We start from the raw sequence: 56,245 nt of genomic DNA on the forward strand, positions 1-56,245 counted from the left end.
AGGAATTGCGATCCGCCAGACCGATCGCCGCCAGGCCCAGCGCCTTCGCCTGGGCAACCATTTCATCGCCGTGCGAGGCGCCGGTCAGGAAGGTGAAATTGCTGGCGGCGACCAGCTCGGCGAATTGGGTCACACGTGTTGTCCGGCGCGCGCGGCTGCGGTCTGACGGTCGGATTCCGGCGGCAGATGCCGGGTGATGGTGGCGATGACCTGGTCGAGCCGGTTGAAAACATCGGACTCGGCCAGTCGCAGCACGGTCCAGCCTTCATGCATCAGATCGAGCATGCGCCGGCGGTCGCGTTGCAGCGCGTCGCCGGTCAGGCGCGGGCCGGCCTCAAGCTCGATCACCAGCTTGTGCCTGAGGCAGGCGAAATCGACGATATAGCCGGAGATCGGATGCTGACGCCTGAATTTATGGCCGCAAATCCGGCCGGCGCGCAGGCGCTGCCAGAGTATCCGGGCGGCCAGCGGCATGGTCTTGCGCCGGCGGCGGGCGATCTCGGTGGTGGTGAGGGGGGCGTGGGTCATATCCATCATGATGCTCCATGTACGAACCATTGCGGGTTGAGGGTTTCCGGGCCGTAGAGGCCGTCGCGGAAGAGCCAGAAACGGCGGCCTTCGATCGTTTCGATCCTGAAATAATCGCGGGTTTTCGGGCTGGCGCGGCCGGGCGGACGCCACCATTCCGGGGCGAGGCGTTCGGGGCCTTCGGCCTGGCGCACCTGGTGGCGGGTGCGGCGCCAGACGAAGCTGCGCGGTGGGCCGTCGGGAATCTCCGCCACCGCTTCGGCCGGTTCCGGACGGGCGAGGATGAGCAGGGGACGCTCCGGCGTCATGAGAAAGGTCGGTTGTCCGCCGGCCTCGCGCAGCATCAGGGCGGCGCCGGATTGTACGGTGTCGGCGCTCCAGCCGGCGGCGCGTTCGGGGATATGGCTGTCACGGCGGGCGGCGCGTTTGACGCGTGTCTCGCCGAGGCGGACGCTGAGCCGGTCGGTCAGGCGGGCGAAATCCTCGGCGTCGATGCGATCTTCGCCGATCAGGCCCGATTGCCGCCCGGACAGCGGCCCGGTGGCGGTGGCATTGAGCTCGACGACATCAATACCGAAACCGATATCGATCTCGGCGCGGTCGAGCTTTTCATTGAACAGGCGCGCGATATGGGCCGGATCGCGGGCCGGCGCGGCGGTGCCGATGATCAGGAGATGCGTCTTGCCATCGACGCGAAACAGGTTGAGCTCGACCCGGCGCAGACCACGGCCCTCGCTCTCCAGATGGGCGCACAGCGCTTCGGCTGTCTCGCGCACCGCCTGTTTGATCCCTTCCAGCAAAAGCAGGGCATCGGCAAAGCGCATCCGGGCGCGAAACGGGGTTTTCGGCTGCAGCGGATTGAGGGTCTCGTCCTCTTGGCCGCGCGCCTGATCAAGGCGACGCACCAGATCGGGGCCGAAACGCCGCGCCAGATTGGCGCGCGGCAGGCCGGCAATATCACCGACACGCTTGAGCCCGAACCGGCGCAGCCGCGCGGCGGTGTCGCCAATGCGCAGACCCTCGACCGGCAGGGCATGCAGGCTGGACGCAATATCATCGGCAATCAGCCAGCCGCTTGCCTGCCGCCGCGCCGGAAAGCGCGCCAGACCCCAGGCGAGACCGATGGTCGGGGCGATGGCGGCATGGGCGGTCAGGCCCTGACCGCGCACGGCAGCGAGCGCGGCGGTGACGAGGGCGTCCTCGCCGCCGAACAGATGCGCGCAGCCAGTGATATCGACCATCACGCCATCCTCTCCTGGCTCGCCCGGATCGGGCGCGGTCCAGGGCGACCAGCGGCCACACCAGCGGGCAAAGGCGCCGAGCAGACGCCGGTCGGCATCGGGCGCAAACGGCGCAATGCGCAGGCCCGGCTCCAGTGCCTTGGCATCGGCCAGCGCCTGACCCCGCCGCAGGCCGAGCCGCGCCGCCTCATTATTGAGCGCGTAGAGACGCTCACCACCCGTGCTGGTGTGAACCAGGGCGAAGGGGGAAGCGGGATCATCAGCCGGCCCGCAATCGGGGCGCAGGCTGCGCCGTTCGACGGGCCATCTCGGCAGGCTCAAGGACATGAAACGCCGCATTTTTCCACTCGATCTCAAAGCTTTTCGGCGGGCCGCCCCGGACCCGTTCGAGCACGGCGCGAAAACGCGGTGCTCCCAATCCCGGCAGACCTGTCGCCCCGCGCCATGGCCGGTCCGGTGACGGCAGGGCGGATAATCGCCAGCGGGTCAGGGCCGCGCTGGGCTGGATGTCGTGATGCCCGCGCAAGACCAGCACCTGCGCGCTGCGGGCCTGGGCGGCACGGTGCAGACGGCGCGAGGCGGTGAGGTCGTAACGGGCCGAGGCGCCGATCTCGCCGATCACCAGCGCGCCGGCATTCAGCCCTTCCTCCATCGCCCACAACACATCGCCGGCATCGCGCGCCTCGACCAGCAGCACCCGTTCCGGCTCCAGCCCCCAACGGGCCAGAGCGAGCGGGTAGGGCCGACCGAAATCATGGGCGCGCTGGCCCTCCGATCGCACCCAGATCACGGGCCGGCCTCTGTCCTGCGCGGACAATCCGCCGCCCAGCATGCCGATCTGGAAGGCCAGGGCCGCGGGCGTGTCGAGATAGCTGGCCGGACAGATCTCATGCAGACCCGACCCGAGCGCCAGCGCGTCCCGGTCCGCAGGCGCGGGCAGGGAGGCGGACGTTTCAATCGCCTGGATCTGGCGTCGCAGCTCCTCGAGCTGCGGCCGCCCTGTTCGGACGCGCATCGCAGTTGGCATGTCATGGCCTCTGTTGAATGTTCTACTTATGTTCCGTTCAGAGGCGCGGAGAGTCAAGCGGGGAATCGGTGAGGGCGGGGCGCGCGCGTTCTTCAACGTTGCGCTGCCCGCCTCACCCGCCCCTGCGCGTCTTCCCTCTCCTCACGGAGAGGGAAGACGCGCACACATTCCTTCTCCGTGAGGAGAAGGTGGCCGAAGGCCGGATGAGGCGGGTTGGAGCGAGGTTGGAAAGCATAAAAGTGCCCGGGACAGACACGATTTTTTGCGTCGTCGCCCACTGGCGGGCACAGCTATCCCTGAATTACTTGCCAAGCAGGGCGCCAGAGCGGAGTTGAGCCGTCAAGGGGCATGCCCGCGGAGCGGCGCCTTTGGCGCCCTTGACGGCTCAACTCCGCTCTGGCCAGGTCTCGGCATGGGTTTCAGGGCGGGGTCCGGCCCATGGGGCCTCCTCATTTACCCACCAATGAACACAATTTGTCATCCCTGACGGATGCCCGGACGCGTCAGCGATCCGGGCGGAGATCAGGGACCCAGACGCCCGACGGGTGGCCGCTTGTGCGATGGGCCGGACTCATCAAGCTGAAGTCGCGATGGTGGTTCTGGGTCCCTGATCTGCGCCCCGCATTCGCGGGGCATCCGTCAGGGATGACAACGGGTTGGTTGTTTGGGGTGAGTGAAAGGCCCATCTCCCGGGCTGCAATCATCGCCTGTTCGCGCTAACCTCCCCCCATGTGTGGACGTTATGCGATCGGCAAGCTGCAATGGTGGATCCTGCAGGAGACGTTCAAGCTCCAGCAGGCGGCGACCAATCTCGAGCCGCGCTGGAATGTCGCCCCGACCCAGATCGCGCCGATCATCCGGCAACGCACGGATGAAGAGCTCGGCAATGAGCTGGCGATGGCGCGCTGGGGGCTGGTGCCGCATTTCTGGCACAAGCCCTTGAGCGAGATGAAATATTCCACCTTCAACGCCAAGGCCGAGACCGCCGCCGACCTGCCCAGCTTCCGGCATGCCTTTCGCCGCCATCACTGCATCGTGCCGGCGGTCGGGTTTTACGAATGGACCGGTGAGAAGGGGGCGAAACAGCCCTGGTTTATCGGGCTCAAGGATTGTGACTGGTTCGGCATGGCCGGGCTGTGGGACCGGGCCGAGATCGAGGGGACGGCAATCGAGAGTTTCACCATTCTGACCATCCCGGCCAATGATGCCATGAAGCGGATCCATAACCGTATGCCGGTGATGTTGCGGCCGGAAGCGTGCCAGCCCTGGCTCGAACCCCATACCGCCGATATCGAGCTCATCCTCAAGGGCGCGCCGTCGGAGACGCTGTGGATCCATGCCGCCAACAAGGCGGTCGGCAATGTCCGCACCGATGGCGAATGGCTGACCGAGCCCGGCGACGGGCCGCAATTGACCGGGCTGATCTGATGGCCGTACCCGAGGCCGTTCGCAGGCTCAAGGCCTTCATCGCCGCGCACGGGATCGAGATCGCCATCGACGCGCCCGACCCGGAACTGGGCGGGTTTGACGGCGTGGTGCTGGTCGTTTCGGCGCCGCAAAACCCGGCTTTGCGCATCACCGTGTTTGACGAATATGGCGATGCCCGGCCGGACAATCCGGCGCTATGCCTCGCCCTTCTCAACATGCAGTTTCGCGAGCTGGGTGATGCGGGCGGGGAGATGGGGCGCTGGGCCATTGCCGAAGGGCTCGATCCGGAAATGGCCGCGACCCAGCGGGTTTTCGGGCAGAACGAGGCCGCACGCGCCGCTTTCCTTGCGGCCTATGGTCCGACCCCCGATGTCGTGAGCGATCTCGACTGGCAGCTCAATGCCGGCCCGGCGCAGGCGCTGCGGGGGCTCTAGGCGTCTGGCCCGAAACGCGTCTGTCAGCCTGGCGGCTCAATGCCGGTCAAAAGGCGTTCCGCATGGTCGCGCAGCGCGTGCAAGCGGTCCAGTTCCGGGTTTTCAGATGGTGGATGATGCGCGAGAGGATCATTGCGTGCCCTCCACCGGTGGCAGAATCTCCGCGAACAGGTTTTGCCAGTAGATTTGCGAGGCGCTCTCGATCGAGGTTTCGATCGCGCGTTGGCGCAAGAGCGGCAGGAGGGCATCGGAGTTGCGCAACCGCGCCGCCATGGCTGCGATCGCCTCGTCCTGACCTTCAATGTCGCAGGGAAAGTCGAGGATCTCCGGCAAGACCGTGAAATCGCCAATTCCGAGCGTGCGCGGCTCGGCGCAATTTTCGGCCAGGGCGTCATAAAGCGCGCGGTCGGCAAGCCGGGCGAAAGCTCGTCTGTAGGCCCGCTCCCGATCCTGAAGGCTCAGGTTTTCCGGCCCGGTTTCATAATATTCCACCGCCGCAGTCATCAAGGCCTGATCGGCGATCAGATTGATGGTTCCCGTCGCGACCAGTTCTTCATAGGTCGTGCGGATCACCGGGAAGCTGAAAATCTGGGTCGCGCGGAAGGCCTCGATCACCAGAGTTTCATCATCCACCGGCCGTCGCCCCTCCAGCGCGTCGATCGCGCGCTGGGCATTGTCGGACACCTGGCCGTAGTAAATCGCATTGCCTTCCACCCGCCATTGTTCATCCCGCAGATCCGCGATCAGGCGTGTGGTGAGCAGTTCGGCGCGGGCGAGGGCCTGACGCTGTGTGTTCCACTCGGTGACCTGAAAACCGATCACCACCCCGAGAATGACGATCAGGAATTCGAGGCCGACAGCGGTCCAGTTCTGGGTTTTCAGGTGGTGAATGATGCGGGAAAGGATCATCGGATCGGCAAGGCCTCACACTGAAAATCATCGGTCCCGAGCGCCTGACAGCCCTCGGGGAAGCCGCGCACCTGCCAGAGTTCGAGCAGGCCGAGATCGCGGATATGCTGGCGCCAGCGCGGATGATTGCGGTAATTGGCCTCGAGGCCGAGGAAGAGAGCGAGACTGGATCGCGGCTCGGTGGACCAGTTCGCTTCGGCTATATCCAGGGCCATCTCCATGTCTTCCAGCAGATCGGCAATTCCCGAACGCCAGAACGTGCTGTCCTCCGCCAGGGCGCGCAGCGCCGTGTCACCGGCCGCCCATGCCTCCATGAGGCGATCTATGGGCTCACGGGCCGCTTCGGGATAGATGCCTTGCCGCAGGATATCTTCAAAAACCTGCCCGGTCTCCTCGCGCCGCCCGCGGCTGAACAGAGCTCTCACGGCATTGTTATAGCTGAAGGGCAGGTCCGGTCCGAGCGCACGCGCCAGCCGGAACTCCTCGAGCGCGGTGTCCCCGCCATAGTCGGGATGTTCCATCGAGGCCCAGCCCAGCGTGTTGTGATAGATCGGCACCAGCGGGTCGAGTGTTACGGCGCGGACTGCCAGCTCTCGCGCGTCCACGAAGTACCCGGTATCGATCAGATTCTGGGCAAAAATGTCGAGGACGGCGGCGTTTTGCGGCTCCAGTTCGACGGCCCGGTCGAAGGCTTGATAGCTGGCGACCCAGTCATGGCGCAGCGTCAGGAAGACGCCGATATAGGCCTGCGCCTCGCCCGATCGGGGATCGAGCGCTGCCGCCCGCTGTGCGGCCGCCAGTCCGATGCGGCGCCAATAGGGGAAGTCGTCGACGGCCGCCCGGGGCTGATAGGATTCATAGACCGAATACACGCCGGCCAGGGCGATCCAGCCGGGTGCATAATCGGGGTCGCGGGCGACGACTTCATGCAACAGCAGCGCCGCCGTCTCGATATTGCGCTGGCCGCGCCGGAAATAAAGCTGCCGGGCCTGCAGATAGAGCTCATAGGCCTCGATATCGCTGGTGCGGTCATGCGCCTGCGGCTGCCAGTCAATCCCGAGCGAGATCGCGAGCTCGCCCGCGACGGCACCGGCGATCTCGTCCTGGATGTCGAAAATATCGGCGATTTCCCGGTCATAGGTTTCCGACCAGATGTGGAAACCGTCTGAGGACCGGATCAGCTGGGCGGTGATGCGCAGCCGCGAACCGGAACGGCGCACACTGCCTTCGAGCACATGATTGACCCCGAGCGCCTCGCCGATCTCGCGCAGGTCTTCATTGCGGCCCTTGAAGGCAAAGCTGGAGGTGCGGCCAGCGACGCCCAGTCCCGGGATGCGGACCAATACGTTGAGAATCTCCTCCGATATCCCGTCTGAGAAATATTCCTGATCGCCGGCCGCGCTGAGGTCGATGAAGGGCAGGACGGCAACCGAGGCGTCAGCGGCGTTTGCCGCTGCTGTACTGGCCGGGGCGGCGTCCCGCGGCGCCAATTGCTGCCAGGCGATGAAGGCGATCATCACTGCCAGTGCCGCGACAATCGCGAAGTCGAGCTTGCGGCCGGTGTTCGGCGCGATGCTCTCGCCATCGGGCACGGCGGCGGTCAGCTTCACGCCCTCCGGCGTCATCTCGAAGGCCCAGGCCAGCAGGAGGGCGAGCGGAAATCCGGCGATCAGCAGGACGGCGAAGAAGCCGTCGACCCAGTCGGGCAGATTGAGCGCCGGGGTCATGACGCTGACGATCTGCATGATCAGCCAGCCGGTAATCAGATACGCCGCCGCAACCCGCAACACGTGGCGTCTGAGTAATTCGCCTATCAAGCGATTCATGCGTGCATTCCCCCGTTGGACCGGAGGTAGCACGCCCCGGGCGTTTGGGAAATGAAAAGCCCGGGATTTCAAGGGCGACGCAAAAAAATGCCCCGGCGACTGGGCCGGGGCGGGGAGGGAGAAGCGCTGGGCTCCGGCCTAGTCGTGCTCGTGCAACCAGGCGGCGTGTTTGGGGGCGCGCTTGGTGCGGCTCCATTCCTCGATCATCGCCGGGGCGACCTCGTGCAGTTGCTGCATCTGCTCGGGCGTCGCCGTGTTGGCGACCAGTTCGAGGCGGTGACCATTGGGGTCGAAGAAATAGATCGATTTGAAAATGCCGTGATTGACCGGGCCGAGCACGTCGAGGCCTTCGGCTTCGATCTGGGCCTTGGCGGCTTCCAGCGCGTCCATGTCTTCGAGTTCAAAGGCGATATGCTGCACCCATTGCGGGGTCTGCTCGTCGCGGCCCATTTCCGGCGAATTGGGAAGTTCGAAGAAGGCGAGGACATTGCCCATGCCGGCATCCATGAAGATGTGCATGTAAGGGTCCGGCGCCTTGGTGGATGGCACCTGGTCCTCGGCGATCGCCAGCACGAAATCCATGTCGAGGACGCGTTTGTAGAATTCCATCGTTTCCTTCGCGTCCTTGCAGCGATAGGCGACGTGGTGGATGCGCTTGAGATTGACGGTCATGATTGCCTCCTAGGCGGCGTCGATGGCGCCGCGGGCGAGCTGGTCAGCTTCGATGGATTTGAACAGGGCTTCGAAATTGCCTTCGCCGAAGCCTTCATCCTGCTTGCGCTGGATGAATTCGAAGAAGACCGGACCGATCGCCTTTTCCGAGAAGATCTGCAGCAGCAGACGCGGCTCGCCGCCTTCGGTGGTGCCGTCGAGCAGGATGCCGCGCTGGCGCAGCTCGTCGGCGGGTTCGCCATGGCCGGGCAGGCGGTCATCGAGCATGTCGTAATAGGTCGATGGCGGGGCCGGCATGAATTTGACGCCGGAGGCTTTCAGGCGGTCCCAGCACTCGATCAGGTTATCGCAGGAAAATGCGATGTGCTGGATGCCTTCGCCCTTGTATTCGCGCAGATATTCCTCGATCTGGCCGACTTTCTCGCCCTTTTCCTCGTTCAGCGGAATGCGGATCAGCCCGTCCGGTGCGGTCAGGGCACGCGAGACGAGACCGGTATATTCGCCCTTGATGTCGAAATAGCGGATCTCGCGGAAATTGAAGAGGTTTTCGTAGTAGTTCGCCCAGTAATCCATCCGGCCCTTGTAAACATTATGGGTCAGGTGATCGATCACATTGAAGCCGCAACCGGCCGGGTGCCGGTCGACGCCCTCAAGATATTCGAAATCGACATCATAGATCGACTGCCCGTCTTCGAAGCGGTCGATCAGATAGACCGAGGCGCCGCCAATGCCCTTGATCGCGGCCAGGCGCAGTTCGCTGAAACCGGTCTTCATGTCAATCGGTTCGGCGCCCTTGGAGACGGCCAGCTTGTAGGCCTTGCCGGCATCGCGGACGCGGAAGCCCATGCCGCAGGCCGAAGGCCCGTGCTCGGCAGCATAATAGGCCGCCGGCGAATTGGGCTCGTAATTCAGGATCATGTTGATGCCGCCCTGGCGCCAGAGCTGGACGTCCTTGGTGCGGTGATTGGCGATATGGGTAAAGCCCATCGACGCCATGACCGGTTCCAGAATGCCTTTCTGCGGCGCTGTGAACTCAACAAATTCGAAGCCGCACAGCCCCATAGGATTTTCGAACAGATCGGCCATGAATTATCTCCCGGAATGAATGATGTGGCGGCCTGGAGCCCAGGCCAGCTTGCGGGTGGAGTATCATTATCGTTGCTATTGCGTCAAGTTGTGAAAACAACTAATTTGCCGGTATGAACCCGAACCAGACCTTCCCCGCCACGCGGCGTGTGCTCCAGCTTGATAGCTATTGGCCCTATCAGCTGACCGTGCTGGCGGATCATATTTCACGCCACACGGCGGCGATCGTTAAGCGGCATGCGGGATTGAACCTGTCGCAATGGCGCGTCATGGCGGCAATCGCCGAGCGACCGGGCCGCACTGCGGCCGAAGTCGTTGCGGTGACGCCGATGGACAAGGGGATTGTCAGCCGCGCGACCAAGGCCCTGCTCGAGGCTGGTCTGGTGGTGCGCACGGCGTCGCAGGATGATGGCCGGATCAGCCATTTGCATCTGACCGATGGCGGTGAGACGATGTACCAGTCGCTGGTTCCGCGGGTCGAGTCCGTATCGATCCAGGCCCAGTCTGCCTTGGGCGCGCCCGAGCGCCAGCAGTTCGAGACCAGCCTGAAACGCCTGTCCGGCTTGCTGCTGCAGCTCGGTCCCGATGATCAACCGGACGGGACAAATGCCCGTCAGGCCGCCATGGATGTGGATACGAATTCTTAGCGCCTTGCGCCTAGGGATTGTGACGCAACGAGTCGCGATCAACAACAAAACGGAGTCCTGGTTTGTCGACCCGGAAATTTCTGATCCCTGTCATGCATCTGGCGCTTTGTGCCCTGCTGGCGGCGCTGACCGGCTTCATCGGCTACGGCATCCTCGTCGGTGCGCTTGAAACCGCCCAGGCCGAGCATCTGCAGGCCTATATCCAGGTGCGCTCAGAGCGTGAGGCGCGGATTTTCGAGGACGCCCGTGTGCTCAACCAGTCGGCCGAACTGGCCTTCCAGCGCCGTCTCGCATCCCTGCAGGGCCAGCCGGTCGAGGCTGAATTCGACCGGCTCTTCCCCCTGTATGGCGATGGCACGCGCCGCAGTGCACCGGAATTGTTCGACGGCACCCCACTTCCCGGCGGCGATATTGTGTTCGGGGTGGGCGCCTTCCTCGCCAACGGCGACGAGATGACCGAGACCGAGAAGCGCCGCTATCTGGCCGCCTTCCACACCATTCGCAGTGTCGGTGAGGCTTATCTCGGCCGCTTCACCAGCCTCTATTTCTTCACACCGGACCGGCGCATGGTGATCTTTGCGCCCGGTCGTGAGGACAGGTTGAGTTTCTATCGCGCCGACGCGCCGGCGGATTTCGAGCTGCGCGGCGATGAGGACGCGGCCCTGTTCGATTTGCACCTCAACCCCGACAGCGAAATGCAATGCACGCGCCTGTCGCGCTTTGTTTATTCCGATGGCGGTGACCGCGCCGCCAGCGCCTGCCGCCAGCCGGTGCGCGAGGGTGAGACTCTGTTGGGCGGTTTCGGCACTTCGATCTCGATGAATGAAACCCTTGCCTCGGCCCTGGAAACTCCGCCGGCCCATGGCGTCAACCTGTTGTACGACCGCAATGGTGATGTGATCTCGCGCGGTGCCGTCGCGCAATCGGCACAGCCGCACCCGGCCCTGCAGCCGGACGCGATCATGGCCCTGCTGCGCGCGGATCCGCGGCCATTCGGGGTGTTTGTGGTTCCCGGTGGTGCCAACATGATCGCCTTCAGCCGCATCCGCGGCCCGTCCTGGTATTTCGTCTCGGTCGTGGATCTGAGCGCGACGCGTGCGACAGCGCGCTTCTGGGCCTGGTGCCTGGCTGCGATGGTCCTGTTTGCGGCGTTGGGATTTCATGTCCTTCGGGCCGTGCTGGTTCGCGCCCAGCCAGCGCCGGGGAACCGATCCGCAGACGCGGCGGGCACCAATTAGCCGGCTGGCTCCGCCCCCTGCCCGGGCGGCGCTCATAGAAGATGCGGAATAAAGTCTGGCCATGCCGGGCTGGGCGGCGTATGAGGGCGCGCCTTTTCACCAAGCAGGATTACACTCATGAGCGCGTCCCTCGACAAGCTGCGCAATATTGCCATCGTCGCGCACGTCGATCACGGCAAGACCACCCTCGTTGACCAGCTGCTCAAGCAGTCGGGCACGCTGGGCGAACGCGCCAATACATCCGAACGCATGATGGACTCCAACGATCTGGAGAAAGAACGCGGCATCACGATTCTGGCCAAGAACACGGCCGTTACCTGGGGCGACTGGTCGATCAATATCGTCGACACCCCCGGACACGCCGATTTCGGCGGTGAGGTCGAACGCGTCCTCTCCATGGTCGATTGCGTGCTTCTGCTCGTCGACGCCGTTGACGGCCCGATGCCCCAGACCAGCTTCGTCACCAAGAAAGCCCTGGCGCGCGGCCTCAAGCCGATCGTCGTGATCAACAAGGCCGACCGTCCGTCCGCGCGCCCTGACTGGGTGCTGGACCAGACCTTCGACCTGTTCGACCGCCTCGGCGCCACCGAAGAGCAACTCGACTTCCCGGTCGTCTACGCCTCGGCCCTGCAGGGCTGGGCCGCGAGCAATCCCGGCGAGATCGGCACCGATATGGAGCCGCTCTTCAAGATGATCACCGAGTTTACGCCCGAGCCGCCGGTCGACCGTGATGGTCCGCTGCAGCTCCAGGTCTCGGCGCTGGATTATTCCAGCTTCACCGGCGTAATCGGCATCGGCCGCATCGCCCGCGGCACGATCCGCAAGAACCAGCCCGTCACGGTCGCCAAGGCCGACGGCACGCAGCAAAAGGGCAAGATCCTGCAGCTGTACGGTTTTCACGGCCTTGAGCGCGTCGAGATCGATGCCGCCCAGGCTGGCGACATCATCACTTTCACCGGTATCGACAAGCTGAAAATCTCCGACACGGTCTGCGATCCGGAGCATGTCGAAGGCCTGCCCCTGCTCTCTGTCGACGAGCCGACCCTGTCGATGACCTTTCAGGTCAATGACAGCCCGTTCGCCGGCCGCGAGGGCAAGTTCGTCACCAGCCGCAATATCAAGGAACGCCTCGACCGCGAGCTGATCCACAATGTCGCGCTGCGTGTCGAGCAAATGGACGATGCCGACAAGTTCAACGTCATGGGCCGGGGTGAGCTTCACCTCTCCATCCTGATCGAGACCATGCGCCGCGAGGGCTTCGAGCTCGCCGTCGGACGTCCGCGGGTCGTGCTCAAGGATATCGATGGCGTGTCCTGCGAGCCCTATGAGAGCCTGACCATCGACCTGGAGGAAATCCACCAGGGCGGCGTGATGGAGAAACTCGGCCAGCGCCGCGCCGAACTGAAAAACATGGTGCCGGACGGCCATGGCCGGGTGCGCCTGGACTATGTCATTCCGACGCGTGGCCTGATCGGTTTCCGCTCTGAATTCCTGACCCTGACTTCAGGTACGGGCCTGTTGTTCCACAGCTTCGATCACTATGCCCCGCGCACCGAGGGCCGGTTCGGCCAGCGTCACAATGGCGCGATGGTCTCGATGGTCGATGGCAAGGTGGCCGGCTTCTCGCTGTTCAACCTGCAGGACCGCGGCAAGCTCTTCCTCGGTCACGCGGCGGATATCTATGAGGGCCAGATCATTGGCGTGAATGCCCGCGATGACGACATGGTCGTCAATCCGACCAAGGGCAAGAAGCTGACCAATATGCGCGCTTCGGGAACCGACGAGAATATCGTGCTGACGCCGCCGATCCGCGTCACGCTCGAATTTGCGCTGGAATTCATCGATGATGACGAGCTGGTCGAAGTGACGCCGCAATCCATCCGTATCCGCAAGATCTTCCTCAAGGAATTCGAGCGCAAACGGGCCCGCACGGCGGCGGCCGGCAGCTAGATCATTTCTGACCGGGGCGAGTTTCGCTTCCCCATCGGACAATCATGACAGGAAACGGCATGGCGCGAACAGCTGCCATGCCGTTTCTCTGTTCGGATGGGCGGGGAAGGCGGCGGCTCGATCGCCTTGCTTTGCGCCGTCCGGCTCAGGCGTCCGGAGTGGCCGGAGCTTCGGCCTTTCCAAGCAGGGGCTGCAAGCGGCGATAGCTCAGCGAGCGCCAGACCCATTCGAAGGGGCCGAAGCGGAAGCGGCTGAGCCAGAGCGGTGACCAGATCAATTGCAGCGCCCAGACCAGCAGGACCAGCTTGGCCTGGTCGATGCGCTCCACTGTGCCGTACAGGCCCAGGCCGGGTGCGCCGACAAAGATGAAGCTCATGATCAGGGTCTGGGTCAGATAATTGGTGAAGGCCATGCGGCCGGTGGCGGCCAACACCTGAACCAGCCAGCCGGCCCGGCCGGACTTGCAGATCAGCATGATGCCGGCGGCATAGCCGAGCGCCGCCAGCAGGCTGCCGGCGTAATTGCTCAGCCCGGATTGCCAGGCGGTTTCCAGCGCGAAATTCGTCGCCAGCGCATGCTCGGAACTCCAGGCCGACAGGGCGAGCCCGAAGACAAGGCCGGGCACGCCGATCGCGAAATAGGTTCGCGATTTCAGTGTCGCCGACAGAAACCCGGTCTTGAACAGCGCCATGCCGATCAGCATCACGCCGAAAATACGGCCGCCAAACATGGTCAGGCTGGCGAACTGGGCGCCCGCGGCGGTGAGGGCGTTGTCGGGCAATTGCGCCAGATAACCGGCCTGGTTCGCCGCCACCGACGCGGCCACGATCTCTTCCGATACCCCCAGGATCGCCGGGTCGAAGCCCTTCATCGCCATCACGCCGTGAAACAGGCCGATGACCAGGACGCCGCTCAGGGCGATCAGGGCGAGGCCCCAGATGATCAGCTTGCCGGCCGACCAGAAGCGCATCTTGACCGCGAGCATGCCGAACAGGGCATAGGGCACGAGAATGTCGCCATACCAGAGCAGATAGGCGTGCAGCATGCCGATCGCGAACAGCCACCACATACGACGGTAATGCAGGCTGGTGTCCTGGCTCTCGCCGACCATCAGCATGATGCCGGCGCCGAACAGGGCCGAGAAGATCGTGATGAATTTCATCGAGAACACGGTATGCCCGAGCGCCCAGACCTGGGCGTTCAGACCGGACATGTCCATATGCGCCAGCGGGTAATCATAGGCGCCAGGCACCATGGCAAAGGCCTGGACATTCATCATCAAAATGCCCAGCACCGCGACCCCGCGCAGCGCATCAATACCGGTCAGACGCTCGGTCGCCGGCGCGGCACTCATTGCGCGCCCGCCGGATTGTCGGATGAAACCCAGTGGCAATGGCATGTCGTATTCCCCCAGAGCTGCCGGTCATTGTGTTGACGGGAGACCGCCTTGGCAATGGCGCAGGGTAAACGGGGAGATGGCCGCGATTACGGTGGTGTTCCCCTCCCCCATGTTGGAGCGGGGTATCGCTCAATTTCCCGTCAGCCCCGCCCTCAGGCTGTTGCGGCGCGGCGTCGTCGCCGCCAGCGGCGCCGGGCCAGGCTTGCGGCAACAATGATCGTGATGAGGACGATAGCCAGGGCGCCGGCCAGGACCGTCAGGATCATGTTTTCGGCGATACCGGTGAAGCTCAACACATCGAGCTGGTGGCTTTGCCAGAACACCCATTCTCCAGCGATCCGGGTGGCTAGAGTGCGGTCTCCGGTTTCCAGGACAACAATACCGTCGCCGGTCGCCGGATTGTAGCGAACGGCCGAATTGATCGCCGGATCATTGCTGCCGTCATGCCCGGCGATGAAATCTCCCTGGCCGTTTGGTGCGTAGAGAATCGTGCCCAGGCCCCAGATTTCGAGACCGAATTGCGAGGCCTCCGGTTGGCGCATCAGGGCAATGGTTCGGGGTTGAAGGATGTGGGGCCGGGTCGCGCTACTCGCCCCGGCTGCAAGATTTGACTGGAGAAATCGCACCATATCGGCGGTCGAGCTGTTGAGTGCGGTCGGGGCCAGCCCGGCGAAGCGATAGCGGAGCGCCTCGGTGCCATCGATATCATAGAGGGCGGCGCGATTGCCGTTATCGCTGACCTCGTCCAGATAGGTCGAGTTCTCCATGCCCAGCGGCTGAAAAACAGCGCGCTGCATATAGGTTTCGAACGCCTCGCCGGTGACGTCCTCGACCAGCAATTGCAGCAGGGTATAGCCACCGCCGGAATATTCGAATTGGGCGCCGGGCTCGAGATTGGCGCGGACCCGGCCGTCGGCGCCCGGCGAGGCGTCAGAAGCCTGGGTGAGCGATTCGGTCAGCGGCTGAATATCCTCACCCGGCGCAAACCCGCCATAACCCAGACCGTCAGTCAAACCGGCCGTATGGCTGAGCAGACGGCGCACTGTGACGCCGTCAGTGTCGAACTCGCCCTGCGGCAATTGCCAGCTGTGCAGATAGGTCGAGACCGGTGCGTCCAGATCGATGGTGCCATCCTCGACAAGCGCCATCACGCCGACTGCCGAAACCCATTTGCTCAGGGATGCGACCTGAAAACTGGTGTCGCGGTCAATGGGTGCGCCGATGGAGACATAATATTCCCCGACGACCTCACCATTCTCCAACAGGGCAAATCCAAGATTGCCATGATGCTCGGCGTCGATCATTTCGGTGGCGGCTCGCAGAAATTCGCTCACATCGCCCGGCTCGGCGATGGCGGTGCGCGTCCAGCCATACATGGTTCCGGTAAAAACGAGCGCAGCCCAGGCCGCAATTGCGATGGGGGCGGAGATGACAAGCAGAAGATAGTTACGCATGGGCACTGTCCCTATCGAGCCACGGGCTTCCTCTGACATGATCCGCGGCGGCACCTATTGTTTCAAGCGGCATGGGCTTCACTCCTCATTTTGGCTTTGTTGTGCGCCGCGAGTGCCCCTACCGCCTTGCCAGCGATAGCAAAAAATGACGAACTGCTCGCATGGCTGACGAATTGCTCATTGCGAAAAACCTCTTTGTGAGATTCGTTGAAGCTTGCGTCGTCCTGCTTGTCGCCATCGCATTTCTGGCCTTGACCGGGCAGTCCGTCACACCGCGCGTCATTGATTCCGCCGTGGCCGTTGAGTACCGCACGACGGCCCCGCTCGACCTGCAGTCAGCCTGGGGCGAGGCCGAAACACTCGGTCTTGTGGATCTGCCACATCTGCAAACGGACGCCTGGCTGCGGTGGTCGCCGGCTCGCGACCTCCCGCGCGATCGTCCATTGGCGGTCCAGATGGGTGGACCATTCTCCGCCGATGTCTATTTCAACGGCGTGCTGATCGGTTCGAAAGGTGTCCCGGGGCCCACGCCGGACCATGAGCAGGCTGGAGAAATCGACGGCTTGTTTGCCATTCCGTCCGGCCTGATAGGCGAGGAGGGTAATTGGGTCATGCTCCACTATTCGAGCCATCACGCGGGGTACCAGCCAGCCATTGTCTTCCAGACCCTGTCCATTTTGCCTTATCGTGACGATGCGCGGCGCCCCTTGCGATATTATGCGCCCATCATCCTTGTAGCGGGCGCATTGGCGGGCCTGATTTTGCTGGCCGCACATCTGTCGCGGGCCCGGAAATTCCCCGTGGGTCAATGGCTGATCATTGCATTGACAGGGCTGTTGATCGCGGGTGGCGCAGAAATATCCCGCGCGCTCATCAATTACCCCTATGACTGGCATCAACCACGACAGGCTATCCAGCTCACAGGTTTTTTTGTCTTTGGCGCAGGTTTGTTGCGCCATGGTCTTTTGCGGTGGTCGGCTTCGGTCAAAGTGCTGCACCTTGTCTTCTGGGGCGCCATCTTGTTGGCCGCCATAGGGGTGTCGGCATCCAGCGGATACGATGCCCGGTCTTCCAATACCATTGGCATTCTGGTTGGCGCAGCCGGGCTCTGGTCGGTCTGGACAGGTGTCCGCACCGACCGTTTGGCCCTGTTGCTCGCACTCCCGCTGGTGGCAATCGCGGTCTATAGCCAGATATCACCCGGGGATTTGCTCGACCGGGGCGCCTATTTGCTGGCAAGCATCCTGTTCGGTCACGCCCTGCTGCGACACGATTTTGTACTTGTCCCTTTGCCTGTAGAGGCCGCCAAGCCAAAAACCCTCGCGGTGACGGAAACCGGGCGTACGCGCTTTTTGCCGATCGACGCGATCCTGTTTCTGAAAGCAGCGGGCAATTATACCGAGATCCACTCAGTCAATGATGCGGTGACCCTGGACGGGCGTGGCCTCAGCCAGGTTTTGAATCATTTGCCCGAAACTTTCCAGCGTGTGCATCGATCTTGGGCAGTAAATCTCGATGCCGTGGAGGCGCTCCACAGCCATGAGGGTAGCCGATATGAAGTGAGTCTGACCGTTGGCCGGCAAATCCCGGTCGGCCGAAAACATGTGCGGACCTTGCGCGCACGGCTGTAGAGGGGCTGTCAGATGGTGAACGCGGTGTTCGCCAGCAACTCCGCCCCATACCCACATCTCAACTGGACGCTCCGCGCCCTTCACGCTAATCAATTCCCGACAAACCCGTTCTTCCAATACGCGCCGCCAGACCTTGCGCCGCGCCCAATCAGCGAGACCGATCATGAGCATGGACAATCTCTTCTCTCTCAAGGGGCGTGTTGCGCTCATCACCGGTGGTTCGCGCGGGATCGGGGCGATGATCGCCGAGGGTTATCTGCGGGCGGGGGCCAAGGTCTATATCTCGGCGCGCAAGGCGGGGCCTTGCCTCGAGGCGGCGAAGGAGCTGTCGCAATATGGCGAATGCATCGCCATTCCCGGCGATGTCTCCAGCGTTGAAGGGTGCCGCGAGCTGGCGGCGCAATTGCTCAAGCAGGAGAGCAAGCTCGACATCCTGGTCAATAATGCCGGTGCCGCCTGGGGCGCACCCTTTGCCGAATTCCCGGAAAACGGCTGGGACAAGGTGATGGACGTCAATGTGAAGGGGCCCTTCTTTCTGACCCAGGCCCTGTTTGGCGCGCTGAAGGCCGGCGGCAGCAAGGAACAACCCTCCAAGGTGATCAATATCGGCTCGGTCGACGGCATCTCCGTCAACATGCTCGAGACCTATTCCTATGCCGCGTCAAAGGCCGGCATCATCCACCTCACCAAGCGCATGGCGCTGGAACTGGTGCGCGACAATATCGTCATGTCGGCGATTGCGCCCGGCGCCTTCGCCTCGGAAATGAACAAGGTCGCGCGCGACCATGCCGACCTGGTCTCGCAGGCGGTGCCCTCGGGCCGCGTCGGCACGATCGAGGACATGGCCGGCACGGCGATCTTCCTCGCTTCGCGCGCCGGCGATTATATCGTCGGCACCACGGTGGTCTGCGATGGCGGGATTGCTTCCACGCGCGGCGGACCCATCGCGGGCTGATTTATGGGGGCAGGGTCCGGCATTCTTGAAGCCGGAGCCTGTCCCCACTCGGCTCGCTCATTCTTGCCAAATTTTGCCCCCGGCGCCAATCTGGCGCGATGCGCACGATCAACATCTCCCTTCCCGACCCGCTCAAGACGTTTGTCGACCAACAGGTCGCTGAGCGTGGCTATGCCGGCGTGAGCGAGTATGTCAGCGAGCTGATCGAGAAGGATCTGGCAGTTCAGCGATTGAGGGGCCTCCTGCTGGAGGGGGCTCGTTCAGCGCCGATGGGCGTGGTCGATGCGACCTATTTTGCGGAGCTGCGTGCGCGGGTGCGCTGCCGTGATGTCACCGGATGAATGGTTTCTGCGCGACCGTGGCGTTTCACTTCCCTGTTCCAGGAACCCAGCCATGACCGCCTTCATCGCCCTGCTGCGCGCCGTCAATGTGGGCGGCACCGGAAAATTGCCGATGGGGGAGCTCGTCGCGATGTGCGAGGCGCTCGGCCATGGCCAGGTGAAGACCTGGATCGCCTCGGGCAATGTCGTCTTCACCAGTGACCAGGATGCGGCGGCGGTGAAGGCCGGTCTCGAGGCGGCGCTGCTCGCCTGGGCCGGCAAGCCGATCGCGGTGATGGTGCGCACGGCCGACGAGATGCGCGCCGTGCTTGAGGCCAGTCCCTTCGCTGACCAGCCGGGCAATCGCACCGTCGCGATCTTCCTTGACGAGGCGCCCGGCGAGCTGGACGGGCTCAGGAACCGGGTCGATGAGGAGATCCGCCCCGGCGTGCGCGAGATCCATGTCCACTATCCGGGCGGGATGGGGCAGTCGAAACTGGTCATCCCGGCGGCAAAGGCCGGCACCGCGCGCAATATGAATACCGTCGCCAAGCTGGTGGAGATGGCCGCGGCGATCAGCTGACGACGCGGCGCAGGCGGGAGAAGTGCTCGTCCCAGCCGGCATCGTGATTGGCGGCGGTGGCAAAGCCGCCCTCGGTGAGCTTTTCCCAGCCCGTATGCTCCAGCGTCAGCACCGTGCCGCCATCGACATCGGCAAGCGTCCAGGCGCACAGGGTTTCAACCTCTTTGAGCCGGCCATGCGTGAAGGTGTGGACGAGGCGGCGCGGCGGATCGAATTCGACCACCTTGCCCCAGCACATCCTGGTGCCCTCCTTGCCGAGCGAATTGGTCAGCACGCTGTATTCGCCATCGGCCACCAGATCGGCACCGCCGCGATGGAACCAGGTCGCCAGCCGGTCGGCCTCGGTGAGGAATTTCCAGACATGGGCAGCGGGGGCCTTGAGAAACAGGGTCTTGGTGATCTTGAGCTCGGTCATGCGTCGGCCTCCACGGCAGATTTGAGGGCGGCCAGGCGGTCGTCCCAGAAATGGTCGAAATAATTGAGCCAGTCGGACGCCGCTTTCAGCGCCGCCGGATTGAGCGAATTGATGCGCTCGCGCCCGGCCTGGCTGACACGGATGACATCGGCGGATTTGAGCACGGCGAGATGCTTGGCCACGGCCGGCCGCGTCATCTTGAAATGCGCCGCGATATCGCCGACGCGCAGATCCTGCTCGGCGAGCAGTTTCACAATCGCGCAGCGGGTCGGGTCGGCGAGGGCGCGGAAAACGGGTTGGGCGTGGTCGAGGGCTGGGGACATAATGTGAAACCTTTCGGTTTCGCCTATAGGAAACCGTTTGGTGTCACGTCAAGGGGCAAAAGTCGTGGCTGGTGCTGCGCCGGTATGACGCAGACACAGTGCTTGATGTTTATCAAGCCAGGCCCTTGATAGGGCGATCTGTTCCGGAGCCTGTCATGTCTGATCCGCGCGAGTCCCGTTTTGCCAGCGACGCCTATTTCCTCGGCCCCAAATCCGAGAATTCGGCCTGGGTGCGCGGTGAGTTCCAGGCGATCCTTGACCACTGGTTTGACTGGCGCCGCTCGCTCTTCACCGATGATCCCGAAGCGATCTCGCCGCAGCGCCGCCTGTCGACCGAATTCCTGCGTGAACGCGAGCGCCTCGGCCAGGCGGTGCGGGTGCTGCGCGAGAAACTGTGCGCCGAAGTGCCGACCTTTACGCCGCGCTATGTCGGTCACATGGTCTCGGAGGTCTCGCTGCCGGCCCTGCTCGGGCATTTCGCCACCCTCTTGCACAATCCCAATAATACCTCGCGCGAAGTGGCGCGGGTTGGCGGCATCATCGAGGACGAGGCCATCGCCATGCTCGCTGCGATGGTCGGCTATGATCCGGCGCTGGCCCAGGGGCATTTCACCGGCGGCGGCACGGTGGCCAATTTCGAGGCGGTCTGGCGCGCGCGCTACCGCATGGATCATTGTCTTTCCCTCGCCCTCAACGGTTATGAGACCCGCGGCGAGCGCTTCAACGCCTTCGAGGCGGCGCATATCGGTTGGGATGCCTTTGAGACGCAGCGCGCTGCAAGCGGGGCCATCGAGGCGGAGCTGCGTGGCTGTAGCGGTGTGCTCGGCAATCCGTTCGACTATGGCGAACGCCTGACCCGCGCCACCGGCCGGCCCTGGCGCGGCCCGGTCCTGATCACGCCGGGCAACAAGCATTTCTCCTGGCGCAAGGCCGCGAATGTGTTCGGGCTTGGCGAGGAGGCGTTCTGGAACGCGCCGCTCGATGCCCAGGGCCGGTTCGAGCTGGACGGGCTGAATACGCTGATCGCCCGGGCGCGCGGTGAGGGGCGCCCGGTATTGGCCATCGTCTCGGTTGCCGGGACGACCGAGGCCGGCGAGATCGACCCGGTCGACGGGGTGTGTGACCGGCTCGATGGCCTGCGCGCCGAGGGGATTGATATCTGGCACCATGTCGATGCGGCCTATGGCGGATTTTTCTGCTCGATGCTGGGCGGTGCGGCGGAGCAATGCCTGGAGCCGGGCCGGGTGCGGGCGCTGGGGGCGATTGCGCGCGCCGACTCGGTGACGCTCGACCCGCACAAGCTGGGCTATGTCCCCTATGCCTGCGGCGCCTTCCTGACCCGCGATGTCCGAGGCTATGTCGCCTCGTCCTTCCAGGCGCCCTATATCGACCGCGCCGCCACCAACGACAAATGGGCCTGCACGCTGGAAGGCTCGCGCACCGCCTCCGGTGCCGCCGCGACCTGGCTGACCGGGCGTGCAATCGGTTTCGGACCGGAGCGCTTTGGCGACATGCTGCGCAGCACGATCGCGACGCGGATGGCGTTTCAATCCGCCATTGCCGCGGCGATCCCTCACGCCCGCTTCCTGCCGGCCGACAGCAATATCCTCTGTTTCTCGCTGGCCCGGCCCGGCGAGGCCCTGTCGCAATCGAACCAGCGCACCGGCGAGGTCTTCACGCGCCTGCAGGCCGATCCGGCCTTTTCGGTGTCACGTACGGTGCTGGCGGCGGAAAGCTATGACGCGCTGATGCGGGCGCATGTGGCGTCATGGGGCGGGGCGTATGACAGCGATCAGCTGGTGCTGCTGCGCTGCGTCTTCATGAACCCGTTCTGGAGCAATCCCGATGTCGAGCGGGCGCTGCTGCCCGCCTTCATCGACACGCTGCAGGGCCATCTGCTGCCCTAGAGCCCGGCCCAGCTGGCGATGTGGTAGGTCGCGCCTGCAGCGATATAGGCCAGCGCCATCAGATAGGTGAACATGAAGCCGGTCCAGGCCCAGGAATTGGTTTCGCGCCGCGTCGTCGCCAGGGTGGCGAAGCATTGCGGGGCGAAGACATACCAGGCGAGGAAGGCGAGCGCGGTCGGCAGCGACCAGGCGCCCTGCAGGGCCGCGGCCAGGCCTTCGACATTCTCCTCGCCGCCCTGGATGGCATAGACCGTGCCCAGCGCCCCGACGGCGACCTCGCGCGCGGCCATGCCGGGCACCAGCGCGATGGCGATCTCAAGATTGAAGCCGATCGGGGCGAGGATCTTCTCCAGCACCGAGCCGATCATGCCGGCATAGCTGTCGCGCAGGGCCGCCGCCGATGAGGGATAGCTGGCGAGGAACCACAGGATGATCGAGGTCGTCAGGATAATGGTGCCGGCGCGCCGCAGGAAGGCCGAGACATGGCCCCAGAGCGAGAGGAAGAAGTCGCGCGGATTGGGCAGTTTATAGGTCGGCAATTCCATGATCAGGACCTGGTTGGATCCCTTGGTCACGGTGCGCTTGAGCACGAAGGCCACCGTCACGGCGCTGACAACGCCGGTGAGGTAGAGGCCGAACATGACAATGCCCTGCAGGTTGAACGGGCCCACCGCATCGGGCGGGATGAAGGCGCCGATGATCAGGGTGTAGACCGGCAGGCGCGCCGAACAGGTCATCAGCGGCGCCACCATGATGGTAGTCAGCCGGTCGCGCTCATTGTCGATCGTGCGCGCCGACATGATGCCGGGAATGGCGCAGGCGAAGCTCGACAGCAGCGGAATGAAGGCCCGGCCATTGAGCCCGACGCGCAGCATCAGCTCGTCCATCAGCACCGCGGCGCGGGCCATATAGCCCGAGGCCTCCAGTGCCAGGATGAAGAGGAAGAGAATCACGATCTGCGGCAGGAAGACGACGACGCTGCCAACCCCGGCGATGATGCCGTCAACGATCAGGTCATGGAACCAGCCGGCGGGCAGGAGGTGTCCGGCCAGATCGCCCAGCGCCGCCGCGCCGGCTTCAAGGCCGTCCATGAAGGGCCCCGACCAGGAATAGACGGCCTGGAACATGAAGAAGAGCAGGGCCGAGAGGATGATCGGTCCGGCAACAGGATGCAGAACGAAATTGTCGACCTGGCGGGTGAGCCGGTTCATCGCCGGCTCGAACAGGATCGCCTTGTTGGCGATGCCGCGGGCCTCGCGCTGCAGGGCGGTCAGATCAATGTCCGTGGTGCAGACGGTGTTTTCGGCCGCCGCATTGCGGGCCGGCCAGTTCGCGGTCTCGGCATCGAGGCAGGCCAGAAGGTCGGCGCGGCCGGCAGCGCGGGTGGCGCGCGAGGTGACGACGGGGACGCCGAGCTCGGTCTGCAGGCGTTCGATGTCGATCTTGAGACCGTCGCGTTCGGCCAGATCGATCATGTTGAGCACAACGATCATCGGCCGGCCGATGGCGCGCATCTGCAGCACGGTGTGCAGATGGGTGCGCAGGTGCGCCGCGTCGATCAGCACCAGAATGCCGTCGGGCGCGGGCTCGTCATCGCGGCCATTGCACAACAGCTCGATCGCGATGCGTTCATCGGCCGAGCGCGCCTTGAGGCCGTAAATGCCGGGCAGATCGATAAGGTCGATCTCGGTCCCGCCCGGCGTGTGCAGCGAGCCGGTCCGGGTCTCCACCGTGACGCCCGAGTAATTGGCGACCTTGGCGCGACCGCCGGTCAGCCCGTTGAACAGGGTGGATTTGCCCGAATTGGGCGCGCCGACCAGGGCAATACGCAGACGGCTCATTGCGACGCTTCCACTTCAATGGCGCGCGCTTCATCGCTGCGCAGGGCGATCAGGGTGCGGTTCAGACGGAAACACAGCGGATTGGCCCCGAGCGGACCGCGATGCATCAATTCCACTTCGTCGGACTCGGCAAAGCCGATCTCGCGGAGCTTGATCACCAGATCCTCACAGTCCGGAACAAATCCGGTCACGTGGCAAATCTGGCCCTTTTCGAGTTGGTCGAGCGTCACATCCGGTCCTGTCGCGGTTGCCTGCGTTTGCAAGTCGTTATCATCTGAGAAGCCTACACATAAGGCCCGGCTGCCGCCATGTCACCCTGCAGCAGACGTGACAATCTGACCGGCAACACATCCCGGTCCGGATCAACCCGCCAGCAAGACCTTGCCGGCGCGGATGAGATTGAGGACGACCCCGATATTGATCAACAGGCCCAGCGTGGTCAGACCGGCACCCAGTGCGGCGGCGACAGCGAGCATGAGGCCCCGCAAGGGGATCATCAACACGGTCGCCAGGCGTTGTGCCAGCGTCCAGCCCGGGCGGGTGAAGCGCTCGAACAGGTCGTTGAACCCGTCCCGCCACAACAGGGCGACCAGCAGAGCCCATAGCGCCAGGGCAAGAAGCGGGGCGGCCTGAAGCAGCGGCGCCATCCCCGGCGCATCGAGCAAGTCCATCGCGTCCATGTGCGGATCCTCTTTGAGCGCGTGCCGTGGATAGCCTTCGCGGACCGTGCAGGCTACACCGCATTGGACTGCAAGGCGCGCGACGGAATCACACCGCAGTCGCGTTGAGATGGTAGGTGCAAATTCAGGGCCCTCGAGGCTCAAGGGGCAGAGATGTTGCAGAACAAACGTTGGATATTGGTGGTTGCCGGGATTGTGGTTCTCGCCTTCGCGGCCTGGTGGTTCATGGGTCGCACGTCGACCGCGGCAGGACCGGTGCAGATCGAAACCTCGGACGTCACGACCGGCGAGGTGCGGCGCATCGTTGCAGCCTCCGGTGCTGTGCGGGCCCTGGTGACGGTCGAGGTCGGCTCCCAGCTTTCCGGGCAGCTCGCCGAAGTCCTTGTCGATTACAATGATGAGGTCGAGGAAGGTCAGGTCATCGCCCGGCTTGATCCACAGACCTATGAAACGCGCGTGCGCGAAGCGGAAGCCTCGCGCGCGACGGCCCAGGCCACCCTGGCTCTGCAACGCGCCACCCTGGCACGGGTTCGCGCCAATACGCGCACCGCCCAGCTCGATTTTGACCGCACCGAGACGCTGAGCGAGCGTGGCAATGCCTCGGCGGCGGCACTCGACAATGCCCGCGCGGCGCTCGACTCGGCGCTGGCTGACGTCGCGGTTGCCCAGGCCCAGATTGCCAATGCCGAAGCGGTTCTGGCCCAGCGCGATGCCACGCTCGAAGGCGCCCGCATCGATCTGGAGCGCACTACGATCCGCTCGCCGATCAATGGTATTGTCGTCGACCGCGCCGTCGACGAGGGTCAGACCGTGGCCGCCAGCCTGTCGGCGCCGGTGCTGTTCACCATCGCCCAGGATCTCAGCCAGGTGCAGATTGATGCCCAGGTCGACGAGGCCGATATCGGTCAGATCGCCCAGGGCCAGCCGGTCAATTTCACCGTTGATGCCTATCCGGATGTGCAATTGACCGGTGTCGTCGACCAGATCCGCCTGGCTCCGACAGCGCTGAACAATGTCGTTACCTATACGGTCGTTGTTTCTGCCGCCAATCCCGGCCAGCGTCTCCTGCCCGGAATGACGGCGAACATGGATATCATCACCGGCGAACGTGACGGCGTGTTGCGCGTGTCCAATGCGGCGCTGCGCTTCCGGCCCTCGCCGGCCGTCGAAGACCGCACCCGGCCAATCGAGGTCGCGGCTGCGGGCGGCCGTCCCGGCGGGGCTGGTGGACCAGGCGGTGGCCGGCCCAATCCGGCCGACCGGCTGACCGAACAGCTTGATCTGACCCCGGATCAGGCTGAACAGGTCTCAACGCTGTACCGCGGCGTCTTCGGGCGCGCCCAGGCCGCGGCGCAGGCCGGTGGCGGTTTTGATCGCGCAGCGGTGCAGGCGGAAATCGATCGTGGGCTGCCGGACATTTTGACGCCGGACCAGATGCAGCGCTATCGCGCCATTGCCCGTGAGGCCGCCGAAACGCGCACTGCCACGGTCTGGGTGCTTGATGCAGATGGTATGCTGGTCGAGCGTCGTGTGCGGCTGGGCATTTCCGACAGCCAGAACACTGAAGTTGCTGCCGGCGATATTTCCGAGGGCGAGGCCGTCGTGACCCGCGCCCGCGAGGTCGACGCATGACGGCGCTGATCGAATGCCGCGACCTGGTCAAGACCTACAGCATGGGTGACATGACCATTCGCGCCCTCGACGGCGTCTCGCTGACCATCGAGGCGGGCGAATATGTCGCCATCATGGGCAGTTCCGGTTCGGGCAAATCGACCTTCATGAACCTGCTCGGCGCCCTCGACCGGCCGACTTCGGGCCTGCTGAAAGTCGCTGGCGAGGATCTCGGCACGCTGGGGCCGGAGGCCGTGGCGCGCTTTCGCAATCGCACGATCGGCTTCGTGTTCCAGCAATTCAACCTGTTGCCGCGAACCTCGGCCGTCGAGAATGTCGCGCTGCCGCTTGTCTATGGTGGTGTGCCGCATGCCGAACGGCGGCGCCGCGCCCTGGTGCGGCTTGAACAACTCGGCCTTGGCAAGCGCACCGATCACCAGCCCTCGCAATTGTCCGGCGGTCAGCAGCAGCGCGTCGCGATTGCGCGCGCCCTGGTCAATGACCCGAAAATCCTGCTCGCCGACGAACCGACCGGCGCGCTCGACAGCAAGACCTCCGACGACATCATGGAAATCTTTGACCAGCTCAATCGTGAGGGCATCACCGTGATCCTCGTGACCCATGAACAGGAAGTCGCCGATCATGCCCGCCGCCAGATCGTGTTCCGAGATGGCCGGGTGGTGGAGGACCGTACATGAATTTGCTCGCTTCGATACGCGTTGCCCTGACCGCGCTGCGGATCAATGCCCTGCGCAGTTCGCTCGCCATGCTCGGCGTGATTATCGGTGTCGCTTCGGTGATCGTGCTGGTCTCGATCAGTGAAGGCACCAAACAGGCCGTCGAGGCCCAGATTGCCAGCTTCGGCGCCAATCTTCTGATCGTGCGTCCCGGTGCCTCCATGTTCGGCGGCCGCCGCGGCGGCGAGGGCACGGCGACGCCGATGACGGATGGCGATGCCGAAGCCATCCGCGACCAGGTCAGCGGTGTCGGCGGCGCCTCCGGCGAGGTTAACGCTTTCGGCTTGAGCGTGGTGTTTGGCGGCGTCAACTGGTCGACGCGGATCACCGGTGTCAATCCGGCTTTTTTCGACGTTCGCGACTGGGTCATCGAGGAAGGCCGTGCCTTCACGGAGGAAGAGGAACAGTCGGCACGCCGTCTCGCGGTTGTCGGCCAGACCATTATCGATGAAGTGTTCGACGGCGCGAGTCCCGTCGGCCAGTCCGTGCGTATTGGAGGCCAGCAATTCTCCGTTATCGGTACCGTCGCCGCCAAAGGGCAGACAAATTACGGTTCGGACCAGGATGATATTGTCTTCCTGCCGCTTTCCACCGTCCGCCAACGCTTCGGCGCCGGGGAAGTCCCGACCGTGCGCGATCCGGTTCAAACCATCTTTGTCGCTGTCGGGGCCGGCGAATCAACCGGTCGGGTTATCGCCGATATTGAGGACTTGCTGCGCGTGAGGCGCGGCATTCAGCCGGGCGCCGATGATGATTTCAACGTTTCCAGCCTGGCCGAGTTCATCCGGGCCCGCAATGAGACGGAAAGCCAGCTCGGCCTGCTTCTGGCGGTTGGCGCCGGCATCGTGCTGCTGGTCGGCGGCATCGGGATCATGAATATCATGCTGGTCTCGGTGACCGAGCGCACGCGCGAGATCGGCCTGCGCCTGGCGGTCGGAGCCCGTGCCAGCGATATCCGCAATCAATTCCTGATCGAGAGCATCGTGCTGTGCGTCACCGGCGGGCTGGTCGGGCTGGTGGTCGGTGTCGGTGGTACTATCGCCTACGCCAATGTCGGAGAGCTCGAAATCGCGGTCAATCCGGGCATCGTGGCGGTCGCGATCGGCGCTTCGGCCTTTGTCGGTGTCTTCTTCGGTCTCTACCCGGCCCATCGCGCGGCCCGGCTCAATCCGATCGAGGCGCTTCGTTTCGAATAGGCTCAGCCGCACCTGACGGCGTCGCTGTCCCGGGCCGCCGTCTGGATCGGGATCGAGAAGCAGAATTTCGATCCGTTGCCTTCTGTCGATTCAACCCAGATCCGGCCCTCATGCCGCTCGATCGCCTGACGCACGATGGCGAGACCGATCCCCGTTCCGCCATAGGCCTCGCGCGAGTGCAGCCGCTGGAAGGGCGCGAAGATCTTTTCGAAGAATTTCGGGTCGATGCCGATCCCGTTATCGCTGACCGAAATGGTCCAGTTCTCGGAATCCGCGCTCGCTGTAATCCTGATCCTGGGCGGCTCGCTACCGCGATACTTGATGGCATTGCTCACCAGGTTCTGGATCGCCTGGCGCATCAGTAGCGGATCGGCGCACACGGTCGGCAGGGGTTCGATGTCGAGCTCGGCGCCGGCCTCGGTGATCGAGGCCTCGAGCTGTTCGAGCACCTCATCCAGCAAGGCGTGCAGATCGACCGCCTGGAGCTGCAGTGGCTGGCTCGACATGCGCGAATAGGCGAGCAGGTCATCGATCAGGCGTTGCATGCGCTGGGCAGCATCAACGAGGTAATCGAGGCTGCGCACGCCGTCCTCGTCGAGCTGCGAGATATAGCGGCGCCGTACCAGGCTGGCGAAGGCGGCAACCTTGCGCAGCGGTTCCTGCAGGTCGTGGCTGGCAACCGTGGCGAAGCGATCGAGCTCTGCATTGGTCCGTTCGAGCTGGGCGTAGGCGGCGCGCAGCTGTGTTACATCTGTCATCACTGCATAGGACAGCATCGGTCCGCCGTGCCCGTCGCGATCAAGAAATGAGGAGAGCAGCATGTCGCGCATGGTCCCGTCCTTGCGGACGAAGCGGTAGGGCACATCGGTATTCCGGCCCGTCTCGAAAAGGGTGGGAAGCGATTCCTCGATTGCCCGTTTTCGCGATTCCGCATCGAGAAAATCGATCGATTTTCGACCGATCACTTCATCGCGTTCATACCCCAGATGGGAGAGCCAGTATTCACTGACCTCAACGATGACGCTCTCGGCATTGATCGTGTGCAGCATGGCGGGGGTGGCGCGATAGATGGATTCAAACCGCAGCCTTTCCTCGACGATGGTGTCATTGAGCCGCTTTGTGGCGTCAATATTCCAGATCACGCCGCTGACATTGGTGGCGCGGCCCTTGGCATCGCTCTCGATCACCCTGCCGGTCACGTGGTACCAGGCCCAGCGACCGTCATGCATTTTCAGCCGGTACTCGATTTCCGAGACCGTGATCTCGCCGAAGATCAATTGCTTTGTTTCGAGCTGCACCCGTTCCATATCGTCCGGATGGACGCGCTCAAGCCAGGCATCGGTCGAGGTGTGGCATTCGTCTTCGGTCTCGAAGAGCTCATAGGCGACATTCCCGCGCAGCCATAATCGGCTGTTGATGACATCAATCCGGAACAGACCCAGGGAGGTCGCCGCGATGGCATCGGTCAACTGGTCCTCGCGCTCCTGCAGGCGCCTGCCGGTCTCCAGCCTTTCGGTAACATCGGCGAGAAAGCCCGTCGCGATCAGCGCCTTGCCCTGGGAATCGCGCGCGCTGATACGGCCGCGGCTGTGGATATGAATCCAGCCTGCCTTGTGGGAGTGGAAGCGCACGATGTAATCCACCGTGTCGGCCTCGCCGGAATCGAGTCTGGCGAAGGCTGCGTCGGCGATGGGGCGGTCGTCCGGATGTATCCGCGACACCAGTTCGTCGCGGGCAACGCGGGCATCGCGAGGGGGCAGGCCGATCATTTCGCTGATGACTGCCGTCACGTCGGATATCCGGGTCTTCAGATTGATCCGCCAGGCGCCTTCATTCGTTGCCGCCAGGGCGTCGCGGAACTGATGTTCGCGATCAGCCAGTTCCGCCTGCAGGCGTTTTTCCTCGGTGATGTCGGAATGGGTGCCTGCGGCACGCAGCGGCCTGCCCTCGTCATCCCATTCGATCACCCGGCCCTTGCTGCGCACCCATATGATTTCGCCATTGCGGTCGAGGGTGCGAAAGTCGAACACGCTGACCCTGTCGACATGAGCATCGTTCGGGTCAGGATGTTTGAGTCGGTTGAGCCGTTCGAGGCCGGCCTCTCGATCCTCGGCGGGCCGTGAGGCCAGCCAGGTCTTGATCGGGATTTCCTCGTTCGCGTTCCGGCGCTTGCTCTGGTCGGCCAGGAATCCGGACACGCGCACGGTTTCGCGCTCCAGATTGATGCTCCAGGCCCCGTCCTTGACCGACTCCAGCGCTTCCCGCACCAAACGTTCGCTGCGGGCGAGGCGGTCTTCCAGTTCCTTCTGTACCGAAATGTCGATCAGCACCCCGGCCATGATCGAGTGCGTCGGGTCTGTGGTGACCCGCTTGCCCCGCGCGCGCAGCCAGACCCACTGGTTCGTGCGCAGGTCGCGGAGCCTGTACTCGATATCGATCGCATCGACCTCGCTGCGGCTCAATTGCCCGGTGACATTGATGACATGGTCGCGGTCATCGGGGTGAATCTGCTCGAGCCACAAATCGATGGCGATCTTTTCGGGGCCGTCGGGGAGGCCGAGCATGGCGCGGATCGGTCCGATTGCGACAATGCCAGCCGAGGTGAGGTCGATTTCCCAGATGCCGCAGGAGCCGGCCGCGATCGCGTTTTCGAGTTGCTGCTCGCGCTCGGCGAGCTTGATTTCAAGCTCCCGCCGCTCGGTGACATCGGCGACGATGCCGGAGATGCGTAGCGGCGTTCCGTCATCGGCGAATTCGCTGACCCGGCCCCGGGTCTGCAACCAGCGCCACTCTCCGTCGACGCGGCGGGCGCGGTGAACGGTGTCGAGCTTGGCTGTCGGTCGTTTTCTGAGCAGGTCGATGGCGCGGTGGAAATCGTCGCGGTCGTGCTCGTGCAGGGCGTCGGACCAGCGTGCCAGGCTGATCGTCGCGTCGGCGGCCTTGATGCCGAGAAACTCATTGATGAAGCCGCGGGTCGAACCCAGCCCTGAGGCGAGGTTGAGGGAGAATGTGCCCTCATTGGCCGAGGACAGGGCGACGCGAAGCTGGATGTCACTGGCCTCGAGTTTGGCATGAAGCGCCAGTTCCGCTGTTACATCTCGGATGAAGCAGACGAAGCCCGTGCGTTCGCCGCTCGAGGAAATAATCGGGCTGGCCAGCGTTTCGCCGTCGAAGATGCGGCCGGAACTGGTGCGATAGCGCACGGTGTAAGAGCGGGTGTCGTCGGACGCGCCGCGATGGAAATGAGTCTGGCCGAGCCTGTCGAACTCGCGCGGGTCGGCATAGAAGAGCTGGGCGGATCGTCCGGCGATATCCGCGCCGGAGCGGCCAAACAACCGCTCTGCGGCGGGGTTGAGGGAAACCAGTTCGCGAACGGTATTCGTCACCACCACCGCTGTCGGTGAGCTACGGTAGAGCGTCTGAAGCATATCGATCGGCTCAGTCATGCATCCGCTTCCGTTCTGGCCGGGCTGTCCGGACCTGTCTGTTCCCAAGCTTGCCCGAGTCAGTGCGCACCTCCAAGCCCGCTTGCCCGGTCCGGTCCGCAATAGCTTTGCCTGCAGCGGCCGCGTATCCGCTCCGGGCGCTGCGGGCAGGGCTCGCCGCCAGACGAGACGAGCTTGTGCGAACCGGTACCTGTATCGCGGGTTTACGGCTATCGGCGGCGGAGGCAAGCGTGATCATTTGATATGACCGCAGCGTTTGATGATCCGCGCGCTGGTCTTACGCGATATCGGCGATATGCTTTGCGGCCCCAATTCCGTGTGTGAGGAGTTTGCCAGTGTTGCATAGCGGACAGACGCCGGTTGGCGCACAGCCGATCCTGCAGGTCGAGAACCTGGACGTCCGGTTCCAGACACCGGACGGTATCGTCAATGCGGTGCGGGGCATCTCGCTCGAGATCTCGGCTGGTGAATGCCTGGCTGTCGTTGGCGAATCCGGGTCGGGCAAGAGCCAGACCTTTCTCGCCGCCATGGGATTGCTGGCCTCGAACGGGCGCGCGACCGGTTCGATCCGTTATCGCGGCGAGGAAATTCTCGGCCTGCCGCCGCACAAGCTCAATCATGTGCGCGGCCGCAAGATGACCATGATCTTCCAGGACCCGCTGACCTCGCTGACACCGCATATGCGGATCGGCGACCAGATGGGCGAAGTCCTGGGCATCCATCTCAAGCTGCACGGCAAGAAGGCGCAGCAGCGGGCGCTGGAATGGCTGGACCGGGTCCGCATTCCCGAAGCACACCGCCGCCTGGGCCAGTATCCGCATGAATTGTCCGGTGGCATGCGCCAGCGGGTGATGATCGCGATGTCGATGCTGTGTGAGCCCGACCTGCTGATCTGCGACGAGCCGACCACCGCGCTCGACGTGACGGTCCAGGCCGAAGTGCTCGACATCATGGACGAGCTCAAGCGCGACACCGGCGCGGCGCTGGCCTTCGTCACCCACGATATGGGGGTCGTCGCGCGGATGGCCGACCGGGTCGAGGTGATGCGCTATGGCGAGTATGTCGAAGGCGGTGTCTGCGAGGACATTTTCGCCAACCCCAAACATGATTACACGCGCATGCTGCTCGACGCGATGCCGCGCATCGACGCGCCGGACCGTCCGGGCCATGTCCAGCTCAAGCCCGTTGTCGACCAGGACGGCGCCGAGCCGCTGATGAGCGTCGACGACATCAAGGTGCAATTCCCGATCCGCGTCAGCGGCGGCCTGCGTCCGACCTACAAGACCCTGCGCGCTGTCGATGGCGTCAGCTTCGACCTCAAGGCCGGTGAAACGCTCGGCGTGGTCGGCGAATCCGGCTGTGGCAAGTCGACCCTGGCGCGCGCCGTGCTGCGCCTGGTCCCGGCCCAGGAAGGCGCTGTCACCTGGATCGGCCGCGATCTGCTCGGGCTCAGCCGCCAGGACATGCGCAAATCGCGCGAGGACCTGCAGATCGTGTTCCAGGATCCGATGGCCTCGCTCGATCCGCGCATGACGATCGGCGCCTCGATTGCCGAGCCGATGCAGACTTTCCGCAAGGACATGAACCGCGAACAGCGCCAGGATGCCGTACGCGAGATCATGGACCGGGTCGGCCTCGACCGGAACATGATCAATCGCTATCCGCACGAATTGTCCGGCGGCCAGAACCAGCGCGTCGGCATTGCCCGTGCCATGATCCTCAATCCGAAACTGGTGATCTGCGACGAGGCCGTCTCGGCGCTAGATGTGTCGATCCAGGCCCAGATCGTCGAATTGCTGATCAAGCTGCAACAGGATCTCGACCTGTCGATGATCTTCATCTCGCACGACCTGTCCGTCGTGCGCGAGATTTCGCACCGGGTGATGGTGCTCTATCTCGGCCGCATCGTGGAAATGGCGGATCGCGACCAGATCTATGAGGATGCGCGCCATCCCTATACCCAGGCGCTCATTTCCGCCGTGCCGGTGCCCGATCCGCTGATCGAAAAAACTCGCAAGCGCCTTAAGCTTGATGGTGAATTGCCGTCACCGATGGATACGCGGGCGCAATTGCGCTTCATGCAGTCGAAACTGATCGACGATCCCGATGCCGAGCAATACCAGCCGCAACTGATCGAGGTCGAGCCGGGCCATTGGGTCGCCGAACATGATCCCATCCAGCACGCGCCGGCCTGACGAGGGACCGCCTTACGCCCAATTTAATCGACGGGCGCGGGCCGCACGCTATGGTGGCCTCCGCACGCAAAGCTGAATCGGTGAAAATCATGTCGCTCAGGGCCCTCTCCAAGCTCGCCTTCCTGCCGCTGCTTGCCGGGCTGATGCTCGCGGCCTGCCAGCCCGTCGAAAATGCCGGTCAGCCGCCGGAGATCGGCGACCTCGTCGCGGATCCCGCGGTCCGGTACGGCCAGCTCGACAATGGCCTGCGCTACGCGATCATGGTCAATGAGACGCCGCCGAATGTCGCTTCGGTGCGGATGGTGTTCAATATGGGCTCGCTCGGCGAGGCCGACGATCAACGCGGGGTCGCGCACTTTATCGAGCACATGGCCTTCAACGGCTCCACCCATGTCGCCGAAGGCGAGATGGTGCCGCTGCTGGAGCGTTTCGGCCTGCAATTCGGCCCCGACACCAATGCCTTCACCGGACCCGACACGGTGGGCTATCAGCTCGACCTGCCCGAAGCCGACGCCGAATCGATCGATACCGCGCTCTTCCTGATGCGCGAGACGGCCAGCGAACTTCTGTTTGATCCCGAGGCGATCGACCGGGAGCGCGGCGTCCTCCTGTCCGAGGAGCGCTTCCGCAATACGGCGATCCGGCGCTGGAGCACGGCCCTGCAGCACTTCCAGCTGCCCGGATCGCTGGTTCCCGAGCGTGATCCGATCGGCACGGTCGAGACACTCGAGACGATCCAGCGCGACCGCTTCGTGGATTATTACGAGAACTTCTACGTGCCGCAGCGCGGCATGGTGGTCGTGGCCGGTTCGATCGATCCGGATGAGGTCGAAGCGAAAATCCACGACGTGTTCGGCGACTGGCAGGCGCGCGAGGACGCGCGGCCGGACCCCGATCTGGGCACGGTGGATGCCGATCGGCCGTTTTCGGTGGGATATTTCAACGATCCGGAAGTGTTCACCATTTTCACCGTCAACACGATCCGGCCCTATCAAGCCGAGGCCGATACCGGCGAGAGCCGTTTTCGCGACAATCTGGTCAGTTTCGGCGATGCCATCCTGTCGCGCCGGCTGCGGACCATCGTCAATTCGGGGGTCTCGCCGCTGCTGCAGGCCGGTGCCAGTCACTCGAGCTCCCATGAGCTGACCGACGAGGCCGGTGTGCTGGCGGTCGCGACGCCGGAGCGTTGGGCCGAAGCCATTGCCGTGATCGAGCAGGAGTTGCGGCGGGCGACGGAATACGGTTTCACCCAGGCGGAACTCGACGAGCAGGTGGCCAATTTCCGGACCAGCCTGCAAAACTCGGCCGACCAGGCCGGGACCCGCGACAGCGGTGCATTGTCCGACGCGATCTGGTCAAGCTGGCGCAGTGACCAGGTCTTCACCACCCCGGCGTCCGGCCTGGCCCGTTTCGAAGCCAGCGTCGATCGCATCACGCTCGACGCCGTGAATGCGGCCTGGCGGACCCAGTGGACCGAGGCCGAGCCCTTGCTCTTCCTGGCGACTTCCGAAGCCATTGATGAGCCGGAAGCCAGTATCCGGGCCGTCTGGGAAGCCAGTGCGGCCGAACCGGTCGATCCGCCAGAGGATAGTGGTGTCCAGGCCTTTGCCTATACCGATTTCGGCGCTGCAGGCCCGGTTGCCGAGCGTACCGTGGTCGAGGATCTCGGCCTGGTGCGGCTGCGGTTCGCAAATGGTGTCGCGGTAACGCTCAAACAGACCGATTTCGAGGATCAGGTCGTCCGCATCCGTGTGCAATTCGGTCGCGGCGAGCTGGAGCCGCGCGCGGTGCCGGCGGTCGATCTGCTGGCCGGTTCCGTTTTCACGGCGTCGGGGCTGGGAGCCCATAGCGCCGATGATCTGTCACGGGTTCTGGCCGGGCGTTCGGTCGGGGTCGGCTTCGGCGTCGGTGATGACAGTTTCAACTTTTCTGCGACCACCACGCCGACGGATTTTGAGGTGCAGATGGACGTGTTTGCGGCCTTCATGACCGATCCGGGCTGGCGCGAGGAAGGTCTGGCGCAATATCGCGGCCAGGCCCCGGAAATCCGGCGCAATCTCTATTCCTCGCCGACCGGCATCCTTCAGGCTGATGTCGCGCGCATGCTGCATGGTGGCGATGCGCGCTACGGATTCCCTGATGAGGAGGAGGTGGCCGGTATCGATCTCGCCGCCATCCAGGCCTTCCTCGAACCTGCGCTCGAGAACGCCCCGATCGAGATCACCATTGTCGGTGATATCAGCGAAGAGGCCGTGATCGCTGCGGTCGGTGCGACCTTCGGTGCCTTGCCGGAGCGCGCAGCCAGCTGGCCGGATTATGACGAGGCGCGCGACATCCGCTTCCCCGACGCGACCGCCGAGCCCGTTGTCCTGCGTCATAACGGCCCGGATTACCAGGCGATGGCCAATGTCTACTGGCCGACCTTTGATGACAGCGACCGGCGCCGGAGCCGGGCGCTGAGCCTGTTGCGTGCCGTGTTCGATCTCAAGCTGACCGAGCGTTTGCGCGAGGCCGAGGGCTTCACCTATTCCGCCTTCAACAATTCGAGCACCTCGGATGTCTATCCGGATTACGGCTATCTCTGGGTCGGGGTCGATGTGCGTCCGGAAAACCTGGCCGCAACCTATGACGCCATCGACGAGCTGGCCGCTGCGCTTGCCGCGGGTGATATCTCCGAGGATGAGCTCCTGCGCGCGCGCCGTCCAATGCTGGAGCAGATCGAAGAGGCGTTCGAGAATAATGGCAGCTGGCTGAGCTGGCTGTCGCATTCCTGGGACAAGCCGGAGCGGCTGGACCGGATCCGGTCACTGGCGGCCGATTATGGTGATGTCTCGCGGGACGAACTGGTCGAGATCGCGGCAGCCTATCTACAGCCTGAAACAAGCTGGCGGGTCACCATCCTGCCGCGCGAAAGCGAATAGGCGCTACCGCGCCCGCATCACTGGACCGGGCCCGCCGGGCCCGAAATGGAGACTGGACATGAAATCTGCCTTGTTGGCCACTGCCGCGCTCGCCCTGACGCTTGCGGCCTGTTCGAATGGAGCGCCTGCCGTGAGTGATGAGACCAATGCCGGGACCACCGCCGCGACGAGCGCCGGGGCCGAAACCGAGGCGGCGGCTGCCGCTGCCGCACCGGCGGCGATGACCGCCGAACAGTCCATCGTCGCCGAGGCACGTGCCTGTGCCGGCGCCGCCGAGACCACCATGCTGGTGGTTGATCCCCCGGTCGACGGCAACCAGAATCCCGAGGCCAATGCCGCGGCGTCCCGGGCCTATCTCGACGCTGTCCGCACCGAGCCCTGCGTGTTTGAATTGCCGTCCGGCCTGCTGTTCCGCATCCGCCAGGCTGCCGAAGACGGCATCTCCCCGGTCTCGGGCGATCTGGTCACGGTGCATTATCGCGGCATGTTCGCCTATGGCGGCGAGTTTGACTCCTCCTATGCCCGCGGCGAGCCGGCGACCTTCCCCTCCGACCGCCTGATCGCGGGCTGGGTCGAGGCCCTGCCGCTGATGCGCGTCGGTGAAGCGTGGGATCTCTTCATTGCGCCGGAGCTGGCCTATGGCCTGCGCGGAACGCCCGGCGGCCCGATCGGCCCGAACGAGGCCCTGGCCTTCCAGCTCGAGCTGATGGACGTGCCCGGCGCGCAATAGGCGTTGTGGCAGCAGGACCGGCAGACCGGTCCAGACCTGCCGGAAGTGCAGACGCGAGGGCCGTATCGGTGACAGTCATGTCGCCGGTACGGCGCTAGCGTGCCAGTCGCAGATTGGCGAGATCACCGGCGATCATCTCGAAGGCATCGCGCAACGCCGAGGATGAGGGCGAGTCGAAATACAGGCTCGGATTCGAGGCGCAGGCTTCCATCAGGCTCCGGGTCGAGCTTGAATTGACCTGGAAGGTGATGGTGTAGACGCGGATGCCCTGGGCGCGGGCATAGGCACAGGCCGCTGCCGTGCGGTCATCAAGGGCATCGCTCAGCTGGCTGCCGCTGGAGGTGCGGATGCCGAGACGGTTGTCGTTGATATATCCATAGGCCTCATAGCGCGACATGAAGCTGTTATACTGGCCGCTGAGAACATTCTGGCCGTCGGTCAGGATCACCATCGCCTTGAGCACGTCGCGATCATCATAATCGGCGCCTTCGGTGAAGGGCATTTGCGGCGACAGAACCCGGACGCCCCAGCCGATACCATTGGCGATATTGGTATTGCCGCTGGCTTCCATGTCGGAGATCGCATTGTCGATCCGTGATCGCGTCGTGGTCAGCGGCGTGATCGGAGTCACCGTACAGGCGGCATTCGGGCCATCGAAACTCGGCCGGACATTATCGTATTTCGGCAGGTATTGCAGGCGCTCGAAATCATCCCCGGATTCTTCATCGTCGAGATAATCATTGTAGAAACCCCAGGTGTCGGGCTCGTCCGGCGCAAAATACGGCACGAAGAGCGTTTCCGGCCGGCTGGTATTCGGAGTGGTGTCGTCGATATCCATCGGCAGGGCCCGCGCTTCCACGCAGCCGCCCCAGCTGGTGTTTCGCAGCTCGTCGAACAGGTCCCAGTGATTGGGATGGATCTCCGTGGTGGTACAGGTCCGGTGTCGCCGGCGGCCGGTACAGACCTCGACGCTGTAATCCCCACCGGCCCACTCGGCATGAATCGGCGAAATCGCGTCCGGGTCCAGCCACCAGTCACGTTCGTAACCCGTGCCGACATTGACCGTCGCTGCGAAGGGCACAAGGGCGATCTTGACGTCCTCGGGGTCTTCGACGCCCTCAAACAGGGTTTCCGACAGGAGCAGCGCCGACTCGCGCAGATTGCGGATCTTGGAGCCGCCCATCGAGCCGGTATTGTCGAGCACCATCGCCAGCTCGATCCGCTGGCGGGCGCGTTGGGCGACACTTTCCCAATGCACGGTAATCGTCTGGATGCCCGCGAGACCGAGCATGGTGGTGCGCACTTCAGCGGCACCGCGCACGGTGACGCTGTCGGAGACCGGGTCGACCGAGACCGAGATGCTGGTGATATTGCCCAGCTCGCGTTCGGGATAATTGGCGTTGATGAAACCGGTGGCGATCTCCAGCGCGTCCGCGTCGGTGATCGAGGCATTGACGCCAACCGCCAGGGCCGCCGCATCGAGCGCCTGGGCCAGGCGGCTGCGGGCATTCATCGCGGCGCTGAGATCAACCGAGCCGCCGGCCAATAGCGTCACCGGCGCCAGCGCCAGGGCGAAAATGACCGCGACATTGCCGCGCCGGTCCGACGCAAATTCGGTGAGTTTTCTGAAAAGGCGGGCCAGGCACATGTGCGGTTACCATCATCTATTCGCTAAAACTCTAGCGGTTCGGAGTTAAAGCCGCGTTAGACGGGATGGTTAAGCGCGCGTGAATTATCGCGACAGGCGCAGATTGCTCAGATCACCGGCGATCATCTCGAAGGCATCGCGCAGGGCGTCTGAGGAGGGCGAGTCGAAATACAGGCCCGGATGCGTGGCGCAGGCCTGCATCATATTGCGCGTCGAGCTGGAATTGACCTGGAAAGTGATGGTGTAGACGCGAATGCCCAGCGCCTTGGCATGGTCGCAGGCCGCAGCGGTGCGGTCGTCGAGGGCATTGCGGATCGCGCTGTCACTGGACGTGGTGATGCCGAGCCGGCCATCACGCATATAGCCATAGCCGGAATAGTCGGAATAATTGCTGTTGCCGCGGCCATTGAGATAATTCTCGCCGTCGGTGAGCACCACCATGGCCTTGATGGTGTCCTCCTCATCCCATGCGACGCCCTGGGTGAAGGGTTCGCCCGGCGACAGGACCCGGATGCCCCAGCTGACGCCGATCGGGATATTGGTGGTGCCGCTGGCGATCATGTCGGCAATGCCGGCATTGATGCTGGTCTGACTTCCCGTCAACGGCGTGATTGCACGCGCGGTACAGCCCCAGCCCGGCCCGTCGCCGGAGGAGATGGAGGCGCCGGCATATTTTGGCGTGTTGCGCATGCGGGCGCGCTGGTCCGGGCCCGACATCTGGTCGCTCATATAGCTGTTGGGGTAGGAACCGTAATTCGATTCATCGGGCGCGAAATAGGGCAGGAAAAGCGTCTCCGGCGCGGCACTGTCCGGCGGCGTGTCCTCGACATCATGCGGGATCGCACGCGCCTCGACACAGCCGGTCCAGCTCCGGTTGCTGATGCTGTCAAACACGTCCCAGCGATTGGCGGCGGGGATGAAATTCTCCGAGTGCAGGGGCGATAGCGCTGTCGGGTCGAGCCACCAGGCGCGTGCATGCGCGGTGCCGACATTGACCGTCGAGGCAAAGGGGACGAGGCCGATCTTGAGCCGGTCCGGATCGGCGCCCTCGAACAATATGTCGGTCAGCAGACGCGCCGCGCTGCGCAGGCTCGAGATCTTGGAGCCGCCCATCGAGCCGGTATTGTCGAGCACCATCGCCAGTTCCAGCCGCCGGCGGGCGCGCTGGACCTCGCTCTCCCAGTGCACGGTGATCGCATTGATGCCGATCAGGTTGAGGACATGGGTGGTGACGCGCGCCTCGGCGCCGACCGTGACGACGTCATTGGCCGTATCGAGCGCAACGCGCACCTCGCCGATCTCCCCGATTTCACCCGCGGGATAGTTGGCGGTTATGAAGCCGAGCGCGAACTCGGCCGCCTCTGCCTCGCTCAATGATGTCTGGACCCCGACGGCCAGCGCCGCCGCGTCCAGCGCCTGGGCGAGCCGGGTGCGGGCGTTGAGGGCCTGGTTGAGGTCAACCGAACCGCCGGTCAGCACCATCAGCGGCAGCAGAAGAAGCGAGAACATCAGCGCGACATTGCCACGCGTATCACCGCACCAGCGCTGCCAATATCGGATCAGACTCGCATACATCGCGTTCACGCATCCACTAGACCGGGCGCCACACCGGCCCCGAAACCAGGCGATACTGCGCGCTGGCCGCGGGCTTGGGGATTGAGTTTTGGAATTGCAGTGAAAAACCGGCTAACACCCTCGTTACAAACTGATCGAGGTCACCCATGTCCCAGTCTTCGCCCTTCCTCGCGACCGCCATCGATGAATTGCGCGAGCTGATCGCGTTCGACACCACCTCCCGTAATTCCAATCTGGACCTGATCGAGCATGTCGAGCAGCGCCTGACGGTGCTGGGCGCCCGTTGTGAACGCATTCCCAGCAGCGACGGCAGGAAGGCCAATCTGCACGCGATCATCGGCCCGATGGTTGATGGCGGTGTGGTCTTGTCGGGCCATACCGATGTCGTGCCGGTCGATGGCCAGCCCTGGACCTCGGATCCCTGGACGCTGACCGACAAGGGTGATGGCAAGCTCTATGGCCGCGGCACGTGCGACATGAAGGGTTTTTCCGCCTGCATCCTGGCGCTGGCGCCGGTGTTTGCCGCTGCCGAGCTCAAACGCCCGGTCCATATCGCGCTCTCCTTCGACGAAGAGATTGGCTGTATCGGCGCGCCGGCGATGATCGAAAAGATCATGGCCGGGCCGGTCAAGCCGTCGACCGTCATCGTCGGCGAGCCGACCGACATGAAGGTCGTCACCGCTCATAAGGGCCTGTTCTCGATGACGGTGAAACTGCGCGGCCGCGAGGCGCATTCCTCCCTCGTGCGCGACGGTGCCTGCGCCGTCACCCATGCGGTGCCGCTGATGCAATACCTGGTCGATTGCGCCGCCGAAATGGAAGCCGCCGCCCCCGAGGACAGCCCCTACACCCCGCCCTTCGGCACGCTGACCATCGGCGAGATGAAGGGCGGCACCGCGCTCAACATCCTCGCCCTTGATGCCGAATTCTCGAGCCTGATCCGCCCGGCCCCCTGGGATGACCCGCGCGCGATCGAGGCCGGCTTGCGCGAGCGCGCTGCGGCCGTCGAGGCGAAGATGCGCGAATCCGTGCCCGAAGCCAGCGTCACCGTGACGATACGCTCCAACGTGCCCGCCTTCGCCCGCGAGAAAGACGGCGCCGCCGAACGCCTGGCGCGCCAGCTCACCGGCGATAATTCCACCCGCGTCGTGTCCTACGGCACCGAGGCGGGGCAATTCCAGGCCGCGGGCCTCTCCGTCGTCGTCTGCGGCCCCGGCTCGATCAGCCAGGCCCACCAGCCGGATGAATTCGTGGCGATTGACCAGCTGGATCAGTGTTGCGGCTTCATGCAGCGGCTGGTGCGGGTGCTGGAGGGGTAGGTGGATTTCCGTGTTTCCGACCAATTGATTATTCACCGGTGGAGCGACCGTCCTGACAGGCCTATGTTCCACATGCTCAGCGCGGATCGTGGAGTTGCACTGTTCGACATTCTTCCATCACCGCGCTCAAGTCCATCCGCTCTCCCGCGTATGGCCCCCATTGATTTTATCCCGAACGCCGCGATCGTGGACAGTGAGTGTCGTCCGATTCACTGGATCAGGGACATTCCCCGAAGGTTCCGCAGCGCATCCTATTTCGTCCAGATTGAAGCCGTGAATGGCAAAGTGGCGCTTGTTTGTTTTCGCGGCGAGATTTTTGAATTGAATCAATCGAGTTATTCGCTCAGCCGATCTGGATTCTACCCGAAGTATTGACGGGTGAGCGCGTGAAGTCTGCGTATCGACAAAAAAGGGCGCCCCCAAGAGGCGCCCTTTTCAATTCGTCAGGCCGAAAACCTTACCCCACCACTTTCAGCGGGTCGGGCTGGGCGGCCTCTTCGCGACCCTTGCCCCAATAGGAGATGCAGGGGATTTTGGCCTTGTCGCAGCGTTCGGCGTATTTGCGGGCGATCTCGGTGACTTCTTCCATCAGGCCAGCGGCCAGGGTGATCGGCTTGAGGCCCATCTGCAGGAAGGTGTCGTTCTCGACATGCAGATCATTCTCGTCCGCTTCATTGCGCGGATTGGGGACCATCTGGATTTCGGCATGCGCCATATCGGCGATCATCTGCGCCAGATCGCGGACCCGGTGGGTCTCGGTCATCTGGTTGAAGATGCGCACCTTGTCGCCATCCTTGGGCGGGTTCTCGACCGCGATCTGGATGCAATGCACCGTGTCCTGGATGTGGATGAAGGCGCGGGTCTGACCGCCGGTGCCGTGCACGGTGAGCGGATAGCCGACGGCGGCCTGCATCAGGAAGCGGTTGAGCACGGTGCCGTAATCGCCGTCATAATCGAAACGGTTGATCAGGCGCTGGTCGCGCTTGGTCTCATTGGTCTGGGTGCCCCAGACAATGCCCTGGTGGAGATCGGTGATCTTCACCTTGTCGTTCTTGTTGTAGAAATGGAAGAACAACTGATCCTGGGTCTTGGTCATGTGGTAGATCGAGCCCGGATTGGCCGGATAGAGGATCTCCTGATCCTTCAGGCCTTCATCGGTCTGGACCTTCACCTTGAGATAGCCCTCGGGGATTTTCATGCCCGCGGTGCCATAACCGTAAACGCCCATCGTGCCGAGGTGGACGAGATGGATGTCGCGGCCGCTATCGACGATCGCCGCGAGGACGTCATTGGTCGCATTGAGATTATTGTCGACGGTATAGCGCTTGTGGCGTGCCGATTTCATCGAATAGGGCGCGGCGCGCTGCTCGGCGAAATGCACGATGGTGTCAGGCTTTTCCTCATCGATCAGATCGATGAATTCCTGGAAATCCTTGCCGACATTCATGTTCACGAAGCGGATGTCGCGGCCGGAGACTTCCTTCCAGGCGGCGAGCCGTTCGCTCATCGGCCGGATCGGGGTCAGCGAGTCGACCTCGAGTTCGATGTCGATCTTGCGGCGTGAAAGATTGTCGACGATGACGATGTCATGGCCGAGATTGGAGAGGTGTAGGGCTGTCGGCCATCCGCAGAAGCCGTCCCCACCGAGAACGATAACTTTCATAGTACTGGCGTCCGCCCATGGTGTTGATGTGGTTTTCTGCACTGTTTCTCGCAGGCGACCGGATTCAATTCAAGTCCCTGCTCTGCGGTCGAGCAGGTGGAGTCCTGCACAGGCACAGTTCAAGGCCTGTCCGCAACGGCCCTGAAATCTGCCCTGGCGCTGTTTTGCCGCAATCATCCGGTGGACTGTAGACCCAAAGGCGGGTAAATCCGCGCCAAATTCACCAACAGCCCGCCGCACCGGCGCCGGGCGATGATTATCGGTATTGAGGAGACTGGGTATGGCCCTTCGGGTTGCGATCAACGGTTTTGGCCGCATTGGCCGTCTTGCCTTGCGTGCGGTGCTCGAGGAGCAGCGCTGGGGTGAGGTCGAAGTCGTGGCGATCAATGATAGCTCGACGCCGGAAACCAATGCCCACCTGCTGACCTATGACAGCGTCCACGGCCGCTATCCCGGCAAGATCGAGGTCGGCGAAGACTGGCTCGATGCCGGTTTCGGTCGCATCCAGAAAGTCTCCAATCGCGACCCCGCCCAATTGCCCTGGAAGGCGATGGGTGTCGATCTGGTGATGGAATGCACCGGCAAGTTCAACGACAAGGCCGCCGCGATGGCCCATATCGAGAGCGGCGCCAAGCGCGTGCTGTGCTCGGCCCCGGCCAAGAATGCCGACAAGACCATCGTCTATGGCGTCAATCACGACCAGCTGACCGCTGCCGACATCATCGTCTCCAACGCCTCATGCACCACCAATGGCCTCGCCCCGGTTGCCAAGGTGCTCAATGATGCTGTCGGGATCGAGCGCGGTCACATGACCACCATCCACGCCTATACCGGCGACCAGCCGACGCTGGACCGCAACCACAAGGATCTGCACCGCGCCCGCGCCGCCGCCATGTCGATGATCCCGACCTCGACCGGCGCCGCCAAGGCCGTCGGCCTGGTGCTGCCGGAACTGGTCGGCAAGCTCGACGGCGCCGCCGTGCGCGTGCCGACCCCGAATGTGTCGCTGATCGATCTGGTTTTCGTGCCCTCGCGCGCCACCACGGCCAAGGAACTCTCCGACGCCGTCATCGCCGCCGCTGACGGCCCGATGAAGGGCGTGCTCGGCTATGACAGCATCCCGCTGGTCTCGATCGACTATAATCACGACAGCCGCTCCTCCATCGTCGCCATCGACAAGATCAATGTCATCGATGAGCGCCTCGTCCGGGTGATGACCTGGTACGACAATGAATGGGGTTTTGCCTGCCGCATGGTCGATACGGCCGCGGCGATGGGCAAATACCTTTAATCACGCTCAAGCGAGGACCGGTCATGACGATGATCCGCCGTATCCAGGACGCCGATATTGCCGGCAAGCGCGTGCTCGTGCGCGTCGATTTCAATGTGCCGATGAAGGATGGTGTCGTCACCGACGATACCCGTCTGCAATCGGCCCTGCCGACGATCGAGCTGCTGCGTGATGCCGGGGCCAAAGTGATCCTGCTGGCGCATTTCGGCCGCCCCAAGGGCAGCCGTGTGACGGGTCTGTCGCTGGAACCGGTGGCGCAGCCGCTGGCCGATCTGCTCGGTGAGGCCGTTGATTTCGTCGACGACCTGATCGGCGATGATGCCGCCTCGGCCGTCGCCGACATGGCCGATGGCGATGTGCTGCTGTTGCAGAACACGCGTTTCGAGCCCGGCGAGGAAGCCAATGATCCCGCCTTTGCCGCGGCGCTGGCCCGGCTGGGTGATCTCTACGTCAATGACGCCTTCTCCGCCGCTCACCGCGCCCATGGCTCGACCGAGGGTGTGGCGCATTTGCTCCCGGCCTATGCCGGTCTGGCGATGCAGCGCGAGATCGACCATCTCGTTGCGGCGCTCGACAAGCCGCAGCGCCCGCTGATCGCGCTGGTCGGCGGTGCCAAGGTCTCGTCCAAGATCGATCTGCTGAAGAATCTGGTGAAGAAGGTCGACATCCTCTTCGTCGGTGGCGGCATGGCCAATACGCTGCTGCACGCCCAGGGCGTCAAGGTCGGCGCCAGCCTGTGCGAGGCCGATCTGGCCGACACCGCGCGGCTGATCCTGGTGGCGGCGGAAGAGGCGGGTTGCCGCATCATCCTGCCGAGTGATGTCGTGCTGGCGAAGGAATTCAAGGCGAACCCGCAAACCCGCCTGACCTCGATCCATGATGTCGGCGCCGACGAGATGATCCTCGATTGCGGTCCCGGCACGGTGGTCGCGCTCAACCAGGCGATCGAGACCTGCAAGACATTGATCTGGAACGGCCCGCTCGGCGCGTTTGAAACGCCGCCTTTCGACGCCGCGACGATGGCCGTGGCCGAACATGTCGCCCGAGCGGTGCGCGAGAGCGGACTGGTGGCGGTTGGCGGCGGCGGCGACACGGTCGCGGCGCTCAACCAGGCCGGCGTCGCCGATGATTTCACCTTCATCTCGACGGCGGGCGGTGCCTTCCTCGAATGGATGGAGGGCAAGGCCCTGCCGGGCGTCGAGGTGCTGATGCAACGCGACAGCGTCGACGCCTGAGGCCGGGACCAAACAAACCGAAAATCGGGCCGTTTCCTGTCTTGGGATTCGGTCCGGCCCTGTATAGAAGGGGCGCGACACCTGATGAAGACGATCAAACCAAGCTGGGGATGACATGATGGATCTGGACCAACTCAACGAAACCGCCTGCGCCATGGTGGCTCCGGGCAAGGGTCTGCTGGCCGCGGACGAATCCACCGGCACGATCGGCAAGCGCTTTGCCGCGATCGATCTGGAGAACACGGCGGACAATCGCCGCGACTGGCGCGAGATGCTGTTCCGCACCGAGCCGGCGATGAGCCAGCATGTCTCCGGCGTCATCCTCTATGATGAAACCATCCGCCAGAAGGCCAAGGACGGCACGCCGCTGGTCAAGCTGATCCAGGATGCCGGTGCGATCCCGGGCATCAAGGTCGATGCCGGCGCCAAGGCTCTGGCCGGCAGCGATGGCGAGATGATCACCGAGGGTCTTGATGGCCTGCGTGACCGCCTCGCCGACTATTACGGTCTCGGTGCCCGCTTCGCCAAATGGCGCGCGGTGATCAATATCGGCCGCAATGGCGATGAATCCATGCCGAGCCAGTATTGCATCAACACCAATATGCACGCGCTCGCCCGTTATGCGGCGCTGTGCCAGGAAGCGAATATCGTCCCGATCGTCGAGCCGGAAGTCATCATGGATGGCGATCACTCGATCGAGCGTTGCTACGAAGTCACCGAATTCGCGCTCAAGACCCTGTATCGCGAACTGTTCGACCAGGGCGTGATCCTCGAGGGCACGATCCTGAAGCCGAACATGGTGATCTCGGGCACGAAGAATGAGGATCGCGCCAGCATTGAGGAAGTCGCCGACATGACGGTGCAGTGTCTGGCCAATTGCGTGCCGGCCGCTGTTCCGGGCATCGCCTTCCTGTCGGGCGGCCAGTCCGATGAAGAGGCGACGGCGCATCTCAACGCGATCAATGATGGCTATGACCTGCCCTGGCCGGTCAGCTTCTCCTATGGCCGCGCGCTGCAGCATGCACCGCTGATGGCCTGGGGCGGCCAGCCTGCCAATGTCGCCAAGGCCCAGGCGGCCTTCAATCACCGCGCCAAAATGAACAGCCTCGCCGCACTGGGTGAGTATGATGCGGCGATGGAGAAGGAACTGGCCGGGGCGTAAGCCGCGACGGAGCATCGCCGAAAACAAGAACGGGGCCCGCTTGCGGGCCCCGTTCGCGTTTCAGGCTGTGCCTGGACTACTGGTCGTATTCGGTGATGAACAGCGTGGCTTGTGCCGTGTCGCTGCCATAGGTGCCGACCCAGATGTCATACTGACCGGCCATGGGTCCGGCGCCGCCGACGAGCGGGTTGAGGCCATTGGTGTCGTCATTGCAATACCAGCTGCCGTCCGGGCCGTTGACGACGAGCGTGGTGTCGGCCGAGGAGGTGACACCGATGAAGAGCTGCGAGCCGCCTTCGCCGTATTGCAGGCGGTAATCCGGTGCGTTGGCGATCATGCCGACACAATTGCTGCCCAGGCTGGAGGCATCGATCGTGCCACCGGCGACGAGCTGGGCCTGATGTGGGTCGGGCAGAAAGCCGGGGTTGAGGGAGACCGAGCCGAAGGTCGGCGGCAGCGAATAATCCTGCGCTGACGCGAGGCCGGTCAGAGCTGCGGCGGCGAGTGAGGCCGCGAGAATGGTTTTCATGGTCATGCATTTCCCCTGGGTAAAAGACAGCCGCAACAAGGCTGTCGGTTGAAGGCCCGTAATGTGCGCTGCGCGTGATGACGGCCAGATGAACAAAGTGCAGAATCCTACATGACCCGGAGGGGTGTTGCCCCTGCTTATCCCCCACCGCCAACAATTACCCCACGTCATCCCGGCGAAGGCCGGGAGCCAGACATAGCAGGCGCGGAGCCCGTGATATCGAGGTCCCGGCCTGCGCCGGGATGACGATAAATCGTCAAACTTATCCCCACCCCACCAACCCTGGCGCATAATCTCCTCGTTCCGGTTGCACGGGAGGCGTGAGCTCAGTCACTTGCGGCGATCGGGAGCGTGGAGCTCGTCCGGGCGGAGGTTTGACAACCCGAGCCCCGGCGTGGCCACCGGAGAGGAAAGGCGGCACAAAGCTCGACCGCACAGTCCACTCCGGTTTCGAGACGGGGGCCGTAAGGCGTCCGAGCAAATCTCCACGTGCGGGACGTTTCGAATGTCTCACTTATCTATTGCGCTAAACGGCATTCGCCGCGTCCCGCACACCTCCCAAACGGGGGGAACCACTCAAACCTCCAGCGGCGAGCCGCGTGGAGATTTTGGTGCCGGCGGCGATGCTGTCGCACTAGCCACCCGGGCCGAAATCGGTCAAAACGCGGCCATGACAACCCAGCTCTACCTCATCACCCCGCCGCGCATTGATGCGCAATTTGCCGAGACCCTTGCCGGGGTGCTGTCGAGCGGCGATGTCGCCGCGCTGCAGATCCGGCTCAAGGATCATTCCCGCGAGGAAATCCGCCAGCTGGCACCGCCGCTGATCGCCATGGCCCAGCAACACGGCGTCGCGGCGATTCTGAATGATGATGTCGAACTGGCGGCCGAACTCGGCTGCGACGGCGTGCATCTCGGCCAGGGCGATGGCAGCGTCAAGGCGGCCCGCGCCGCCCTCGGCAAGGAGCGCACGATCGGCGTTACCTGCCATGACAGCCGCCATCTGGCGATGCTCGCCGGCGAGGCCGGTGCCGATTATGTCGCCTTCGGCGCCTTTTTCCCGACCACGACCAAGGCTGTCAGCCACCAGGCCGATATCGAGCTGATCAAGTGGTGGGTCGAGGTGTTCGAGCTGCCCTGCGTCGCCATTGGCGGTATCACGGTCGACAATGCCGGCCCGTTGATCGAGGCGCGCGCTGATTTCATCGCGGTCTCTGCGGGCGTGTGGCAGCATCCCGACGGACCGGTCGCGGCGGTGGCGGCGTTCAACGCGCTGTGCGCGGCAGGCTGAGCAGGGCAGTCGGATTTTGGCGGCCAAGGTTACAAATGCCTCAGCTTCATCCCGGCGGTCTTGACCTTGCCGCATTCCCGTCGCTGATAGGCAAAATGAAGATTTTCCCTGCTCTTTGCCTGAGCCTCGTGCTCGCCGCGCCCGTGCTGGCACAGGACGTCGCGGATGTTCCACTGGCCGCTTCCGAACCTCAGGAGGCCTTCCCGGCTGAAATGATGTTGTTGCCGCAGGAGGTCCAGGACGCGGCCATCGCCGGCATGGATGCCGCCGATGCCGAGGTGCCGACCGGCCTCAATGCGGCCGATGCCGCCTATTACAGGGCCCAGATCGCCTATATCGCCCAGGACTGGGTTCTGGCGCAGCAATATGCCGAGACCGCTGCTGCCGGCGGCAATGTCGAGGCCTCTGTCCTGGCCGGAATGATGGCGCGGGACGGGCTGACCGGCGAGCCGGATTTTGCCGCTGCGGCGCGCTGGTTCCGCCGGGCGGCGGAACAGGACGAGCCGATCGCGCTGTATCAGCTCGGGCTTCTGGCGCGGCTGGGCGATCCTTCGCTGGCGCTGGGCTCGGCCGGTGACTGGTTCGAACGGGCTGCGCGTCTCGGGCATATCAATGCCATGGTCGCCTTCGCGATCGAGCAGAAGAATTCGCCCGTGCCCCAAGATGCCATTTCGGCCCGTGAATGGGCCGAGCGCGCGGCCCAGCAGGGCTCGCCGGAGGGCATGTACCAGCTGGCACAATTGCTCGATGCCGGAACGGGTGGTGCCGTCGATGCCGCCGGTGCCCGCGCCTGGTATGAGCGCGCCGCCAGCAATCGCCACGCCGAGGCTGCGTTTCAGGCCGGCATGATGTGGGCGGCCGGTGAGGGCGGTGCGCAGGACGATGCCGAGGCCCTGCGCTGGATGCGCATTGCCGCCGAGAGCGGCTATGCACCGGCGGCCGGGCAATATGGCCTGATGCTGTATCAGGGCCGTGGTGGCGAGCCCGATCGGGGTTCGGCGGCCTACTGGTTCGCCCAGGGTGCCCAGGGCGGCGATGCCGAGAGCCAGTTCCTCTATGCCTTTGCGCTGGCGCGCGGCGATGGCATCCCCGCCGATCTGGAAGCCGCCTATGGCTGGTCGCTGCTGGCTTCGGTCGATGCGCTTGGCGCCCCGGTTGGTGATCCGGACCGCGATCGTCTGCAGGCCGGTCTGGAACGGGCGCTGCCGCAGGACGTGCAACAGCGGATCCGGGCCCAGGTCGAAGCGATGCGCTAGCCGGGCAGTGCCGCGCCGCTTGCCGATACCTGTCCCCGCTGATAGGAGAGCGCCACTCCACGGCCTACGGGCAGTGCACACGGTTTTTCCGATAGGTGACGCATGAAAATCAACGGCAATGAAATCCGCCCCGGCAATGTGCTGCAACACCAGGACTCGCTCTGGGTTGCGGTGAAGACCGACCACGTCAAGCCAGGCAAGGGCGGAGCCTTTGCCCAGGTCGAGCTGAAGAACCTGCTCGACGGCCGCAAGCTCAATGAACGCTTCCGCGCCGCCGACAAGGTCGAGCGCGTCCGCCTCGAGCAACGCGACCAGACATTCCTGTTCGACAGCGGCGATACGCTGACCTTCATGGATGCGGAAACCTATGAGCAGATCGAACTGCCCAAGGATTTTGTCGGCGAAGAGAGCACGGCCTATCTGCAGGACGGCATGAATGTCGTGGTGGAATTCCATGAGGAACGCCCGATCAGCATCACCCTGCCGCAATTCGTCACCCTGGAAATCACCGACACCGAGCCGGTGGTGAAGGGGCAGACAGCCGCCAATTCCTTCAAGCCCGCCATTCTGGAAAACGGTGTACGCACCGCGGTCCCGCCTTTCGTCGGCACCGGCGAGCGTGTGGTGATCGCCACGGAAGACGGTTCATACGTGAAACGGGCGGAGTAGATCTGTGGGCGCGCTTTCTCCCCTTCTGACAGTCATGGTCGATGTTGCCGGCCGCGCCGGCCGCAAGCTCAATCGCGATTTCCGCGATGTCGAACACCTGCAATATTCCAAGAAGGGTCCGGCCGACTTCGTCTCGATGGCTGACCACAAGTCGGAAGAGATCATCTATGACCGGCTGACGACCGCACGCCCCGGCTATGGCTTCCTGATGGAAGAGCGCGGCATTGTCGAAGGCTCCGACCGCTCGCACCGCTGGATCGTCGATCCGCTCGACGGCACCACCAACTATCTCCACGGCATGCCGCATTTCGCGGTCTCGATCGCGCTTGAGCGCGAGGGCGAGCTTGTGGCCGGCGTGGTCTACAATCCGGCCACCGATGAAATGTTCCATGCCGAAAAGGGCCGCGGCGCCTGGCTCGCCGACCGCCGCTTGCGCGTCGCCGGACGCAGCCAGCTCGATGAGGCCGTTTTCGCCACCGGCATGCCGTTCGTCGGCAAGACCGGCCATGCCCGCTTCCTCAAGGAATTGCACCAGGTGATGCCGCGCTGTGCCGGCATCCGCCGCATGGGTTCCGCCGCGCTCGACCTCGCCTGGGTCGCGGCCGGCCGTTATGACGGCTTCTGGGAACGTGATCTCAAGCCCTGGGATATCGCTGCCGGCCTGTTGCTGGTGCGCGAAGCCGGTGGCTATATTGCCGAGATTGATGGCGGCAAGGATGTGCTGGGAACCGGCAGTATCGCGGCGGGCAATGAGAGCATGCTGGCGCAATTGCTCGAACGGCTGAAGATCGCCGCCGCCTGATCGCGACCGGGCCCGCGAAGCGGATTTTCCCGCTTCACCTTTGACCTCGCCACCAAATCGTCCCAATGCCTTGGGATGAGTGACGCTGTGAGTGATGTGAGGGGATGTTATGCCGGTACAGCCTGATGAGCGGATGAGCGCAATCCGCACCGAGGTGCGCTTCACGGGACCCTGGCGCTATATCGTCTGGATGGCGCTGTTCACCGCGGTTGTGGCGGCGCTCGCCATTTTCCTGCGCGCTCAACTGGTCGAGGCCTTCCAGGCCAATCCGGCGATCAATGGCGTCATCCTCGTCGTGCTGGTGATCGGCGTGCTCTACACCTTTGCCCAGGCGCTGGGGATCGGCCCGGCGGCCAATTGGCTCAAGCGTTTCCGCTCGCCCGAGGCCGGCATCACCCTGCCACCGCCGCCGGCCCTGATTGCGCCCATGGCCTCGATGATCGGCGAAGCCGATGGCCGTGTCCGCCTTTCGGCCGGATCCGTGCGCACCGTGCTCGACTCGGTCGGTGCGCGCATGTCGGAAGCGGGCGCCTTTACCCGCTATTTCGGCCGCCTGCTGATTTTCCTCGGCCTGCTCGGCACCTTTTGGGGCTTGCTGGCGGTCGTGTCCGATGTCGGTGAGGCGGTGCGCGCCGTGACCGAAAGCTCGACCGGCGGTGAAGCCGATGTGATGCGGCTGATGGCGGCAATCCAGGATCCGATCGAGGGCATGGGCACCGCCTTTGCCTCCTCGCTCTTCGGTCTCGCCGGCTCGCTGGTGATCGGCTTTCTCGACCTGCAGGCCAGCCGCGCCCAGAACCGCTTCTACAACGAGATCGAGGAATGGCTCTCCTCCATCTCGCGTCTCTCGGCGGCCGGACCGGCCACGAGCGGCGATGGCGAAACCTCGTCCGCCTATGTCGGGGCCTTGCTCGAGCAGACCGCGGAAACCCTCGACCGTCTCTCGCACACGCTGGAACGCCATACGCGCCAGCTCGACACGACGATGCAGCGCTTTGCCGAAGATGCCCGCGAGGGGCAGCAGGAAGCGGCGCGGGCGCTGCGCGATGAAATCCGTGTCCTGATCCGGACCCTCGAAGCCCGGGACCGGGCGGGAGAATAGGTCATGGCCTCGCCGCGTTTCTCGCGTTTCCAGGAAGCCGATAACGGCGATCACTGGCCCGGCTTTGTCGACGCGCTGGCAACGCTGCTGCTGGTCATTGTCTTCCTGCTGTCGATTTTCGTGGCCGGGCAATTCGCCCTTTCGCGTGCCCTGACCGGGCGCGACCAGCAATTGGCCGACCTCAATGCCCAGCTCTCCCAGCTGGCCAGTGAACTCGATCTGGCGCGCGACGAGAATGCCGAGCTGGAAGTGCGCATCACCGGTCTGGTCGATGAGCGCGATGCGCTCAACAGCGCGTTGGCCATGGCCTATGGCCAGGCCGAGTCGCTGAGCGCCGAGCTCGAGGCCGAGCGCGAGATGTCATCGGAATCGATGCGGGCGCTGGCGCTGCTGAACCAGCAGATGCAGGTGCTGCGCGACCAGATCGCGACCCTCAACGCCGCGCTTGAAGCTTCGGAACAACGCGCCGAGGAGGCCGAGGTCCAGGTCGTCAATCTCGGTGAACGCCTCAATGCCGCGCTGGCCGAGCGCGCCGCCGAACTGGCCGTCTACCGCTCCGACTTCTTCGGTCGCCTGCGCGCCATTCTCGGCAACCGCACCGGCGTGCGCATTGTCGGTGACCGCTTCGTGTTCGAGACCGATGTGCTCTTCCCGTCAGGCTCGGCGGCGTTGTCGAATGAGGGCCGCGAGAGCCTGCGTCCGATCGCCGATGCGATCATCCAGCTGACGACCGAAATTCCCCCGGATCTGGAATGGGTGATCCGCATTGATGGCCATACCGATCCGGTGCCGATCCGCACCACCTATCCGTCCAACTGGCACCTCTCGGCAGCCCGGGCGATCTCGGTGGTGCAATGGATGGAGCAATTGGGTGTGCCATCGGAACGGCTGGTCGCCGCCGGCTTCGGCGAGTTCCAGCCGCTGGTGCCGGGCCGCACGGCCGAGGACAATGCCCGCAATCGCCGTATCGAGCTGAAGCTGACGGCGCGGTAAACGGCAGCGTGAATGTCGTTCAGCGAGGGGAGTTCGATCCCTGTCAAGCTTTGAAGGAGCTTTGGCGCGGGATCAGGCGCCAGAGCATGTTCGCTTGGCTCCATCAGGCACAATATTCAGTGAGAAATGATCATGATTGCAATCACTTCACTGATTGCAGCGGTGCTCTACTCGTGCAAGTTTATCAATCTTGAGGTCACAATCTTGCCAGTAGAGAGGTAGTCATGGCGCGTGAGGTTGATGTCGATCACATCATGATCCTGTGCGAGAATCCGGAAGCTGAAATGAATGCCTTCCGTGCATCAACCGGGTTTCCCGAGGCTTGGCCGATGACCGACTTCGGAGCGATTCTGACCGGAGCCGTTTGGGCGGGCAGGATGGGCATTGAGTTCGCGCGGCTCGAGGGTGCCCGCAATGCGCCAACACGGCTTGCCGGGCTGGCCCTGTCCACCAGACTTGAACCTTGGCAGCTCGCTGAAACGCTTCGGGTCGACGGGATACCGCATGTCCCCCCCACGTTTATCTCCCTCGATCCTGATGTTGAGCTATCGTGGACGAACACGCTGGTTGGTGGCGTGCTGACGCATGAACCCAATACCCTGTGGCTGGGGCGCTTGTTCGGTGGCGACCGCCCCCTGGCGCGTTGGCTGGCCAAGATGGTCGAACAGATGGCGGCCAAGCCGGGTGGGATTGAGCGCATGAATGCGGTCATCAAGGATGAGCTTGCTTTCTTCGTTCACTATCATCCCGAAGCAACTGCCAGGGAGCGGAGGGAGGCTGCGCGGGATGCGTTTGCGAGTGAATTTCCCGAACCGGTCACGGCAGATTTTCGGGTTTCGGTCGAGCTTGATGTCGCACAAAATGGATCGCATCGAGCGAATTGGGAACGTCTGATCGGTTCTGCCATACGCCTGCCAGGCGAGTGGTCCAGCCCGAGCGGCGTCAGCCTGAGATTTTCTCCAGCGAGCGAAACGCGGCTCAGGCATGTCCGAATCGAAGGGCTCTATGGGGAGGTGAGAGCGTTGCCTCCGTCGCTGGAGGAGTTCATTTCGCTCTCCTAGCGGGGCAGTGAGGATCTATTGACAACTTGCTCCGGACACCCGGCGGCGAAGATAATAGGCCGAGGCGAACCTCAAAATCCCTGGAACAGGAAGTCCATCGCGGAAGTGATCTCGTCGCGATGTTCCTCGATATTTCCGATGGGCTTGCCGAGCGAATGGAGTGGCTGTGCGCCAATATCCGTGGTCAGGAGCAGATAAGACTGGCCGCCAATCACAAGGACCGGCTTCAGTCTCGGCAGCGGCGGCTCTTCAGCCTGATCGACGAGATGCAGCGGGATGACGACACGGCTGGCCAGATCGCCGAGAATCTCGGCCTGGACATCCACCATCAGCGGAATGCGCCGGCTGTTGACCCGGAACAGATCGAAGCGGGCCACTTACACTTCCTCTTCCGCCCACCACGGAGTGGGAAGCGCCATGCCCTCGCGTTCGATACGTTCATTGTGAGCCCTGATCGCGTCGGCATTGTCTTCACGCCAGCGTCGGGACTGCGCGGCCTTCAGGGCAGCCTCGATCCCGGCTTCGGCGGCACGCGAAATGTTGATGTCGAGGGCCTGGGCTTCCGACATGACGTCCTCGCGGACCGTCAGGTTGACCCGTTTGCGATTCGCGGGCGTTTCATATTTCATCACATGCACCTTCTGACCGTCGAGCATACTCATACGCATGTCGCATGCGCATGTCGAGAACTTCACACCCGCAAGGTCGAAAGCTTGGCTGCCCGACTCATTCCCTGGCTTGCCTCGCGCGGCGTCTTCAGGTATCAGCCCCGCTCCTGAGAGATATCAGCTGTGTGCGTCACGCGAGTTGGCGTGGCACAGCGAGAGAAGAAAGCCGGACCGATGAAACAAGATATCCATCCCGAGTATCACATCATCAATGTTGTGATGACCAATGGGACCACCTTCCAGACCAAGTCGACCTATGGCAAGGAAGGCGACACGATCAATCTCGATATCGATCCGACCTCGCACCCGGCCTGGACCGGCGGCAATGCCCACCTGCTTGACCGCGCCGGCCGCGTTTCGCGCTTCAAGGACAAGTTCAAGGGCTTCGCTTGATCCTTCGCGAATACGCTTGATTGAAACGGGCGCGATCCTTACCGGATCGCGCCCTTTTTCTGTCTGGCACCACCTGGAATACAAAAGGCCTCCCGAAGCGATCCGGGAGGCCTTTTTGTTGTTGTGCTGCGAGCGATCAGCCCTGGCTGAAGGCGCCGCGCAGTCTTTCCATATGGTCAGCAACCGGATTGCTTTCGGTTTCCGGCATGCCGTCGGCATAGAGATTGTCATCGATGCGCTTGAGGCGGGCATAGAGCG

General features: G+C 63.7%; 51 protein-coding genes (1 of these 51 only partly in view). 29 read left to right on the forward strand and 22 right to left on the reverse strand.

Going from position 1 to position 56,245, the window contains the following annotated elements; all coding sequences use genetic code 11:
* The 4 genes in view from ACN0YL_RS06535 to ACN0YL_RS06550 are tightly spaced (at most 5 nt apart) and all read right to left on the reverse strand, a layout consistent with a single transcriptional unit that may run on beyond the window.
* A protein-coding gene (locus tag ACN0YL_RS06535) for an error-prone DNA polymerase (protein ID WP_417497415.1) crosses the window boundary here: on the reverse strand, positions 1 to 133 show its 5' portion. The gene continues 3,095 nt to the left of window position 1, outside the view; 133 of the gene's 3,228 nt are visible here — the first part of the coding sequence; it begins with the start codon at positions 131 to 133; the stop codon falls past the left edge of the window.
* Complete coding sequence (locus ACN0YL_RS06540) at positions 130 to 528, reverse strand: endonuclease domain-containing protein (RefSeq protein ID WP_417497416.1); 399 nt, start codon at positions 526 to 528, stop codon at positions 130 to 132. Before ACN0YL_RS06540 ends, ACN0YL_RS06535 begins: the two co-directional genes overlap by 4 nt.
* 5 nt (positions 529 to 533) lie before the next feature.
* On the reverse strand, positions 534 to 2,090 hold the full coding sequence (locus ACN0YL_RS06545; RefSeq protein ID WP_417497417.1) for a DUF6504 family protein: 1,557 nt from the start codon (positions 2,088 to 2,090) through the stop codon (positions 534 to 536).
* Positions 2,029 to 2,784, reverse strand: coding sequence for an ImuA family protein (locus tag ACN0YL_RS06550; protein WP_417497418.1), 756 nt, complete (start codon positions 2,782 to 2,784; stop codon positions 2,029 to 2,031). The genes ACN0YL_RS06545 and ACN0YL_RS06550 overlap by 62 nt, the downstream gene beginning before the upstream one ends.
* A 741-nt stretch (positions 2,785 to 3,525) precedes the next feature.
* Between ACN0YL_RS06550 and ACN0YL_RS06555 the strand changes: the two genes are divergently transcribed.
* Both ACN0YL_RS06555 and ACN0YL_RS06560 read left to right on the forward strand, forming a co-directional pair.
* Entirely contained in the window at positions 3,526 to 4,224 is a 699-nt protein-coding gene (locus ACN0YL_RS06555) for an SOS response-associated peptidase (protein ID WP_417497419.1), read from the forward strand.
* On the forward strand, positions 4,224 to 4,658 hold the full coding sequence (locus ACN0YL_RS06560; protein WP_417490478.1) for a hypothetical protein: 435 nt from the start codon (positions 4,224 to 4,226) through the stop codon (positions 4,656 to 4,658). The genes ACN0YL_RS06555 and ACN0YL_RS06560 overlap by 1 nt, the downstream gene beginning before the upstream one ends.
* Before the next feature lie 129 nt (positions 4,659 to 4,787).
* On the opposite strand, the gene ACN0YL_RS06565 is transcribed toward ACN0YL_RS06560, so the two are convergent.
* The 4 genes from ACN0YL_RS06565 to hppD form a co-directional block, all read right to left on the reverse strand.
* Complete coding sequence (locus ACN0YL_RS06565; RefSeq protein ID WP_417497420.1) at positions 4,788 to 5,567, reverse strand: hypothetical protein; 780 nt, start codon at positions 5,565 to 5,567, stop codon at positions 4,788 to 4,790.
* The gene (locus ACN0YL_RS06570) at positions 5,564 to 7,393 is read right to left on the reverse strand and encodes a tetratricopeptide repeat protein (RefSeq protein WP_417497421.1); all 1,830 of its coding nucleotides are present in this window, start codon (positions 7,391 to 7,393) and stop codon (positions 5,564 to 5,566) included. Before ACN0YL_RS06570 ends, ACN0YL_RS06565 begins: the two co-directional genes overlap by 4 nt.
* 138 nt (positions 7,394 to 7,531) lie before the next feature.
* On the reverse strand, positions 7,532 to 8,065 hold the full coding sequence (locus ACN0YL_RS06575) for a VOC family protein (RefSeq protein WP_417490481.1): 534 nt from the start codon (positions 8,063 to 8,065) through the stop codon (positions 7,532 to 7,534).
* Between the two features lie 9 nt (positions 8,066 to 8,074).
* The gene (gene hppD / locus ACN0YL_RS06580) at positions 8,075 to 9,151 is read right to left on the reverse strand and encodes a 4-hydroxyphenylpyruvate dioxygenase (RefSeq protein ID WP_417490482.1); all 1,077 of its coding nucleotides are present in this window, start codon (positions 9,149 to 9,151) and stop codon (positions 8,075 to 8,077) included.
* 113 nt (positions 9,152 to 9,264) lie between these two features.
* On the opposite strand from hppD, the gene ACN0YL_RS06585 reads away from it, so the two are divergent.
* The 3 genes from ACN0YL_RS06585 to typA all read left to right on the forward strand — a co-directional run bounded on the left by ACN0YL_RS06585 (position 9,265) and on the right by typA (position 12,986).
* Positions 9,265 to 9,798 (forward strand): MarR family winged helix-turn-helix transcriptional regulator, encoded by a 534-nt coding sequence (locus ACN0YL_RS06585; protein WP_417497422.1) that lies wholly within the window; start codon positions 9,265 to 9,267, stop codon positions 9,796 to 9,798.
* Positions 9,799 to 9,860: 62 nt separating this feature from the next.
* Entirely contained in the window at positions 9,861 to 11,036 is a 1,176-nt protein-coding gene (locus ACN0YL_RS06590; RefSeq protein ID WP_417497423.1) for a hypothetical protein, read from the forward strand.
* Positions 11,037 to 11,153: 117 nt separating this feature from the next.
* On the forward strand, positions 11,154 to 12,986 hold the full coding sequence (typA, locus tag ACN0YL_RS06595; RefSeq protein ID WP_417497424.1) for a translational GTPase TypA: 1,833 nt from the start codon (positions 11,154 to 11,156) through the stop codon (positions 12,984 to 12,986).
* Positions 12,987 to 13,131: 145 nt separating this feature from the next.
* On the opposite strand, the gene ACN0YL_RS06600 is transcribed toward typA, so the two are convergent.
* Both ACN0YL_RS06600 and ACN0YL_RS06605 read right to left on the reverse strand, forming a co-directional pair.
* The gene (locus tag ACN0YL_RS06600; RefSeq protein WP_417497425.1) at positions 13,132 to 14,385 is read right to left on the reverse strand and encodes a DUF418 domain-containing protein; all 1,254 of its coding nucleotides are present in this window, start codon (positions 14,383 to 14,385) and stop codon (positions 13,132 to 13,134) included.
* Positions 14,386 to 14,537: 152 nt separating this feature from the next.
* Positions 14,538 to 15,839: a serine hydrolase domain-containing protein gene (locus ACN0YL_RS06605; RefSeq protein WP_417497426.1), complete on the reverse strand. Its 1,302-nt coding sequence runs from the start codon at positions 15,837 to 15,839 to the stop codon at positions 14,538 to 14,540.
* Positions 15,840 to 16,000: 161 nt separating this feature from the next.
* Here ACN0YL_RS06605 and ACN0YL_RS06610 point away from each other — a divergent pair, with 161 nt between their 5' ends.
* From ACN0YL_RS06610 to ACN0YL_RS06625, 4 genes are all read left to right on the forward strand, one after another.
* The gene (locus ACN0YL_RS06610; RefSeq protein WP_417497427.1) at positions 16,001 to 17,470 is read left to right on the forward strand and encodes a LytTR family DNA-binding domain-containing protein; all 1,470 of its coding nucleotides are present in this window, start codon (positions 16,001 to 16,003) and stop codon (positions 17,468 to 17,470) included.
* Between the two features lie 169 nt (positions 17,471 to 17,639).
* Positions 17,640 to 18,425 carry an SDR family NAD(P)-dependent oxidoreductase gene (locus ACN0YL_RS06615; RefSeq protein ID WP_417497458.1) on the forward strand — a complete coding sequence of 262 codons (786 nt, stop codon included), beginning with the start codon at positions 17,640 to 17,642 and terminating at the stop codon, positions 18,423 to 18,425.
* Between the two features lie 98 nt (positions 18,426 to 18,523).
* Positions 18,524 to 18,766, forward strand: a complete 243-nt coding sequence (locus ACN0YL_RS06620) for a ribbon-helix-helix domain-containing protein (protein ID WP_417497428.1) — start codon at positions 18,524 to 18,526, stop codon at positions 18,764 to 18,766.
* Between the two features lie 52 nt (positions 18,767 to 18,818).
* Positions 18,819 to 19,328 (forward strand): DUF1697 domain-containing protein, encoded by a 510-nt coding sequence (locus ACN0YL_RS06625; protein ID WP_417497429.1) that lies wholly within the window; start codon positions 18,819 to 18,821, stop codon positions 19,326 to 19,328.
* Here the strand turns inward: ACN0YL_RS06625 and ACN0YL_RS06630 are convergent.
* Together ACN0YL_RS06630 and ACN0YL_RS06635 are read right to left on the reverse strand one after the other, a co-directional pair.
* Positions 19,321 to 19,743 carry an SRPBCC family protein gene (locus ACN0YL_RS06630; RefSeq protein WP_417497430.1) on the reverse strand — a complete coding sequence of 141 codons (423 nt, stop codon included), beginning with the start codon at positions 19,741 to 19,743 and terminating at the stop codon, positions 19,321 to 19,323. The two genes, ACN0YL_RS06625 and ACN0YL_RS06630, sit on opposite strands and share 8 nt — an antisense overlap.
* Positions 19,740 to 20,066, reverse strand: a complete 327-nt coding sequence (locus ACN0YL_RS06635) for an ArsR/SmtB family transcription factor (RefSeq protein WP_417497431.1) — start codon at positions 20,064 to 20,066, stop codon at positions 19,740 to 19,742. Before ACN0YL_RS06635 ends, ACN0YL_RS06630 begins: the two co-directional genes overlap by 4 nt.
* 155 nt (positions 20,067 to 20,221) lie before the next feature.
* Between ACN0YL_RS06635 and ACN0YL_RS06640 the strand changes: the two genes are divergently transcribed.
* Positions 20,222 to 21,973, forward strand: coding sequence for a pyridoxal phosphate-dependent decarboxylase family protein (locus tag ACN0YL_RS06640; protein ID WP_417497432.1), 1,752 nt, complete (start codon positions 20,222 to 20,224; stop codon positions 21,971 to 21,973).
* Here the strand turns inward: ACN0YL_RS06640 and feoB are convergent.
* From feoB to ACN0YL_RS06655, 3 genes are all read right to left on the reverse strand, one after another.
* Positions 21,970 to 23,814 carry a ferrous iron transporter B gene (gene feoB, locus ACN0YL_RS06645; protein ID WP_417497433.1) on the reverse strand — a complete coding sequence of 615 codons (1,845 nt, stop codon included), beginning with the start codon at positions 23,812 to 23,814 and terminating at the stop codon, positions 21,970 to 21,972. The genes ACN0YL_RS06640 and feoB overlap by 4 nt on opposite strands.
* Positions 23,811 to 24,077, reverse strand: a complete 267-nt coding sequence (locus ACN0YL_RS06650; protein ID WP_417490496.1) for a FeoA family protein — start codon at positions 24,075 to 24,077, stop codon at positions 23,811 to 23,813. Before ACN0YL_RS06650 ends, feoB begins: the two co-directional genes overlap by 4 nt.
* 99 nt (positions 24,078 to 24,176) lie before the next feature.
* Positions 24,177 to 24,494 (reverse strand): hypothetical protein, encoded by a 318-nt coding sequence (locus ACN0YL_RS06655; protein WP_417490497.1) that lies wholly within the window; start codon positions 24,492 to 24,494, stop codon positions 24,177 to 24,179.
* Between the two features lie 153 nt (positions 24,495 to 24,647).
* Here ACN0YL_RS06655 and ACN0YL_RS06660 point away from each other — a divergent pair, with 153 nt between their 5' ends.
* From ACN0YL_RS06660 to ACN0YL_RS06670, 3 genes are read left to right on the forward strand one after another with little or no spacing between them, the layout of a single operon-like run.
* Complete coding sequence (locus ACN0YL_RS06660) at positions 24,648 to 26,126, forward strand: efflux RND transporter periplasmic adaptor subunit (protein ID WP_417497434.1); 1,479 nt, start codon at positions 24,648 to 24,650, stop codon at positions 26,124 to 26,126.
* A complete protein-coding gene (locus ACN0YL_RS06665; protein ID WP_417467538.1) occupies positions 26,123 to 26,803 on the forward strand; it encodes an ABC transporter ATP-binding protein in 681 nt (226 codons plus the stop codon). The genes ACN0YL_RS06660 and ACN0YL_RS06665 overlap by 4 nt, the downstream gene beginning before the upstream one ends.
* Entirely contained in the window at positions 26,800 to 28,038 is a 1,239-nt protein-coding gene (locus tag ACN0YL_RS06670; RefSeq protein WP_417497435.1) for an ABC transporter permease, read from the forward strand. Before ACN0YL_RS06665 ends, ACN0YL_RS06670 begins: the two co-directional genes overlap by 4 nt.
* 2 nt (positions 28,039 to 28,040) lie before the next feature.
* Here ACN0YL_RS06670 and ACN0YL_RS06675 read toward each other — a convergent pair whose 3' ends face one another.
* Positions 28,041 to 31,484: a PAS domain-containing protein gene (locus ACN0YL_RS06675; RefSeq protein ID WP_417497436.1), complete on the reverse strand. Its 3,444-nt coding sequence runs from the start codon at positions 31,482 to 31,484 to the stop codon at positions 28,041 to 28,043.
* Positions 31,485 to 31,819: 335 nt separating this feature from the next.
* Here ACN0YL_RS06675 and ACN0YL_RS06680 point away from each other — a divergent pair, with 335 nt between their 5' ends.
* From ACN0YL_RS06680 to ACN0YL_RS06690, 3 genes are all read left to right on the forward strand, one after another.
* Complete coding sequence (locus ACN0YL_RS06680; protein WP_417467532.1) at positions 31,820 to 33,679, forward strand: dipeptide ABC transporter ATP-binding protein; 1,860 nt, start codon at positions 31,820 to 31,822, stop codon at positions 33,677 to 33,679.
* Positions 33,680 to 33,768: 89 nt separating this feature from the next.
* A complete protein-coding gene (locus ACN0YL_RS06685; RefSeq protein ID WP_417497437.1) occupies positions 33,769 to 36,600 on the forward strand; it encodes a M16 family metallopeptidase in 2,832 nt (943 codons plus the stop codon).
* Between the two features lie 58 nt (positions 36,601 to 36,658).
* Positions 36,659 to 37,330: an FKBP-type peptidyl-prolyl cis-trans isomerase gene (locus ACN0YL_RS06690; RefSeq protein ID WP_417497438.1), complete on the forward strand. Its 672-nt coding sequence runs from the start codon at positions 36,659 to 36,661 to the stop codon at positions 37,328 to 37,330.
* 94 nt (positions 37,331 to 37,424) lie between these two features.
* On the opposite strand, the gene ACN0YL_RS06695 is transcribed toward ACN0YL_RS06690, so the two are convergent.
* Both ACN0YL_RS06695 and ACN0YL_RS06700 read right to left on the reverse strand, forming a co-directional pair.
* Positions 37,425 to 38,978, reverse strand: a complete 1,554-nt coding sequence (locus ACN0YL_RS06695) for a pilus assembly protein TadG-related protein (protein ID WP_417497439.1) — start codon at positions 38,976 to 38,978, stop codon at positions 37,425 to 37,427.
* Positions 38,979 to 39,062: 84 nt separating this feature from the next.
* Entirely contained in the window at positions 39,063 to 40,553 is a 1,491-nt protein-coding gene (locus tag ACN0YL_RS06700; protein WP_417497440.1) for a pilus assembly protein TadG-related protein, read from the reverse strand.
* A gap of 146 nt (positions 40,554 to 40,699) precedes the next feature.
* On the opposite strand from ACN0YL_RS06700, the gene argE reads away from it, so the two are divergent.
* Together argE and ACN0YL_RS06710 are read left to right on the forward strand one after the other, a co-directional pair.
* The gene (argE, locus tag ACN0YL_RS06705) at positions 40,700 to 41,872 is read left to right on the forward strand and encodes an acetylornithine deacetylase (RefSeq protein WP_417497441.1); all 1,173 of its coding nucleotides are present in this window, start codon (positions 40,700 to 40,702) and stop codon (positions 41,870 to 41,872) included.
* Positions 41,873 to 42,247 (forward strand): hypothetical protein, encoded by a 375-nt coding sequence (locus tag ACN0YL_RS06710; protein ID WP_417497442.1) that lies wholly within the window; start codon positions 41,873 to 41,875, stop codon positions 42,245 to 42,247. It begins immediately after the preceding gene.
* A gap of 82 nt (positions 42,248 to 42,329) precedes the next feature.
* Here the strand turns inward: ACN0YL_RS06710 and ACN0YL_RS06715 are convergent, their stop codons facing one another.
* Positions 42,330 to 43,535 carry an NAD-dependent epimerase/dehydratase family protein gene (locus ACN0YL_RS06715; protein ID WP_417497443.1) on the reverse strand — a complete coding sequence of 402 codons (1,206 nt, stop codon included), beginning with the start codon at positions 43,533 to 43,535 and terminating at the stop codon, positions 42,330 to 42,332.
* 280 nt (positions 43,536 to 43,815) lie between these two features.
* Here ACN0YL_RS06715 and gap point away from each other — a divergent pair, with 280 nt between their 5' ends.
* The 3 genes from gap (at position 43,816) to ACN0YL_RS06730 (ending at position 47,223) form a co-directional block, all read left to right on the forward strand.
* The gene (gene gap, locus ACN0YL_RS06720; RefSeq protein WP_417490507.1) at positions 43,816 to 44,826 is read left to right on the forward strand and encodes a type I glyceraldehyde-3-phosphate dehydrogenase; all 1,011 of its coding nucleotides are present in this window, start codon (positions 43,816 to 43,818) and stop codon (positions 44,824 to 44,826) included.
* A 23-nt stretch (positions 44,827 to 44,849) separates the two neighbouring features.
* A complete protein-coding gene (locus ACN0YL_RS06725) occupies positions 44,850 to 46,061 on the forward strand; it encodes a phosphoglycerate kinase (RefSeq protein ID WP_417497444.1) in 1,212 nt (403 codons plus the stop codon).
* 118 nt (positions 46,062 to 46,179) lie between these two features.
* On the forward strand, positions 46,180 to 47,223 hold the full coding sequence (locus ACN0YL_RS06730; RefSeq protein ID WP_417497459.1) for a class I fructose-bisphosphate aldolase: 1,044 nt from the start codon (positions 46,180 to 46,182) through the stop codon (positions 47,221 to 47,223).
* A 76-nt stretch (positions 47,224 to 47,299) separates the two neighbouring features.
* On the opposite strand, the gene ACN0YL_RS06735 is transcribed toward ACN0YL_RS06730, so the two are convergent.
* Complete coding sequence (locus tag ACN0YL_RS06735) at positions 47,300 to 47,758, reverse strand: peptidase S1 (RefSeq protein WP_417497445.1); 459 nt, start codon at positions 47,756 to 47,758, stop codon at positions 47,300 to 47,302.
* Between the two features lie 664 nt (positions 47,759 to 48,422).
* Between ACN0YL_RS06735 and thiE the strand changes: the two genes are divergently transcribed.
* From thiE to ACN0YL_RS06770, 7 genes are all read left to right on the forward strand, one after another.
* Entirely contained in the window at positions 48,423 to 49,043 is a 621-nt protein-coding gene (gene thiE / locus ACN0YL_RS06740; RefSeq protein ID WP_417497446.1) for a thiamine phosphate synthase, read from the forward strand.
* 95 nt (positions 49,044 to 49,138) lie between these two features.
* Positions 49,139 to 50,299, forward strand: coding sequence for a tetratricopeptide repeat protein (locus ACN0YL_RS06745; protein WP_417497447.1), 1,161 nt, complete (start codon positions 49,139 to 49,141; stop codon positions 50,297 to 50,299).
* Positions 50,300 to 50,401: 102 nt separating this feature from the next.
* Positions 50,402 to 50,968, forward strand: coding sequence for an elongation factor P (efp, locus tag ACN0YL_RS06750; protein WP_417492703.1), 567 nt, complete (start codon positions 50,402 to 50,404; stop codon positions 50,966 to 50,968).
* Between the two features lie 4 nt (positions 50,969 to 50,972).
* Positions 50,973 to 51,770, forward strand: a complete 798-nt coding sequence (locus ACN0YL_RS06755; RefSeq protein ID WP_417467510.1) for an inositol monophosphatase family protein — start codon at positions 50,973 to 50,975, stop codon at positions 51,768 to 51,770.
* Positions 51,771 to 51,903: 133 nt separating this feature from the next.
* Positions 51,904 to 52,872: a hypothetical protein gene (locus tag ACN0YL_RS06760; protein ID WP_417497448.1), complete on the forward strand. Its 969-nt coding sequence runs from the start codon at positions 51,904 to 51,906 to the stop codon at positions 52,870 to 52,872.
* A 3-nt stretch (positions 52,873 to 52,875) separates the two neighbouring features.
* Positions 52,876 to 53,865, forward strand: coding sequence for a peptidoglycan -binding protein (locus ACN0YL_RS06765; RefSeq protein WP_417497449.1), 990 nt, complete (start codon positions 52,876 to 52,878; stop codon positions 53,863 to 53,865).
* Positions 53,866 to 54,089: 224 nt separating this feature from the next.
* A complete protein-coding gene (locus tag ACN0YL_RS06770) occupies positions 54,090 to 54,926 on the forward strand; it encodes a hypothetical protein (RefSeq protein ID WP_417497450.1) in 837 nt (278 codons plus the stop codon).
* Positions 54,927 to 54,997: 71 nt separating this feature from the next.
* On the opposite strand, the gene ACN0YL_RS06775 is transcribed toward ACN0YL_RS06770, so the two are convergent.
* Both ACN0YL_RS06775 and ACN0YL_RS06780 read right to left on the reverse strand, forming a co-directional pair.
* The gene (locus ACN0YL_RS06775; protein ID WP_417467504.1) at positions 54,998 to 55,303 is read right to left on the reverse strand and encodes a CcdB family protein; all 306 of its coding nucleotides are present in this window, start codon (positions 55,301 to 55,303) and stop codon (positions 54,998 to 55,000) included.
* Positions 55,304 to 55,594: a type II toxin-antitoxin system CcdA family antitoxin gene (locus tag ACN0YL_RS06780; protein ID WP_417497451.1), complete on the reverse strand. Its 291-nt coding sequence runs from the start codon at positions 55,592 to 55,594 to the stop codon at positions 55,304 to 55,306.
* A 174-nt stretch (positions 55,595 to 55,768) separates the two neighbouring features.
* Between ACN0YL_RS06780 and rpmE the strand changes: the two genes are divergently transcribed.
* Positions 55,769 to 55,987 (forward strand): 50S ribosomal protein L31, encoded by a 219-nt coding sequence (gene rpmE, locus ACN0YL_RS06785; protein ID WP_091768221.1) that lies wholly within the window; start codon positions 55,769 to 55,771, stop codon positions 55,985 to 55,987.
* Positions 55,988 to 56,245 lie beyond the last annotated feature (258 nt).

Origin of the sequence: Maricaulis sp. (assembly GCF_048269565.1) — a bacterium.
Classification (GTDB): domain Bacteria; phylum Pseudomonadota; class Alphaproteobacteria; order Caulobacterales; family Maricaulaceae; genus Maricaulis.

Excerpts from the sequence above, each read along its gene's own strand:
- ACN0YL_RS06715 (WP_417497443.1), bottom strand. The coding sequence starts at position 43,535 with ATGAAAGTTATCGTTCTCGGTGGGGACGGCTTCTGCGGATGGCCGACA.
- ACN0YL_RS06625 (WP_417497429.1), top strand. The coding sequence starts at position 18,819 with ATGACCGCCTTCATCGCCCTGCTGCGCGCCGTCAATGTGGGCGGCACC.
- argE (WP_417497441.1), top strand. The coding sequence starts at position 40,700 with ATGTCCCAGTCTTCGCCCTTCCTCGCGACCGCCATCGATGAATTGCGC.
- ACN0YL_RS06660 (WP_417497434.1), top strand. The coding sequence starts at position 24,648 with ATGTTGCAGAACAAACGTTGGATATTGGTGGTTGCCGGGATTGTGGTT.
- ACN0YL_RS06540 (WP_417497416.1), bottom strand. The coding sequence starts at position 528 with ATGACCCACGCCCCCCTCACCACCACCGAGATCGCCCGCCGCCGGCGC.
- ACN0YL_RS06620 (WP_417497428.1), top strand. The coding sequence starts at position 18,524 with ATGCGCACGATCAACATCTCCCTTCCCGACCCGCTCAAGACGTTTGTC.
- hppD (WP_417490482.1), bottom strand. The coding sequence starts at position 9,151 with ATGGCCGATCTGTTCGAAAATCCTATGGGGCTGTGCGGCTTCGAATTT.
- gap (WP_417490507.1), top strand. The coding sequence starts at position 43,816 with ATGGCCCTTCGGGTTGCGATCAACGGTTTTGGCCGCATTGGCCGTCTT.
- ACN0YL_RS06550 (WP_417497418.1), bottom strand. The coding sequence starts at position 2,784 with ATGCGCGTCCGAACAGGGCGGCCGCAGCTCGAGGAGCTGCGACGCCAG.
- ACN0YL_RS06655 (WP_417490497.1), bottom strand. The coding sequence starts at position 24,494 with ATGGACGCGATGGACTTGCTCGATGCGCCGGGGATGGCGCCGCTGCTT.
- ACN0YL_RS06640 (WP_417497432.1), top strand. The coding sequence starts at position 20,222 with ATGTCTGATCCGCGCGAGTCCCGTTTTGCCAGCGACGCCTATTTCCTC.
- ACN0YL_RS06555 (WP_417497419.1), top strand. The coding sequence starts at position 3,526 with ATGTGTGGACGTTATGCGATCGGCAAGCTGCAATGGTGGATCCTGCAG.
- ACN0YL_RS06670 (WP_417497435.1), top strand. The coding sequence starts at position 26,800 with ATGAATTTGCTCGCTTCGATACGCGTTGCCCTGACCGCGCTGCGGATC.
- ACN0YL_RS06730 (WP_417497459.1), top strand. The coding sequence starts at position 46,180 with ATGGATCTGGACCAACTCAACGAAACCGCCTGCGCCATGGTGGCTCCG.
- ACN0YL_RS06695 (WP_417497439.1), bottom strand. The coding sequence starts at position 38,978 with ATGTGCCTGGCCCGCCTTTTCAGAAAACTCACCGAATTTGCGTCGGAC.
- ACN0YL_RS06610 (WP_417497427.1), top strand. The coding sequence starts at position 16,001 with ATGGCTGACGAATTGCTCATTGCGAAAAACCTCTTTGTGAGATTCGTT.
- ACN0YL_RS06570 (WP_417497421.1), bottom strand. The coding sequence starts at position 7,393 with ATGAATCGCTTGATAGGCGAATTACTCAGACGCCACGTGTTGCGGGTT.
- typA (WP_417497424.1), top strand. The coding sequence starts at position 11,154 with ATGAGCGCGTCCCTCGACAAGCTGCGCAATATTGCCATCGTCGCGCAC.
- ACN0YL_RS06690 (WP_417497438.1), top strand. The coding sequence starts at position 36,659 with ATGAAATCTGCCTTGTTGGCCACTGCCGCGCTCGCCCTGACGCTTGCG.
- ACN0YL_RS06685 (WP_417497437.1), top strand. The coding sequence starts at position 33,769 with ATGTCGCTCAGGGCCCTCTCCAAGCTCGCCTTCCTGCCGCTGCTTGCC.
- efp (WP_417492703.1), top strand. The coding sequence starts at position 50,402 with ATGAAAATCAACGGCAATGAAATCCGCCCCGGCAATGTGCTGCAACAC.
- rpmE (WP_091768221.1), top strand. The coding sequence starts at position 55,769 with ATGAAACAAGATATCCATCCCGAGTATCACATCATCAATGTTGTGATG.
- ACN0YL_RS06635 (WP_417497431.1), bottom strand. The coding sequence starts at position 20,066 with ATGTCCCCAGCCCTCGACCACGCCCAACCCGTTTTCCGCGCCCTCGCC.
- ACN0YL_RS06615 (WP_417497458.1), top strand. The coding sequence starts at position 17,640 with ATGGACAATCTCTTCTCTCTCAAGGGGCGTGTTGCGCTCATCACCGGT.
- ACN0YL_RS06725 (WP_417497444.1), top strand. The coding sequence starts at position 44,850 with ATGACGATGATCCGCCGTATCCAGGACGCCGATATTGCCGGCAAGCGC.
- ACN0YL_RS06700 (WP_417497440.1), bottom strand. The coding sequence starts at position 40,553 with ATGTATGCGAGTCTGATCCGATATTGGCAGCGCTGGTGCGGTGATACG.
- ACN0YL_RS06630 (WP_417497430.1), bottom strand. The coding sequence starts at position 19,743 with ATGACCGAGCTCAAGATCACCAAGACCCTGTTTCTCAAGGCCCCCGCT.
- ACN0YL_RS06765 (WP_417497449.1), top strand. The coding sequence starts at position 52,876 with ATGGCCTCGCCGCGTTTCTCGCGTTTCCAGGAAGCCGATAACGGCGAT.
- feoB (WP_417497433.1), bottom strand. The coding sequence starts at position 23,814 with ATGAGCCGTCTGCGTATTGCCCTGGTCGGCGCGCCCAATTCGGGCAAA.
- ACN0YL_RS06575 (WP_417490481.1), bottom strand. The coding sequence starts at position 8,065 with ATGACCGTCAATCTCAAGCGCATCCACCACGTCGCCTATCGCTGCAAG.
- ACN0YL_RS06780 (WP_417497451.1), bottom strand. The coding sequence starts at position 55,594 with ATGCGTATGAGTATGCTCGACGGTCAGAAGGTGCATGTGATGAAATAT.
- ACN0YL_RS06560 (WP_417490478.1), top strand. The coding sequence starts at position 4,224 with ATGGCCGTACCCGAGGCCGTTCGCAGGCTCAAGGCCTTCATCGCCGCG.
- ACN0YL_RS06770 (WP_417497450.1), top strand. The coding sequence starts at position 54,090 with ATGGCGCGTGAGGTTGATGTCGATCACATCATGATCCTGTGCGAGAAT.
- ACN0YL_RS06735 (WP_417497445.1), bottom strand. The coding sequence starts at position 47,758 with ATGACCATGAAAACCATTCTCGCGGCCTCACTCGCCGCCGCAGCTCTG.
- ACN0YL_RS06600 (WP_417497425.1), bottom strand. The coding sequence starts at position 14,385 with ATGCCATTGCCACTGGGTTTCATCCGACAATCCGGCGGGCGCGCAATG.
- ACN0YL_RS06565 (WP_417497420.1), bottom strand. The coding sequence starts at position 5,567 with ATGATCCTTTCCCGCATCATTCACCACCTGAAAACCCAGAACTGGACC.
- thiE (WP_417497446.1), top strand. The coding sequence starts at position 48,423 with ATGACAACCCAGCTCTACCTCATCACCCCGCCGCGCATTGATGCGCAA.
- ACN0YL_RS06585 (WP_417497422.1), top strand. The coding sequence starts at position 9,265 with ATGAACCCGAACCAGACCTTCCCCGCCACGCGGCGTGTGCTCCAGCTT.
- ACN0YL_RS06605 (WP_417497426.1), bottom strand. The coding sequence starts at position 15,839 with ATGCGTAACTATCTTCTGCTTGTCATCTCCGCCCCCATCGCAATTGCG.
- ACN0YL_RS06665 (WP_417467538.1), top strand. The coding sequence starts at position 26,123 with ATGACGGCGCTGATCGAATGCCGCGACCTGGTCAAGACCTACAGCATG.
- ACN0YL_RS06745 (WP_417497447.1), top strand. The coding sequence starts at position 49,139 with ATGAAGATTTTCCCTGCTCTTTGCCTGAGCCTCGTGCTCGCCGCGCCC.
- ACN0YL_RS06675 (WP_417497436.1), bottom strand. The coding sequence starts at position 31,484 with ATGACTGAGCCGATCGATATGCTTCAGACGCTCTACCGTAGCTCACCG.
- ACN0YL_RS06760 (WP_417497448.1), top strand. The coding sequence starts at position 51,904 with ATGAGCGCAATCCGCACCGAGGTGCGCTTCACGGGACCCTGGCGCTAT.